Source organism: Cecembia rubra, assembly GCF_003014575.1.
Lineage (GTDB): Bacteria > Bacteroidota > Bacteroidia > Cytophagales > Cyclobacteriaceae > Cecembia_A > Cecembia_A rubra.
Map to the genome: position 1 here is coordinate 57672 of NZ_PYGF01000005.1, position 57671 is coordinate 115342.

At 40.9% G+C, this 57671-nt stretch carries 42 protein-coding genes (2 of these 42 cut by a window edge); 25 read left to right on the forward strand and 17 right to left on the reverse strand.

Annotation, left to right across the window (positions count from 1 at the left end; genetic code table 11):
• The 3 genes in view from CLV48_RS10410 to CLV48_RS10420 are tightly spaced (at most 48 nt apart) and all read left to right on the forward strand, a layout consistent with a single transcriptional unit that may run on beyond the window.
• A protein-coding gene (locus CLV48_RS10410; RefSeq protein ID WP_106567223.1) for an FAD-binding and (Fe-S)-binding domain-containing protein crosses the window boundary here: on the forward strand, positions 1-2176 show its 3' portion. 728 nt of this gene lie to the left of the window's left edge; the window shows 2176 of its 2904 coding nt (coding positions 729-2904); its start codon lies beyond the left edge, outside the window; it ends in the stop codon at positions 2174-2176.
• 2 nt (positions 2177-2178) lie between these two features.
• Entirely contained in the window at positions 2179-3855 is a 1677-nt protein-coding gene (locus CLV48_RS10415; RefSeq protein WP_106567224.1) for an L-lactate permease, read from the forward strand.
• Between the two features lie 48 nt (positions 3856-3903).
• Positions 3904-4518: a NanQ anomerase/TabA/YiaL family protein gene (locus CLV48_RS10420; RefSeq protein ID WP_106567225.1), complete on the forward strand. Its 615-nt coding sequence runs from the start codon at positions 3904-3906 to the stop codon at positions 4516-4518.
• A 329-nt stretch (positions 4519-4847) separates the two neighbouring features.
• Here the strand turns inward: CLV48_RS10420 and CLV48_RS10425 are convergent, their stop codons facing one another.
• From CLV48_RS10425 to CLV48_RS10435, 3 genes are read right to left on the reverse strand one after another with little or no spacing between them, the layout of a single operon-like run.
• Positions 4848-6182 (reverse strand): dicarboxylate/amino acid:cation symporter, encoded by a 1335-nt coding sequence (locus tag CLV48_RS10425; protein ID WP_106567226.1) that lies wholly within the window; start codon positions 6180-6182, stop codon positions 4848-4850.
• A gap of 14 nt (positions 6183-6196) precedes the next feature.
• The gene (gene aroC / locus CLV48_RS10430) at positions 6197-7279 is read right to left on the reverse strand and encodes a chorismate synthase (protein WP_106567227.1); all 1083 of its coding nucleotides are present in this window, start codon (positions 7277-7279) and stop codon (positions 6197-6199) included.
• Positions 7272-8720 carry a BatD family protein gene (locus CLV48_RS10435; protein WP_106567432.1) on the reverse strand — a complete coding sequence of 483 codons (1449 nt, stop codon included), beginning with the start codon at positions 8718-8720 and terminating at the stop codon, positions 7272-7274. The genes aroC and CLV48_RS10435 overlap by 8 nt, the downstream gene beginning before the upstream one ends.
• 119 nt (positions 8721-8839) lie before the next feature.
• Here CLV48_RS10435 and CLV48_RS10440 point away from each other — a divergent pair, with 119 nt between their 5' ends.
• Positions 8840-9031: a hypothetical protein gene (locus tag CLV48_RS10440; protein ID WP_106567228.1), complete on the forward strand. Its 192-nt coding sequence runs from the start codon at positions 8840-8842 to the stop codon at positions 9029-9031.
• Between the two features lie 90 nt (positions 9032-9121).
• On the opposite strand, the gene CLV48_RS10445 is transcribed toward CLV48_RS10440, so the two are convergent.
• Genes CLV48_RS10445 through ruvB form a run of 3 tightly spaced genes read right to left on the reverse strand, consistent with a single transcriptional unit; the run spans position 9122 to position 12318 of the window.
• Positions 9122-10294, reverse strand: coding sequence for a hypothetical protein (locus CLV48_RS10445; RefSeq protein WP_106567229.1), 1173 nt, complete (start codon positions 10292-10294; stop codon positions 9122-9124).
• A gap of 39 nt (positions 10295-10333) precedes the next feature.
• Entirely contained in the window at positions 10334-11269 is a 936-nt protein-coding gene (queG, locus tag CLV48_RS10450; RefSeq protein WP_106567230.1) for a tRNA epoxyqueuosine(34) reductase QueG, read from the reverse strand.
• A 14-nt stretch (positions 11270-11283) separates the two neighbouring features.
• Positions 11284-12318 (reverse strand): Holliday junction branch migration DNA helicase RuvB, encoded by a 1035-nt coding sequence (gene ruvB / locus CLV48_RS10455; protein WP_106567231.1) that lies wholly within the window; start codon positions 12316-12318, stop codon positions 11284-11286.
• Between the two features lie 156 nt (positions 12319-12474).
• On the opposite strand from ruvB, the gene CLV48_RS10460 reads away from it, so the two are divergent.
• The 12 genes from CLV48_RS10460 (at position 12475) to CLV48_RS10515 (ending at position 26484) form a co-directional block, all read left to right on the forward strand.
• Positions 12475-13536: an FAD:protein FMN transferase gene (locus CLV48_RS10460; protein WP_106567232.1), complete on the forward strand. Its 1062-nt coding sequence runs from the start codon at positions 12475-12477 to the stop codon at positions 13534-13536.
• Between the two features lie 24 nt (positions 13537-13560).
• Entirely contained in the window at positions 13561-14334 is a 774-nt protein-coding gene (locus CLV48_RS10465; RefSeq protein ID WP_106567233.1) for a ZIP family metal transporter, read from the forward strand.
• Between the two features lie 133 nt (positions 14335-14467).
• Positions 14468-14890 carry a transposase-like zinc-binding domain-containing protein gene (locus tag CLV48_RS10470; RefSeq protein WP_106567234.1) on the forward strand — a complete coding sequence of 141 codons (423 nt, stop codon included), beginning with the start codon at positions 14468-14470 and terminating at the stop codon, positions 14888-14890.
• Between the two features lie 141 nt (positions 14891-15031).
• Positions 15032-16477, forward strand: coding sequence for a porin (locus tag CLV48_RS10475; protein ID WP_106567235.1), 1446 nt, complete (start codon positions 15032-15034; stop codon positions 16475-16477).
• A 21-nt stretch (positions 16478-16498) separates the two neighbouring features.
• Positions 16499-16762 carry a DUF4212 domain-containing protein gene (locus CLV48_RS10480; protein ID WP_106567236.1) on the forward strand — a complete coding sequence of 88 codons (264 nt, stop codon included), beginning with the start codon at positions 16499-16501 and terminating at the stop codon, positions 16760-16762.
• 20 nt (positions 16763-16782) lie between these two features.
• A complete protein-coding gene (locus CLV48_RS10485; RefSeq protein WP_106567237.1) occupies positions 16783-18468 on the forward strand; it encodes a sodium:solute symporter family protein in 1686 nt (561 codons plus the stop codon).
• Positions 18469-18575: 107 nt separating this feature from the next.
• Entirely contained in the window at positions 18576-18788 is a 213-nt protein-coding gene (locus CLV48_RS10490; RefSeq protein WP_106567433.1) for a hypothetical protein, read from the forward strand.
• A complete protein-coding gene (locus CLV48_RS10495) occupies positions 18778-21519 on the forward strand; it encodes an ATP-binding protein (RefSeq protein WP_106567238.1) in 2742 nt (913 codons plus the stop codon). Before CLV48_RS10490 ends, CLV48_RS10495 begins: the two co-directional genes overlap by 11 nt.
• On the forward strand, positions 21512-21868 hold the full coding sequence (locus CLV48_RS10500) for a response regulator transcription factor (RefSeq protein WP_106567239.1): 357 nt from the start codon (positions 21512-21514) through the stop codon (positions 21866-21868). Before CLV48_RS10495 ends, CLV48_RS10500 begins: the two co-directional genes overlap by 8 nt.
• 37 nt (positions 21869-21905) lie before the next feature.
• Complete coding sequence (gene acs, locus CLV48_RS10505) at positions 21906-23798, forward strand: acetate--CoA ligase (protein ID WP_106567240.1); 1893 nt, start codon at positions 21906-21908, stop codon at positions 23796-23798.
• Between the two features lie 63 nt (positions 23799-23861).
• Positions 23862-25808 carry a DUF294 nucleotidyltransferase-like domain-containing protein gene (locus CLV48_RS10510; protein WP_106567241.1) on the forward strand — a complete coding sequence of 649 codons (1947 nt, stop codon included), beginning with the start codon at positions 23862-23864 and terminating at the stop codon, positions 25806-25808.
• 1 nt (position 25809) lies between these two features.
• Complete coding sequence (locus CLV48_RS10515) at positions 25810-26484, forward strand: 3'-5' exonuclease (protein WP_106567242.1); 675 nt, start codon at positions 25810-25812, stop codon at positions 26482-26484.
• 29 nt (positions 26485-26513) lie between these two features.
• Here CLV48_RS10515 and CLV48_RS10520 read toward each other — a convergent pair whose 3' ends face one another.
• Genes CLV48_RS10520 through CLV48_RS10540 form a run of 5 tightly spaced genes read right to left on the reverse strand, consistent with a single transcriptional unit; the run spans position 26514 to position 30354 of the window.
• Complete coding sequence (locus CLV48_RS10520) at positions 26514-27068, reverse strand: HD domain-containing protein (protein WP_170069012.1); 555 nt, start codon at positions 27066-27068, stop codon at positions 26514-26516.
• A 40-nt stretch (positions 27069-27108) separates the two neighbouring features.
• On the reverse strand, positions 27109-27993 hold the full coding sequence (locus CLV48_RS10525) for a YitT family protein (protein WP_106567434.1): 885 nt from the start codon (positions 27991-27993) through the stop codon (positions 27109-27111).
• A 37-nt stretch (positions 27994-28030) separates the two neighbouring features.
• Positions 28031-29071, reverse strand: a complete 1041-nt coding sequence (locus CLV48_RS10530) for an adenylate/guanylate cyclase domain-containing protein (RefSeq protein ID WP_106567244.1) — start codon at positions 29069-29071, stop codon at positions 28031-28033.
• Positions 29071-29457, reverse strand: coding sequence for a response regulator (locus CLV48_RS10535; RefSeq protein WP_106567245.1), 387 nt, complete (start codon positions 29455-29457; stop codon positions 29071-29073). The genes CLV48_RS10530 and CLV48_RS10535 overlap by 1 nt, the downstream gene beginning before the upstream one ends.
• 12 nt (positions 29458-29469) lie before the next feature.
• Complete coding sequence (locus tag CLV48_RS10540) at positions 29470-30354, reverse strand: sensor histidine kinase (RefSeq protein WP_106567246.1); 885 nt, start codon at positions 30352-30354, stop codon at positions 29470-29472.
• Between the two features lie 506 nt (positions 30355-30860).
• Between CLV48_RS10540 and CLV48_RS10545 the strand changes: the two genes are divergently transcribed.
• Positions 30861-32279, forward strand: coding sequence for a hypothetical protein (locus CLV48_RS10545; RefSeq protein WP_106567247.1), 1419 nt, complete (start codon positions 30861-30863; stop codon positions 32277-32279).
• Positions 32280-32298: 19 nt separating this feature from the next.
• Positions 32299-35733, forward strand: coding sequence for a sensor histidine kinase (locus CLV48_RS10550; RefSeq protein ID WP_106567248.1), 3435 nt, complete (start codon positions 32299-32301; stop codon positions 35731-35733).
• A gap of 8 nt (positions 35734-35741) precedes the next feature.
• On the opposite strand, the gene CLV48_RS10555 is transcribed toward CLV48_RS10550, so the two are convergent.
• The 3 genes from CLV48_RS10555 to CLV48_RS10565 form a co-directional block, all read right to left on the reverse strand.
• The gene (locus CLV48_RS10555; protein ID WP_170069013.1) at positions 35742-37913 is read right to left on the reverse strand and encodes an ATP-binding protein; all 2172 of its coding nucleotides are present in this window, start codon (positions 37911-37913) and stop codon (positions 35742-35744) included.
• A gap of 1 nt (position 37914) precedes the next feature.
• Positions 37915-43776: an ATP-binding protein gene (locus CLV48_RS10560; RefSeq protein ID WP_106567250.1), complete on the reverse strand. Its 5862-nt coding sequence runs from the start codon at positions 43774-43776 to the stop codon at positions 37915-37917.
• Between the two features lie 106 nt (positions 43777-43882).
• Entirely contained in the window at positions 43883-44260 is a 378-nt protein-coding gene (locus CLV48_RS10565; protein ID WP_106567251.1) for a response regulator, read from the reverse strand.
• Between the two features lie 234 nt (positions 44261-44494).
• Here CLV48_RS10565 and CLV48_RS20740 point away from each other — a divergent pair, with 234 nt between their 5' ends.
• The gene (locus CLV48_RS20740; protein ID WP_245889525.1) at positions 44495-44737 is read left to right on the forward strand and encodes a response regulator; all 243 of its coding nucleotides are present in this window, start codon (positions 44495-44497) and stop codon (positions 44735-44737) included.
• Positions 44738-44757: 20 nt separating this feature from the next.
• Here CLV48_RS20740 and CLV48_RS10575 read toward each other — a convergent pair whose 3' ends face one another.
• Complete coding sequence (locus CLV48_RS10575; RefSeq protein WP_170069014.1) at positions 44758-47583, reverse strand: ATP-binding protein; 2826 nt, start codon at positions 47581-47583, stop codon at positions 44758-44760.
• A gap of 44 nt (positions 47584-47627) precedes the next feature.
• Complete coding sequence (locus CLV48_RS10580; protein ID WP_106567253.1) at positions 47628-49061, reverse strand: sensor histidine kinase; 1434 nt, start codon at positions 49059-49061, stop codon at positions 47628-47630.
• Here CLV48_RS10580 and CLV48_RS20555 point away from each other — a divergent pair.
• From CLV48_RS20555 to CLV48_RS10595, 3 genes are read left to right on the forward strand one after another with little or no spacing between them, the layout of a single operon-like run.
• Positions 49060-49203 (forward strand): hypothetical protein, encoded by a 144-nt coding sequence (locus tag CLV48_RS20555; RefSeq protein ID WP_170069015.1) that lies wholly within the window; start codon positions 49060-49062, stop codon positions 49201-49203. The genes CLV48_RS10580 and CLV48_RS20555 overlap by 2 nt on opposite strands.
• Positions 49200-51269, forward strand: a complete 2070-nt coding sequence (locus CLV48_RS10590; protein WP_106567255.1) for a prolyl oligopeptidase family serine peptidase — start codon at positions 49200-49202, stop codon at positions 51267-51269. The genes CLV48_RS20555 and CLV48_RS10590 overlap by 4 nt, the downstream gene beginning before the upstream one ends.
• Positions 51266-52354 carry a serine hydrolase domain-containing protein gene (locus CLV48_RS10595; RefSeq protein WP_106567256.1) on the forward strand — a complete coding sequence of 363 codons (1089 nt, stop codon included), beginning with the start codon at positions 51266-51268 and terminating at the stop codon, positions 52352-52354. Before CLV48_RS10590 ends, CLV48_RS10595 begins: the two co-directional genes overlap by 4 nt.
• A gap of 9 nt (positions 52355-52363) precedes the next feature.
• Here CLV48_RS10595 and CLV48_RS10600 read toward each other — a convergent pair whose 3' ends face one another.
• A complete protein-coding gene (locus tag CLV48_RS10600) occupies positions 52364-53131 on the reverse strand; it encodes an SDR family NAD(P)-dependent oxidoreductase (RefSeq protein WP_106567257.1) in 768 nt (255 codons plus the stop codon).
• A 179-nt stretch (positions 53132-53310) separates the two neighbouring features.
• Between CLV48_RS10600 and CLV48_RS10605 the strand changes: the two genes are divergently transcribed.
• The 3 genes in view from CLV48_RS10605 to CLV48_RS10615 are tightly spaced (each overlapping or abutting the next) and all read left to right on the forward strand, a layout consistent with a single transcriptional unit that may run on beyond the window.
• On the forward strand, positions 53311-55116 hold the full coding sequence (locus CLV48_RS10605) for an FAD-dependent oxidoreductase (protein WP_106567258.1): 1806 nt from the start codon (positions 53311-53313) through the stop codon (positions 55114-55116).
• The gene (locus tag CLV48_RS10610; RefSeq protein ID WP_106567259.1) at positions 55113-56951 is read left to right on the forward strand and encodes a 2-oxoacid:acceptor oxidoreductase subunit alpha; all 1839 of its coding nucleotides are present in this window, start codon (positions 55113-55115) and stop codon (positions 56949-56951) included. The genes CLV48_RS10605 and CLV48_RS10610 overlap by 4 nt, the downstream gene beginning before the upstream one ends.
• Positions 56926-57671, forward strand: partial view of a 2-oxoacid:ferredoxin oxidoreductase subunit beta gene (locus CLV48_RS10615; protein ID WP_106567260.1) — the 5' portion only. Its footprint extends 307 nt past the window's final position; 746 of the gene's 1053 nt are visible here — the first part of the coding sequence; its start codon is at positions 56926-56928; the stop codon falls past the right edge of the window. The genes CLV48_RS10610 and CLV48_RS10615 overlap by 26 nt, the downstream gene beginning before the upstream one ends.

The following is a 57671-nucleotide window of genomic DNA, read 5'->3' on the forward strand; positions in this document are numbered from 1 at the left end:
TATCACTGGAAGTGAAGGAACTCTGGCAACAACTCTGGAACTGAAACTGAACCTTGTTCCTCTTCCAAAATTTAAATCTGTGGTAGTGGTGCATTTCTCAGAACTTCTGGAAGCAATTTCAGCCGTTACACCTATGTTGGAATACAACCCTTCTGCCATTGAAATCCTTGATAGAACCGTTCTGAATCTTTCAAAAGAAAACCTTACTACCAAACAGCACTGTCATTTCATTGATGGGAATCCAGAGGCTATCCTAATTGTGGAATTTTATTCCGATACATTTGAAGATGTGATGGAAAGGCCGGAACAAATGATTAAAAAATTATCGGAAATGGGTATTGGTTATGCCTACCCCCTTTTCCCTGAAGGTAAATCTTATGAGGATGTTTGGATAGTTAGGAAAAAAGGACTTGGCTTAATGCTAGGAATCAAAGGGGATAAAAAACCACTTCCATTTATAGAAGATGCAGCAATTCCCATAGAGGTATTGCCTGAATATATCGATCGGGTATTAAAGATATGTGAACATCACAATACCGGAGTTTCCATGTATGCACATGCAAGTGTCGGAGTAATCCATGTAAGACCAATTCTGGATCTCAGAAATGGCAAAGATATTGAGAACCTAAAAAAAATTGCCGATGAAACCTTTGAACTTGTTCTGGAATATGGTGGAAGTTGGAGCGGTGAACATGGTGACGGACTAGTAAGGAGTGCATACAATAAACGTTTTTTCGGAAGCAAGCTCTACGCTGCTTTTATAGAGTTAAAAAGACTTTTTGACCCAGGAAACCTTATGAATCCAGGAAAAATAGTTGAAGCCCAATCCATTGAAAAAAACCTGAGGTATGGTACGGAATATAAAGATGAAACAGTACAAACTCAGTTTAAATATCGGGCAGAAAACAGTTTCAGGGAGTCGGTTCATATGTGTACAGGGGTAGGGGAGTGCCGCAAAATAATTGGCGGAACAATGTGTCCTAGCTTCAAAGCTACAAGGGATGAAGAACATTCCACCAGAGGAAGGGCCAATGCACTTAGATTAGCAATGTCAGGACAACTGGATACAGATGGCCTCAGCAGTGAAAGACTCCGTCAGACAATGGATCTTTGCCTATCTTGTAAGGCATGCAAATCAGAGTGTCCGAGCAATGTGGATATGGCAAAAATGAAAAGTGATGCCAGCCAGTTGTATTTCGATAAGCATGGCCCCTCCCTTAGGGACAAATTGATAAGAGATTCTTCAAAGATGGCATCCGTGTTTTCAGGACCTTTCGCAAAGGTTATGAATTTAATACAGAAATCATTGTTATTCAGAGTTTTACTTGAAAAGATAGTGGGATTTGACAAAAGAAGGAAACTCCCGGATTATTCTGTCCAGCCATTTTATAAATGGTTTGAAAAAAGTGTAAAATCACAACCAGAGCATAGTAAGAAAGTGGTGCTTTTTGCTGATACATTTCTGAATTACCATGAACCCCAAATCGGAAAATCAGCGGTTGAATTATTGAATTCCTGTGGATATGAAGTGATATTGGCCAATGTGGGATGTTGCCAAAGGCCTAAAATTTCTCATGGATTCCTCAAGGATGCAAAAAAAGAGGGTACTGAAACCGCTAAAAATCTCAAAACTTATTTTGATCAAGGATTGAAAGTATTAGTCTGTGAACCCAGTTGTGCCTCTGCGCTCAATGACGACCTACCAGACCTGATAGATGACCTTGAACTTGCCCAGAATCTCAGGACCAATGTAATGATGATTGATTTTTTTCTTGAACAGGAACTCAGATCTGGAAACCTAGAGGTTGAGTTCAGTGCTGTTGCAGATGATCTGTTTATACACGGCCACTGCCATCAGAAAGCCCTATATGGTACATCTTCGGCCAAAAATATTTTTGCAAGGACCAATGCAGTTGCTAGGGAAATACCTTCCGGATGTTGTGGAATGGCCGGTTCATTCGGCTATGAAAAAGAACACTATGACATCTCTAGGAAAATAGGAGGGGAAATTCTCTTTCCTGCTCTTGAAAATATTTCGGAAACAGGGACTGTGGTTGCCAACGGATTCAGCTGTAGGCACCAGATAATGCATTTTACTGAATTAAAACCCAAACATTGGGTGGAAACAGTCCGGGCAATTCCTTCAAATAATAAAAATAATCCCAACCTGCCTTAACTATGACTGTTTCTTTACTACCTTTTCTTGCCCTTTTTCCAATTTTATTGGTAGCTGTTCTGCTCATTGGGTTTAGGCTTCCGGCAAAGTACAGTATGCCAATTGGTCTGGTAAGTACCGCATTGATTGCCAAGTTGGGATGGGGACTTTCTGTAATTGATATTGCTGCTTCTTCTATTCAGGGGCTATTCATTACCTTCGATATTCTTTACATAGTATTTGGAGCTATATTACTTCTTACATTGCTTAATTTTTCTGGGGCCATCAAAGTTATCAGAGATGGATTTTCAGGAATAAGTGAAGACAGAAGGGTGCAGATTGTCATTATTGTATGGCTTTTCGGATCTTTCATCGAAGGGGCAGCAGGGTTCGGTACTCCGGCAGCTATTGTGGCTCCTTTGTTGCTTGGAATGGGATTTCCTGCCATGGCAGCTGTGATGTTAGGATTGATGGTGCAGAGTACACCTGTAACTTTTGGAGCAGTAGGCACTCCCATCCTGGTAGGAGTCCGTGCAGGTTTGGAAAGTCCTGAACTTGATATTTTGCTTGCTCAGACCGGAATGGATTATGGGAATTACATTCAGTTGGTCACGACTCAATCCGCTGCCCTTCATGCAATTGTAGGAACCTTAATGCCTTTTTTTATGATCTGCATGATGACCAAGTTTTTCGGAGGAAAAAAGAGTTGGAAAGAAGGGCTAGTCATGTTGCCCTATTCTATTTTTGGGGGGCTTGTTTTCACGGTTCCCTATCTTCTGACAGGCATATTCCTGGGCCCTGAATTTCCATCCTTATTGGGCTCTCTGGTTGGTTTGTTGATCCTCATCCCCTTAACTAAGAAAGGGTTTTTGGTACCAAAGAATAAATGGGATTTTCCTGAAAGAAGTACCTGGCCAAATTTATGGTTCGGAAACCTCAAAGTCAATATTGAAAGTCGGATCATTAGACCAGAATTATCACTGCTCCGATCTTGGTTACCTTATATTCTTCTGGCCTTGGTACTGGTATTTACCAGGATGCCCCAGTTTCCACTTAAGAATTTCCTTTTATCATTTGAACTAGCTTACCAAAATATTCTAGGATCAGAGATATCAGCTTCCAGTACCCCTTTGTATTTGCCCGGAACCATACTTCTATTGGTTTCTTTGCTGACTGTATTTCTTCACAGAATGGATTGGGGCAATGTTGGACTTGCTCTTTCACAAAGTGCTAAGATGATCATTGGAGCAGGATTTGTTCTGGTTTTTACCATCCCAATGGTCAGGATTTATATCAATTCAGGAATCAGTACAGAAGGATTACAGGGTATGCCTATAGTAATGGCTGAATGGGTTGCTACAAAAGTCGGCACAATTTATCCCCTTTTCGCACCTTCCATTGGGGCTTTGGGAGCATTTATTGCCGGTAGCAATACAGTTAGTAACCTTATGTTCGGACTTTTTCAGTTTGGTGTAGCCGAGAGACTTAGTATGCCCACAAGCATAATGGTGGCATTACAGGCGGTAGGTGCCGCAGCTGGTAATATGATTGCCATCCATAATGTAGTGGCTGCTTCTGCAACTGTTGGATATCTGGGAAAAGAAGGTATGATTCTAAGGAAAACAATCCTTCCAACGATATACTACATTGTCTTAGTTGGCCTTTTGGGACTATTGATGGTCAATTCCTTTATTATTTAAATTCTTTTTGTGCATTTAATATTAATACTAATCGTTTAAGACCCTATTATGAACTATAGAAAAATTTCATTCATCCTAGTTATATCCTTAATGTTCAATACTTCATGTAATAAACAAAATTCTCCTGATAAATGGTCGGAAGAAGAAATTTCTAATTGGTTTGAAAGTAAGGAATGGCTTGGTAATACTGTTTTAAGACCCCATGAGTCAATTGACAGAAAACAGTTTGCGGCCCATTACCATTTGAACAAACCATTATGGGATAAAGCGTTTGATTACCTTATAAATACCGATTTAAAAAATATTGAAATCGGAATTCACGAAATCCAGGGCAGGGAGCTGTATGTTATGGTGACAGAGTACTCAACAAAAGATCCAACGGAAATTTTCTTCGAAAACCATCAGGAATATACAGATATTCAATACGTGGTATACGGTAGGGAATTTATTGGACTCACCGAACCTCGTCATTCAAGTATCAGAACTCCTTATCAAAAAGACAGAGATATCACCTTTTACAATGTAACCAATAGTAAGAACCTTTTGGCAGACCCCAGAAGTTTTTTCATCTTTTTCGAAGAAAATATCCATTGTCCGGCCATTCGAGTAAATGGATCTGAACCTGTAAAAAAAGTGGTTATAAAAATAAAAAATAGAAACTAAAAAATTCAGTAGATAGATTGGGCTATCAATCGAAAATCAGCTTGGTTTCCAGGTTGATTTTTTTAATTAAATAATTTAAAAAAATTGATTACAATAAAAGGGGGATATAAGCCTTTTTACAGAAAGTCAACGCTCCCAATTAGTTGAAGGTTCATTCACCAGATTTGAGAACCTATTTTCCTTCAGAGCCTCCCGCAAGGTGTTTCAGCGTCATCGTAGACAAGATCAATTCCAAGTTGATTATTTAGGTATTACAGTTGTAATGGATCAAGCAGGGACCATACCAAGTTACTTTGTAAGAGTCTTCTTTTTGGATATTTCAAAAACATTTACTCTTCATTATTCGGAGTAAATGGATTGGATTCTCTTATCAAGCCTGAAGGAAGTTCGCCTTCTGTAGAAGCCACCGCTACGCAAACCGCAGCATCTCCGGTAATATTGACAACTGTTCTGAACATATCAAGGATCCTATCAGGGGCAATAATCAGAGCCACTCCAGCTCCTGGGACGCCAATTGCTTCTAATACTATAATCAACATGATCAAGCCAGCCCCTGGTACTCCTGCTGAACCTATTGCAGCCAATGTAGCAGTCAGGACAATGGTAAGTTGTTGTGAAATGGTCAGATCCATACCCAATGCCTGCGCAATAAATACGGCTGCTACTGCCTGATACAAGCTGGTCCCATTCATATTGATAGTAGCACCCAAAGGAAGCACAAAACTACTGACTTCCTCAGAAACTCCGATTTCTTCTTCAACCAACTTCATAGTAACAGGCAATGTTGCTGAACTGGAGGAGGTTGAGAAGCCAAGAAGCATGGCAGGTCGTATAGATTTGATAAAATCCAAAAATGATATTTTGGTAAAAGATTTTAAAATGACGGAATAAACACCTACAATGATAAGTATGAGTCCTGATAGAACGACGAGGGTATATTTTAGAAGGGCTAACAAGAGTTCAACTGCAGAATCAGGATTTTCTCCCGCAATTTCTACAATTAAGGAGGCCATCAACGCAAATACCCCGTAAGGTGCGATCATCATGATGTATTCTACGATCTTGATGATGACGTCATTTAGTGAATCAAAGAAGCCTATAAAAGTCTGAGCTTTTCCTTTATCAATCTGTAGAAGGGCAATTCCTGCAATGATGGCAAAAAACACCACCTGTAGCATACTACCATTGTTAGAGGCGGCCGCAAAGAGGTTTTCCGGAACAATATCCACTAAAGGCTGCAATGGTCCCTGGTCTTTGATGGCTGCAGCTGAACTCGCTTTAGAGCCGGCCTGATCATCAAATTGTGCCATTAATTTATCCCTTGTTTCCTGAGGCAACTGTTCACCCGGTTCAAAGAAGTTGACCAAAAGGAGACCAATTGTTATAGCGATTACAGTAGTGACCAAATAGGCCAGGATAGTCTTTCCTCCAATTCTGGAAAGTTTGGAAATATCTCCTAGATTGGCCACCCCGACTATAAGACTCGCAAGTACCAATGGTACCGCAATCATTTTAAGGGCATTTATAAAAACAGTACCTATGGGTTTGATATAGTCTACGGTAAAGTTTGGGGAAATGCCAAATTGAATGATTACCAGACCAAAAATCAAACCTAAGACCAAACCAAGGATGATTTGGGTGTGTAAAGGTATCTTTTTAAACATTTTATTTTGGGTTTTTAAACGTGTAATTTATTTGTTCTGCTGATAAGTAAATGATCAGCCAGTACCAAGGCAGCCATTGCTTCCACAATAGGAACTGCCCTGGGGACAACGCAAGGGTCATGCCTTCCTTTTCCAGAAACCGTTACCGGTTCTCCGGCCTCATTCACAGATTCCTGGTCTTGCATGATCGTAGCGACAGGTTTGAATGCCACATTGAAATAAATATCTTCACCATTGGAAATTCCACCTTGGATTCCGCCCGAATGGTTTGTTTTTGTCTTTACTTTTCCTTCTTCCAGATAGAAAGCATCATTATGTTCTGATCCCCTCATTTTAACCCCTTCAAAACCACTTCCATATTCAAATCCTTTAACAGCATTGATACTGAGCATAGCTTTTCCAAGTTCGGCATGCAGTCTATCAAATACAGGTTCTCCTAATCCTGCCGGTACGCCTTTGGCAACACAACTGACTATTCCACCGACTGTGTCCTTGCTTTTTCTGACCCCATCAATAAATGCTATCATTTTTTCGGCCATTTCCTTATCTGGGCACCTCACGATATTTTCCTCAGTAAGGGATAAGTCTAGCAAGGTATAAGCTTTTTCGAGTTTTATATCTCCAACTTGTGACACATAAGCCTGCACTGAAATTCCAAAATTCCGCAACATCAGTTTTGCAATGGCCCCGGCTGCAACCCGTGCAGCAGTTTCCCTCGCACTACTTCTGCCCCCTCCCCTGTAATCCCTGATTCCGTACTTTTCGAAATAGGTAAAATCTGCATGTGAAGGTCTGAATTTGTCAGAAATATGGCTATAATCTTTACTTTTTTGGTCAGTATTCATGATGACCATTCCGATAGGTGTCCCTGTTGTTTTTCCTTCAAATACTCCAGAGAGGATCTGGAATTCATCTTCTTCTTTGCGTTGCGTAGTGATTTTGGATTGACCGGGCTTTCTCCTTTGCAATTCCTCCCGGATGAAAGCCTCATCCATGGTAAGTCCTGCGGGGCAGCCGTCAATTATCACTCCTAAACCCAGTCCGTGCGATTCCCCAAAAGTGGTTATCCTAAATATTCTTCCAAATGAATTACCCATTACTTCTCTTCATAATCAGGACGGCCAGAAGAATAACTGAGCCGACCAACAATAAATTGATAAATAGCGAAAAATAATACTTATATCTCTGGTATGAAAGTTTATTGCTTTCAACTTCTATCAAATCGTAAATTCCTCCTAATCTTTGTTTGGAGATGGCTTGGTTTACTTTTGATTCTCCCTTTACGCTGACCACTGCTTTTGGACGTAGGGTATCATATTTTGCCAAGACCGGATTAAAGTAAATCCACTCAAAATGATCAGCAAGTTTTATCTCCCCAGGCTCATTGATGGTAAGGTAATAATTGTACTCTTTTACCCCCCTGATTTTGCCCATACCTCTGTTAATCTGCTGTCTGACATTTGGGTCATAAGTGTTTAACTTGTGGATTTGACGGGTTCTTGGCGCAGAAATGGAATTGATATTTCCCTCTCCCGAAATGCTGAAATTGTAAGTAAATCCCTCACCTGTTTGTACTTCCAACTGACTGATATTTTCCCTCAATTGAAAGATTCCCACACTGACTTCATTCCTTAGAGGATGTTGAGGAAGCGGTTTGACTTTTACAGTTTTTGCTGAGGAATAGAAAGTTTTGAAATCCTCCAGTCTGTTGCTGCCAAAAAAGGTAGGGTTTTTGGCTACTTTATATTTGATCATTTCCCATGCAATAGGTGGAATGGTTATTTCACCATCAGAAAAGGGAAAGAATGAAGCCTCATAGACTTTGTATTTGATCCAGTTTTTTCCGTTCAGAGTGACTCTTTCCGGCTGGATATTTGTAATGTTGAAGTTTTCCTCCCAGGCTTTCGAAGGCTTCATTTTCTTAAGTATATCATCCAGTTGCCTACCTGGTTCATAAAATTGGAAAGGAGCCTGATTGGTTTCGGACATATAAAATGCCAAACTTACATTGAAACCTTCGCCCACGAATACCTCACTTTTGTCAACAGAGGAGGCAAAAAAGGCATCATCCTCTATTTCTATGAATTCAGGTTCCTCTCTTGTGCTCCGTCCGAATAAATCATCAAATGGATCGAATACCCCTTGTCTTTGGCTGCTTCTGGGGTCAATTACCGAGATTTTTTTTCCAGCTGAAGAATAGTTGTTCCCATTTATTTTAACTGAAAACCGGTCCAAGGTAAATTCCCCCTTTCTAGTGGGTTTGTAATACTGGATGATACTATTGGTACTGCTCACCTGTCCGTTGATGATATTCATGGAAGATGACTGGGAGATACCTTGTTTCTGAAACCCCAATATGTCAGGAAATTCGTCATATGACTTAATTTTATCATTGGAGATAGTTACTTTGATGCTAAATGTTTCATTAAGTCCAATTTCGTCTGGACCCAACTCAATTACTACCTCCTGGGCCAAAAGATTGGTTGAAAAAAATCCCAGAACACATACCAAGAAAAGGAGGGTTTTCGTTTTGATCATAAGCATATAAGTACTTAGCGGGTGCAAATTAACTTTATATTTTAAACGCAACAAACCTTTCTTAGTATCGTATGCTTTGATGTAGTTGTTTAGGTTTAACTCATTAAATTCTTTGAGAGATGTTAGAATATGTTAAAACAGTGCTTATGAAGGTTAGTTTTGACAAAAGACTCTTTGAAAAAGAGTTGCGCAAAGCTTTGAATCTTCTAGTTCCTGCCGAGATTCAGGAATTCAAAGAATGGTGTTACAATAAATTTTCAAAGAGTTACGAACCGGTTTTGAACAAGTATTTTGTTAGCCTTGCCGGTTAAAATATGAGCCTCGGAAAGAGGCTCATTCGCAATGATTTTTTTGGATAATTCCATTAGAACTTGAAGATTAAGCCCTAGTTTCAGATTGAATTAATTCAATATGGGATGCCTTTCAAATGGAATGTTCCTGTCAAAAATGTACCGATAGGTTACCATTTTCCGGTATTGTTTTGCTCCTAGATTTTTGGATATATTCAGCATCTTAGGGTTAAAATCTCCCTGCCAATACAATTCCAGTTTTTTATATGAACGGGTAGCTTTGATTTCTTTCTCCGCTTCAACGATCATGTAATAATCCAGCCCTGTTCCCTGAAACTCCGGAACGATACCGAATACCAAGCCCACAAAGCTTTCATTTTTTCCAAATGTTTTCCAGAAAACGAATTTGAGTTTCCCCCACCAGTTAAGATTGCCATCCAGGTGTTTGATAATCTGATTGATGTCAGGAAGATTGATCCACATGACTACTGGTTCGTCTTTATGGAACACAAACCATATGAGTTTTTCGTCCAGTACAGGGAGCATGGACTTTAGCAATTTGTAGGCATGAGTCTGTGTAATCTCTTTATTCCCTTCATGCTTTGCCCAAGCTTTGTTGTATACTGTAGCCAAGTCCCCAGCAAATTTTTGAAGCTGTTTTTTATTGAGATGGACAACCTTGAAGTCCGGATTTCCTTCAAATTTTTGATGGCTTTCATAAAATTTTGGACTGAGCTGATGGGCATCCTGGGCCACTTGCATGCTCCAACAAATCTGATTGTAGAAAACCTTAAACCCATAATTTTCAAAAAGATGCTGATAATAAGGAGGGTTGTAATTCATGCTATAAATGGGAGGTTCAAATCCTTCCACCAAAAGTCCCCACCATTTGTCCCTATCCCCATAATTGATAGGACCATCCATGGCTTCCATTCCTCGGGCCATCAGCCATTCTTTTGCTGTATTGAATAGGAGATCAGCTGCCAACTGATCATTGGTGCAATCAAAGAAACCAATGCCGCCCACCTGAAATTTATCTCCTTTATTTCTGTATTTGGAATTGACAAAAGCAGCAATTCTTCCGATTAAGTGTCCTTTTCCATCAAATAGGATCCATCGGGCAAAAGTGCCTGGTTTCAGTTGCTTATTCCTGGCAGGGTCAAATACTTCTAATACATCCTTATCCAGTGGCCGAATCCAATTTGGAAATGGACTGTTTATCTGGACATGAACTTGGATAAAATCCTGTTCATCTGCAGCATTTAATACTTCTTTAATCTTCATTGTGGGCTGGAAAGGTATAAAGGTACAGAATAAGAGATTCTATTGCTGAATGAATCTTAGATTTCTCAATAATCCACCAAATTTGGTGCGTTTAATGGCAGATTTTGAAAAAACTTTATTGAATGTTTCTTCAGTAATTTCATTCCAGTCCTTTTGGTTAAAATCCCTCAGCTCTGGATGGGGATCAAATTTTGGTTCCTTATGGGCCTGTGAAAACCGGTTCCACGGACAAACATCTTGGCAGATATCACATCCAAATACCCAATTCTCAAATTTTCCTTTTACTTCCTGGGGGATTTCCTCTTTGAGCTCTATTGTAAAGTAAGAAATGCATCTGGAACCATCCACTAATCCCGGCTGGACTATAGCATCCGTGGGGCATGCATCCAAGCAGCGAGTACAGGTACCACAATAATCCTTGACCATAGGAGGATCTGAAGTCACCTCAAGGTCAATAATCAATTCTGCCAAAAAGAAAAAACTTCCCATTTGCCTGTTGAGTAAGAGGCTGTTTTTCCCCAACCATCCTAAACCGGACCTTTGGGCCCACTGTCTTTCCATCACGGGAGCAGAATCCACAAAAGCCCTGCCCCCAAAATCTCCGATTTCACTTTTTAGGTTTTCAAGAAGTATTTTCAGCTTTTCCTTGATCACATAGTGATAATCTTGGCCATAGGCATATTTGGCGATTTTAAAATCATCGGAGTCCTCTGGAAGCCTCTTCTCAGGGAAGTAATTATAGATCAGACTGATTACTGTCTTTGCACCATCTACCAACTTAGTAGGATCAAGTCTTTTATCAAAGTGATTGGCCATGTAAGACATTTTACCTTGATAGTTTTTATTGAGCCAAGCCTCTAATTTTGGAGCCTCTTCTTCCAGGAATTCGGCCTTTGCAATACCGCAAAAATCGAAGCCCAAGCTTTTGGCCTGGGTTTTAATGATCTGCGCAAATTGGTCAGCCTTGTTATTCATGAAATTAATTATTGTTATTCAAAGAGATTGCCCATACTGCCTCCATAATTTGGTTTGATTTTCAGGTGTTTGTAAGCCAATTCTGTAGCAATTCTGCCTCTGGAAGTTCTTTTGATATATCCTTCTTGAATCAAGAAGGGCTCATATACTTCTTCAATGGTTTCGGCTTCTTCACCGCAGGCCGTAGCGATAGTGCCCAGTCCAACTGGGCCGCCCCGGAATTTGTCTATTATGGTCAATAATATCCTATTGTCCATTTCATCCAGTCCATTTTCATCCACATCAAGGGCATCAAGCGCCATCTTTGAAATTTCTAGCGTTATCCTACCGTTACCTTTGACCTGGGCGAAATCCCTGGTTCTCCTCAGAAGCATGTTGGCAATCCTCGGTGTCCCACGGCTTCTCCGGGCTATTTCAAATGCAGCTACCTCATCAATGGGTGTCTGAAGAATATTGGCAGAGCGGGAAACTATATCCGTGAGCAATTTTGCATCATAATATTCCAAACGGGAATTGATACCGAACCTTGCCCTGAGCGGAGAAGTCAAAAGCCCCGATCTGGTAGTGGCACCGATCAAGGTAAATGGATTCAAAGATATCTGTACAGACCGGGCATTTGGTCCGGAATCCAGCATAATATCAATCCGGAAATCTTCCATTGCAGAATACAGGTATTCTTCCACAACAGGATTAAGGCGGTGGATTTCATCAATAAACAAAACATCTCCTTCTTCCAGATTGGTCAACAATCCGGCCAGATCGGAAGGTTTGTCCAATACCGGTCCAGAAGTGATTTTGATACCCGCTTCAAGTTCATTGGCAATAATATGGCTTAGGGTCGTTTTTCCAAGTCCCGGAGGTCCGTGTAAGAGCACATGGTCTAGAGGCTCATTCCTTTTTTTTGCTGCTAAGACAAAAATCTTGAGATTTTCCACGATCTTAAACTGACCTGTAAAATCATCAAAACTTAAAGGTCTTAATGCTTTTTCAATTTCTCTGTCAGAGGAATTCAAATTGTCCTTTTCCCCACTCAAATAATCTTCTCTCATAGCTTCAGTTTCAGCATGTACAAAGATAGGAATTTAGCCCAAGGCTGAAAGCAGGAAAATCAAAGCTAATTATATGCAATTCTGTTGCAAAAATTAAGCCTCCTTGGAACTTTATTTGGGAAATATGGCTTAACTTTGCGGAAAATTGCTGTCATTATGTCCAGTAACGCCAATAAAAATATAATTTATTCCATTGTCTTGTTGTTATTGGTAGCCATTGTCTACTTCTACAGGCAGAGTACCACTAATCCATCTCAAGACCAAAATCAACCGGGGAGTTTAAAGGTAGTTTTTTCTGGAAACACCATGGGGACTTCCTATCGGGTCGTTTATTTGGATGAAAGTGGAAGAGATTTCCAGGCTAGTGTAGATTCTCTATTGCTTGTATTCAATCAATCTTTATCCACCTACATTCCTGATTCTGAAATTGGACGTTTCAATAACGGAGATTCTTTGGTATTTGATTCCCCTTATTTTTATCCGGTTTTAAAATCAAGTCAAGAGATATTTGAGCTTACCGAAGGGGCTTTTGATCCTACAGTGGGTCCATTGGTCAACCTTTGGGGATTTGGACCAGGAGGCCCACAGCTTAAAGATAGTGTGAATATCGATCAGCTTGTAAAACTGATTGGTTTCAATAATATCTCATTTGATGAAACATCAATCAAAAAGAAGCTACCAGGAATCAAGCTGGATTTTAGTGCCAATGCCAAAGGTTATGGAGTGGATGTGATTGCTGATTTTCTATATTCTAAGGGTATTGCCAATTACCTTGTGGAAATTGGCGGGGAATTGGTTGCAAGAGGAGTAAATGAAAACGGAGAAATCTGGAAGGTTGGAGTTACCAGACCAGAGGAATTGGGCAATGCAGATCAACTTTATAGCATTATAGCTTTGGATAATAAAGCCATGGCAACTTCAGGGAATTATAGAAATTACTATGAAGTGGATGGTCAAAAAATTTCCCACACCATAAACCCTGCCACCGGAAGGCCTGTTAAACATGGACTTTTAAGTGCCACGGTAGTAGCGGCAGATTGTATGACAGCTGATGCGCTTGCCACAGCCATGATGGTCATGGGTACCGACAAAGCCATAGAACTTCAAAAAAAGCAGGGAGATTTTGAAATATTTTTGATCTTCAATGATGGAGAAGGCAACATGAAGTCTTTTGCCAGTGAAGGATTGAAACCCTATCTCTCTTTTCCTGTGGAATAAACAATCATAGAAAAAAAACACATCATGCTCCTTAATTTTATTCTCCTGTTTTTTACGGCTCTTCTTGCTGGAGGCTTGGCTTATTTCATTCCTAGTTGGGAGGAAAGGTATTTTAAATTGGTTTTGGTTTTTGCCGGATCTTACCTGTTTGCCATTACAGTTTTACATATCCTTCCTGAGCTTTTTGTGGAATCGGCCAATCCCTCAAGAATGGGCCTTTATATCCTTTTAGGTTTCTTTATTCAACAAATATTGGCCCTGCTTTCTACTGGAGTAGAACATGGACATATCCACCATCATGGTCATCAACATGCTTCCGAAATCGGTGTTTGGACTATAATGATTGGCCTGTTCATGCATGCATTTTTGGAAGGAACCTTATTGGGAAATGAAGGTTCATTGACTGCTCATGTCCATGATCATGCAGGGCATGACCATCATCACCATCATGGAAGCAATAACCTCCTTTTCGGAATTTTATTGCATAAAGGGCCTGAGGCTTTTGCTTTGGTAGCAGTCCTAATGAGTGTTATGAAAAAGCGTTGGATTTTCCTCTTGTTGAGCATTTTTGCTCTTGCATCGCCTTTGGGAATGCTATTGAGTAATTACCTCTACGAAAGTAAGTTGCTAGGGGGAGAAACCCTCAATGTTTTCTACGGGCTTGTTGCAGGTGGTTTTTTACATATTTCGACTACTATATTTTTTGAAAGTAGTCCAGATCACAGGTTTTACTTAAATAAAGTATTGGTAAGTATGCTAGCATTTGGATTGGCTATTTCGTTGGAGATGTTGCTCTAAGATAATTTGCTGCCTAATTTTGGGGAAAGCATAATTTTATACTGTTTGGTTTTCAACAAAATGAATAAAAACCATATATTGGTAAAATGTTATACTTTCGCTAAATTGATATATCAAGCCCAAATTTAGAGCTATGGAAAAGCCAATCTGTCCCAAATGTAGTCATGGAAAAGTAGTCAAAAGTGGTGTTGTAGGCGGAAGACAGCGGTTCAAATGCAAGAAATGTAGTTACCATTTTACAGTCAATAAGCTTGGCAAATCCATTGACAAATATTATGTGGTAAAGGCGCTGCAACTTTATATTGAAGGAATTTCATATAGAGAAATCGAAAGAATATTGGGTGTAAGCCATGTTTCTGTGATGAATTGGGTCAAACAATACAAAGTCAAAGCACCAGAAAATTATGAGTACCGGCCTACCTATAAAGTGCTCAATCATGCTGAATTAGTCAAATACATGGCGCAAAAGGAGAATCTAACCGATACCGGCATGTTGATCACAGAGCTTGGAGATAAGTTCATGATCATCAAATGGGAAAGATTCAAAAACCGATAAAACCAAATTTTATTTTTTTTCTATAATTATTTAACGGATATATATTGCCGATTTTTCTTTCTATCCCCAAGTTCTCAATTTAGGTTTCACTTGTTGTTCGGGCCCGACCGCAAAAGTCAAAAACAACAAACCCAATAACCGATGAATTCTACTTTGAAATGGATAATTAATTCCTTGCTGGTTATGGCATTATGCATTCCGGCATTTGGCCAAGATACCCTTTCATTGTATCAATCCGCGAAAGATGAAATGTTTGTGGACCATTCTTATAAGCCGCTTACCCTAAAATTGTCCGATGACGGAAATAAATATATCCGTTTTTTAATCTGGAATCAGTTTTGGGTAAGGGGAACTGAAAACAATCCAGGTACTTTAGGGGTAGATGGTCAGCCACAAAACCATTCCTTCGATATAGGTCTCCGCAGAGCAAGGTTCCTTGCTTATGCCCAGATATCTCCGAGATTTTTGGTTTTGTCCCATTGGGGTATCAACAATCAAACATTTACAAACGGTGGAGCACCAGGAGGTGGAATGACCGGGAATCCTGGAAATCTTCCAGTTACTGTCAATCCTGAAACTGGAATAGGTTCTGCCAATGCGCTTTCCTCCAAAAAACCTCAAATATTTTTCCATGATATTTGGACGGAGTTTAAGATTATAAAAGAACTCTATATTGGGGCAGGGCTCCATTATTGGAATGGAATTTCCAGGATGAGCAGCCACAGTACCCTTAATTTTATGGCCATTGATGCGCCTATTTTCAACTGGCCACTTATTGAATTAACCGATCAATTTGCCAGACAGTATGGGATTTATGCCAAAGGGCAGATTGCTAAATGGGACTACCGCCTGGCTTTGAACAAACCCTTTTCTGTCGGAGCAGGAGGTAGATTTGATGAATCAAGACAAGTTCCTATAGCTGCTAATATTGTCAATGACAACTGGGCCACCCAAGGATACATTGCCTATCAATTCCTTGAGGAAGAAAATAATAAGTTGCCCTTTTTTGTGGGCTCCTATCTTGGGACAAAAAAAGTTTTTAATATCGGTGGAGGATGGCATCAGCATTCTGGAGCCACTATGTCCAAAACAGCCGATGGAAGAGCACAATATCATGACATTAAGCTCTTTGGCTTAGATACTTTCTTGGATTTGCCAATCAACTCAGCCACTGGTACAGCCATTACGTCCTATTCAGTCTTCTACAAATATGATTTCGGTCCAAATTACATGAGGAATATAGGAATAATGAATGTGGGTTTTGGAGCAGGGTCTACCCAAAATGGTCCCGGTAATGCCCAGCCAACCATAGGTACAGGAAGTATCTTCTATTCCCAAACAGGATTTTTATTGCCCAAGAGTATTTTGGAGGATCATGGTAGAATCCAGCCCTTTGGTGCATTTACCTATAAAAACTTCGAGCTTTTTGATACAAGCTCATGGCAATATGACTTGGGGTTCAATTACTATATGAACGGACATCAGGCCAAAATCACTCTCCAGTATAGCAATAGACCGCTATTTGAAAATTACAGGAAAAGCGGTTCAGCTGGGGAGTTAATCATCCAAACACATATCTTCCTTTAAATAACTTTAACCCGAAATACAATGTCAGAAACAAAACTCAAAATGAAAGCCTATTGGAATAAGAATTTAAAAACACTTCTTTTCCTTTTGTTCATTTGGTTCCTGGTATCCTTTGGATTTGGAATTCTCTTAGTAGAACCTCTCAATGCCATACAGTTTGGCGGCTTCAAACTGGGATTTTGGTTTGCCCAACAGGGGTCCATTTACACATTCGTAGTTCTCATATTTGTTTATGTATACCGCATGAACCAATTGGACAAGGAATTTGACGTCAATGAAGAATAATACTTAACCATCAATCAAACATGGATATTTTAACCTGGACATATATACTCGTTGGAGCTTCATTTGCGCTCTATATAGGAATCGCCATATACACCCGAGCCGGTTCTACCAAAGAATTTTATACAGCAGGTGGGGGAGTATCCCCATTGGCAAATGGCATGGCAACAGCTGCGGATTGGATGTCAGCCGCATCTTTTATTTCCATGGCGGGAATTATCGCATTTGCGGGATATGACGGATCTGTTTACCTGATGGGCTGGACGGGAGGATATGTATTGCTTGCCCTGCTTTTGGCTCCCTATCTACGGAAATTTGGAAAGTTTACTGTACCGGACTTTGTGGGGGACAGGTATTATTCCAACAAAGCCCGTGTGGTGGCAGTAATATGTGCCTTATTTATCTCCTTTACCTATGTAGCCGGTCAAATGAGGGGAGTGGGAATAGTATTTTCCAGATACCTGGAAGTAGATATCAATACCGGGGTAATCATCGGGATGTGTATTGTTTTTTTCTATGCAGTACTCGGGGGTATGAAAGGTATCACTTATACCCAAGTTGCCCAATACTGTGTGTTGATCTTTGCCTATATGGTGCCTGCGATATTTATCTCCATGCAATTGACCGGTAATCCTATTCCTCAATTGGGATTGGGGGGAACAGTTGCTGATGGCACACATCTGCTTCAAAAGCTGGATGGAGTGTTGTCAGAATTGGGCTTTGCAGAATATACTTCGGGCCGCAAGGGCATGGCGGATATCTTTGCAATCACACTTGCATTGATGGTGGGTACAGCAGGATTGCCCCACGTGATTGTAAGGTTTTTTACAGTTCCAAGGGTAAAGGATGCTCGGCTTTCTGCGGGCTATGCTTTGGTTTTCATTGCTATCCTTTATACTACTGCTCCCGCAGTGGCTGCTTTTGGTATTTATAATGCTATAGATACTGTAGCCGATAAGCCGGTAAGTAATCTTCCTGAGTGGGTAGGCAACTGGCAAAAGACAAATCTGATCAGTATAGATGATAAAAATGGGGATGGTATCGTCCAGTATACTGCCGACGCAAATTCCAATGAGCTCAAAATTGACAGAGATATCATGGTGCTGGCCAGTCCTGAAATTGCGAAATTGCCCAACTGGGTGGTGGGTCTGGTAGCAGCAGGTGGTATGGCGGCTGCATTGTCAACTGCCGCAGGCTTACTCTTGGTGATTTCAACTTCTGTTTCCAGAGACCTGTTTAGAACGTTCAAGCCGGATATGACCGAGAAGAGGGAATTGCTTATTGCAAGGATTTCTGCTGCCGGCGCTGTACTCTTGGCAGGATGGTTTGGTGTAAATCCTCCGGGCTTTGTGGCAGAGGTGGTAGCTTTCGCTTTTGGATTGGCGGCTGCATCCTTTTTCCCGGTAATCATTATGGGTATATTTTCCAGTAGGATCAATAAAGAAGGTGCCATAGCCGGCATGGTTTCAGGCCTAGTATTTACTATGCTTTACATTGTGTACTTCAAGTTCTGGCATCCCGAATTCAATAATGCGGACCATTGGTGGTTTGGCATATCTCCTGAGGGGATTGGATCATTGGGTATGTTGGTGAATTTTGTGGTTTGCTATGCAGTATCCAAATTTACTCCTGCTCCTCCTCAAGATGTACAAGATATGATCGAGGAGATCAGGATTCCAAGAGGAGCAGGCAAAGCCCATGCCCATTAAATAAAATTTAATGAATCGGTAAAGGAGCTCCGGCAATTCAATTGTCGGGGTTTCCTTTTTTCCAAGGATCAAAAGCCTTAATTTATTGGTCCAAAGCTGAAGAAAGGATGAAAGAAGGATTAAAAAATCAATATTTATGGGGGGTGTTTTTTTTGGGTTTGTTCCTTCTGAACTATCCCATACTCTCCATTTATAATGTCCCGGTAAAGTTGGGAGGTATTCCGGTATTTTTTCTTTTAGTGTTTTCTTTTTGGGCTTTGATCATTGGATTGACTATTTGGGTATTGAAAAAAACCAAAAGCAATAAAAATGCTCAGTAATGGTGTGATCATAGCGTTTACTTTTGGTTATTTGGCATTGCTGTTTGCCATAGCTTTTTTTTCTGAGAAATCAGCAAGGAAAGGGAGAAGCTATGCCTCCAATCCCTATGTATATGCACTTTCTCTGGCGGTCTACTGCACAGCATGGACCTATTATGGTTCTGTGGGAAGAGCAGCTACAAATGGACTGGAATTTTTAACTATTTATCTGGGGCCTAGTTTGGTTGCACCTTTATGGTGGCTTGTCATGAGGAAGATTATCCGGATCAGCAAAGTCCAGAGGATTTCCTCTATTGCGGATTTCATTTCTAGCCGCTACGGCAAAAACATTACCCTTGGAGGAGTAGTCACTGTATTCTGTCTTCTGGGGATTCTGCCTTACACCTCAATACAAATCAAAGCAATTGCCAGTACATTCGATATTTTGCAATATGCAGAAGCCGCCCAACCATTAGTACAGGTACCTTTTTATCAGGATACAGCATTCTTTTTGTCCTTGGGATTAGCACTTTTCACAGTCTTGTTTGGAGCAAGAGATGCAGAGGCCACCGCCCAACATGAGGGTATGGTCATGGCAGTGGCTTTTGAGTCTGTTTTTAAACTTGTGGCGTTTCTGGTGGTAGGTGTATTTGTTACTTATTTTGTTTTTGAGGGCTTCACAGATATATTCCTTCAGGCAGAGTTAAGGGGATTGGATCACCTTTTTTTGCTACAGGGGGAGAATAATGCCTCAGAGTGGTTTTGGATGAGCGCCCTTTCCATGATGGCCATTTTCTTTTTGCCGAGACAATTTCAGCTTACTGTGGTCGAAAATACAGATGAGAAACATCTTGATAAAGCCATGTGGCTATTTCCAATGTATCTCTTATTGATCAATATATTTGTATTACCCATAGCTCTTGGCGGACTTGTCCATTTTCAGGGTTCAACTGTTGATGCAGATACTTTTGTTTTGGCATTACCTATCGCTTATGGTCAGGATTGGTTAGCCCTGCTGGTTTATTTGGGCGGATTCTCCGCAGCTACCAGTATGATTATTGTTTCTACAATAGCCTTGAGTAATATGGTCAGTAATAACTTGGTAATTCCGGTTTTATTGGTGAATAATACCTTCAAAAACAAATTTCAGCATGAATTAGGTAGCATTGTGATTTGGATCAGAAGGGCAAGTATTTTTTTGATCATCATGATGGCTTATGTTTATTATAAACAGGTTTCAGCCCATTTTTCATTGGTTTCTATAGGGTTGATATCTTTTGTGGCCATTGCACAATTTTCTCCTTCGATATTGGGTGGAATATTTTGGAAAAAAGGATCTAAGTTAGGAGCGCTGACAGGGATTGTTGCAGGCTTTTTCATTTGGTTTTATACACTTGTTATTCCCACCATCGTTACTGCAGGCTGGTTGCCGTCAACCCTCATGAGTATAGGTCTATTTGGGATTGTAGCATTGAGACCTTACAACTTGTTAGGGATGCAGGACATGAGTTACGTTACCCATGGTTTGTTTTTTAGTTTGTCTCTCAATTTGTTTTTATATGTTCTGATCTCAATGCTCACAGATCAGACTTCCAAGGAGCACAATCAGGCCATAGTCTTTGTGGATATTTTCAAATATAGTACGATCCTGGACCGGTCTATTATTTGGAAAGGAAAGGCCTACCTTCCAGATTTAAAGGCGCTTCTGAATAATTTTCTTGGGGAACAAAAAACAGCAGAAGTTATGGAGGCTTATACTCTACAGATGGGCAAAACTCTGGAGACTAATGGTTATGCTGATCCGGAATTGGTCAATTATTCGGAAAGGATCCTATCAGGTATTATTGGTGCTGCATCTGCCAGGATTATGGTAGAATCTGTGGTGAAAGAAGAAGAGATCAGTATGGAAGAGGTACTGGGAATATTAAAGGAAACCCAGGAATTGAAAACACTCAACTTGCAGTTGAAGCATAAAAGTAAAGAGCTGAAGAAAGCTTCTGAAAAACTTCGGAAAATGAATGAAACACTGCGTCTTAATGATGTGCTGAAAGATGAATTTATTTCGACCGTAACTCATGAGATGAAGACGCCAATTACTTCTATTCGGGCATTTTCGGAGATTTTATTGGATGAGGATCTGCCTGAAGTCGAAAGAAAACGTTTTTTGGACATTATTATTCAGGAAACCAGTAGGATGTCCAGATTGATAGAGCAAGTGTTGGATCTGGAGCGATTTGATTCGGGTAGACAGGAATTGAATCTTGAAAAAACAGATTTAAGAATTGTAATCTTACAGGCAACGGAGAGCATGCTTCAGGTTTTCAAAGAGAAAGGACTGACTTTTGATATGTACTTGGACTTTGAAGGCTTGGAACTCACTATTGATGAAGACAGAATCAAGCAGGTCATTTTAAACCTCTTGTCCAACGCCTCTAAATTTGCCAAATCCAAAGTGAAATTTCATGGAATCATACAGTCCAATGAGGTAATCATTCAGATCAAGGATGACGGAAGAGGAGTTCCCGAAGAGGAAGTTCCATACATATTTGAAAAGTTTTTCCAAGCTAAAAATCAAACCAGTAAAAAGCCTGTTGGCAGTGGTTTAGGTCTTGCCATTTCAAAAAAGATCATAGAATATCATGGTGGGAAAATTGGTATATCCCGGGAAGATGGACTTACCTGTTTTACCTTTAGTTTGCCCTTGCAGGAAAAAATAAACAAACGCATACCTTATCCTAAAGACAATGAGTAAGATATTGATTGTAGATGATGAACCCAATATTCTCCTTTCCCTTGAGTTTCTATTTAAAAAAGAGGGATTTAAGGTATTTATTGCCCGAGATGGGGAGGAGGCTTTGGGCATAATTGAAGAAAGTGGACCTGAATTGGTGATTTTGGATATCATGATGCCAAAGGTAGATGGCTACGAAGTTTGTAAGCACTTGAAAAAAAAGAACAGAGAAACCAAAGTTATCTTTCTGACAGCTAAAAGTAAACAACAAGATATTCAAAAAGGATTGGAAGCTGGGGCAGATTTGTACCTCACCAAACCTTTTTCAACCAAGGATTTGGTGGCCAAAGTGAAGGCATTAATGAATTAAATCTATTTAATAATAACCAAAATAAACTAGTTACATCATGAGCGATAGGATACATACACTGAGTGGGTATTTCTATGAATACCAAAAGTCAGTTACTGAGCCTGAAAATTTCTGGGCAAGAATTGCAGATTCATTTCATTGGAAAAAAAGGTGGGATAAAGTTTTGAAGTGGGATTTTGAAGGTCCAAATGTGAAATGGTTTGTCAACGGCAAATTGAATATCACTGAAAATATATTTGAAAAAAACCTTTTTGCATACGGTGACAGAACAGCAATCATCTGGGAGCCAAATGAACCCAATGAGCCATCAAAAAAAATAACCTATAAGCAGTTGTATCATCAGGTATGCCAGTTTTCCAATGCCCTCAAATCAAAAGGCATTAAGAAGGGTGACCGGGTGGTGATTTATATGCCTATGATCCCAGAGGCGGCAGTGGCTATGCTGGCCTGTGCAAGAATTGGAGCAATCCATTCTGTTGTCTTTGCAGGATTCAGTTCAACTGCCCTCGCGGACCGTGTCAATGACTGTGAGGCAAAAGCCATTTTGACCTCTGACGGAAATTTCAGGGGCAACAAGAAAATAGGAATTAAAAGTGTGGTGGATGAGGCGCTGGAAAGGTCATCTGTCGAAACAGTAATTGTTTGCAAGAGAACAGGACAGGAAGTAAATATGAAGGAAGGTAGGGATTTTTGGTGGGATGAAGTCCTTGAGGGACAGCATGACACTAATGTGGCAGAGGAAGTGGACAGTGAGGATCCTCTATTTATTCTTTATACTTCGGGCTCTACCGGCAAACCCAAAGGGGTGGTCCATACTACAGCAGGATATATGGTCTATACTAAGTACTCCTTTGAAAACGTATTTCAGTATGCGCCAGGAGATATTTATTGGTGTACCGCAGATATTGGTTGGATTACTGGGCACTCTTACATCGTATATGGGCCTTTATTGTCAGGAGCAACGACTTTGATGTTTGAGGGAGTGCCAACCTATCCTGATGCAGGACGGTTTTGGCAAGTGATAGAAAAGCATAAGGTCAATCAGTTCTATACTGCACCTACAGCAATCCGCGCACTTCAGGCATTCGGAACTGAGCCTATTGAACCATATAATCTGGATTCGCTTAAGGTACTTGGATCAGTAGGTGAGCCGATCAACGAGGAAGCCTGGAGGTGGTATTATACCCATATAGGCAAGTCAAGATGTCCCATAGTCGATACTTGGTGGCAGACTGAGACAGGTGGTATTTTGGTTTCTCCTATAGCAGGGATTACACCGACCAAGCCTGCATTTGCAACCCTTCCATTGCCGGGAATACAGTTGGCCATTGTTGATGCAGAAGGGAATGAACTGACAGGCAATTCTGTCGAGGGGAACCTTTGTGTGAAATTCCCTTGGCCTTCCATGATAAGAACCACCTGGGGAGATCATGAACGCTGCAAACAGACCTATTTCTCTACCTATAAAGGAATGTACTTTACAGGAGATGGGGTAAAGAGAGACCATGATGGTTATTACAGGATTTTGGGAAGAGTAGATGATGTGATCAACGTATCTGGACATAGGATGGGTACTGCTGAAGTAGAAAATGCCATCAATGAGCACCCATTGGTCATAGAATCTGCAGTGGTAGGCTATCCTCATGAAATCAAGGGTCAGGGTATCTATGCCTATGTGATCTGTGACATGTCCCATAGGACTGAAGAGAACCTGGTCAATGAAATCAAAGATATGGTTTCTAAAATCATCGGCCCTATTGCTAAGCCGGACAAAATACAGATTGTGCCTGGGCTACCAAAAACCAGATCCGGTAAGATTATGAGAAGGATTCTAAGGAAAGTGGCCGAAGGGGTTACAGATAATCTGGGAGATACTTCGACTTTGTTAGACCCAGAAGTGGTCAAACAGATCATTGATGGTCGAAAATAATTTTTGAATTTGGATTCCGGAAATCAGTAAATTGATTCCGGAATCCAAAATTTCATAGCTTTTATGGCCAATGTCATTGTAAACAGGGTCAAGGAATTTCTGAAGAGATATCCACCCTTCAATTTTCTGAGTAATGACTCTTTGGAACTTGTTGCCAAGGAAGTTGAAGTCCGTTATTTTTCTGAAAATGAATTGCTTTTTGAACAGGGAGATCCAGCTCAGCAGTATTTTTTCGTTTTGAAAGAGGGATCTGTCCATTTGACAGAAAAGAAGGATGGAGTAGAAGAAATAGTTGAAGTCTGTGATGAAGGGGATGTGTTTGGTGTATTGGCTTTGCTCGGGAAAAGACCTTATCTTCTCAATGCTAGGGTGCAGGAAGAAAGTCTGATTTATGCCATCCCGGTTGCCATCTTTGAAAAGATTTTGAATGAAAACAGCAGGGTGGGTTTATATTTTGCAGCCGGTTTTGCTTCAGGGCAGGTAGTCGTTAGGACAGACCTTTCCCAGTCTCAAAAAGCCAGGACTACTTTTAAAGAAATCAGTAGAGATAGTGGGCTTTTGATTTTTACCGGGCAATCTGATCTCAATTACTCTTCCGATGTCCTGACCTGCCCGAAAGGTACCCTTATCAGTAAGGCTGTTGCTTCTATGGCTGACAAAGGGGTGGGGTCCATTGTGATTGTCAATCAAAAAGATCATCCGATTGGAATAATTACAGACAAAGATCTCCGTAACAGATTGATTGCCAAAAATAAAAGCTATGAAACTCCTGTAGAGGAGTTAATGACCGCCCCTGTGATCACCAAAAAGAAAGACGCAGCATTTTCTGAGCTTTATATCACAATGATCAAAAACAGGTTGCACCATTTGATTTTTACAGAAGACGGTACTATGGATTCTCCTGTTACAGGAATTCTTTCCGATCATGATATTTTACTATCACAGGGCAATAGTCCAGCAGTATTGATCAATGCACTGATGAATACTTGGGAAATCAATGAAATGGCCAAAATACGGGATAGGGCAGAAAAATTGTTGGCATATTACCTGGAAAATGAGGTTTCTATTGACTTTGTGGCCAGTATAATTTCAGAGATCAATGACATCATCATTAAGAGGGCCGTGGAAATGGCAAAAAAGAAGTATGAACCTGATTTTCCGGAGATTTCAAAAGTCAAATTTTGTTTCCTTTCTTTAGGTTCTGAGGGTAGGGAAGAGCAGCTTTTAAGAACTGACCTGGACAATGCTATTGTTTTTGAGGATGTAGCAGGATCCAAACTAGAGGAGACCAAAGCCTATATGCTGCTAATTGCACAGCAAGTGATTGAGATTCTCCTGGCCTGTGGCTTTCAGCCTTGTCCTGCCGATATCATGGCCAATAACCCAAAATATTGTCAGCCTCTATCCACTTGGAAAAACATGTTTTCAGACTGGATTCACAGCCCAAACCAACAGGCGCTGATGAATGCTACAATCTTTTTTGATTATAGGGCCATTATAGGAAATAAATCATTGGCTGATGAGCTCACAGAGCATATCTATAATGAGATAACCGGTAAAAGTATTTTTCTTAATTTTTTGGCAAAGAATGCGCTTTTGAATCCCCCTCCTCTAGGCTTTTTTAGGAATTTTATAGTAGAAAAATCCGGAGAACAAAAGGATAAATTCGATATTAAATTAAGAGCAATGATGCCATTGGCGGATATAGGCAGGCTTTTGGTACTCAGTCATCGTGTAGTTGGCATCAACAATACATTCAGACGATTTGAAAAATTGGCTGATTTGGAGCCAAATTATAGGGACCTTATGTTGGAAGCTGGGAAGGCTTATGAAATATTGATGCGGATGAGGGCCATAGAGGGGCTGAATTCAGGAAATTCAGGAAGGTATATCCATCCTGAGAAATTAGGTAAACTTCAGCGTCAATTATTGAAAAATGCCTTTGCACCTATAGATGAATTACAAAAGATCATACAAGTGAGGTTTCAGCTTGATTATTTCAGGAATTGATATGGATTGGTTGAGTAGGGTTTTTGGTAATAAGATACCCAAAGCGGTTTTCATTGAAGAATATGAGCGCCTCTTTGAAAAGCCCATTCCCCCTATGCGGCCAATAAGCCAACTTACTTTTGTTCTTATTGATACTGAAACAACAGGTCTTGATCATAAAAAAGACTTCATCATTTCATTTGGGGCCATTAAACTTAAATCCTATGTTTTGAAAATAGACACAGCCCTTGAAATTTACCTGCAGACTCCTTTAAAGAGGAAGGAGGCCATTGAGGTCCATGAAATTCTGGATACCGGAAACGGAATGGCTATTAAGGAATTTGGCAAACAGTTTTTAAAGTATATAGGGAAGGATATAATTGTAGGACACCACATAGGCTTTGACCTTTTGATGCTCGAAAAAGCTTTGAAACCTTTTGGATTGAAAAAGCTGCTCAATCCAGTATTAGATACACAATATTTGGCCATGAGATTAGAGAAAGGGCCACAATTTGATCTTTCTCTGGGCAAACCCGGAGAATATGTCCTTGACAGTTTGTGCAATCGGTACGGTATTGAATTGGATGACAGGCATACAGCAGCCGGTGATGCCTTCCTTACTGGTCAGCTACTTATGAAGCTTTTGAAATTGGCAGAGAAAAAGGGGATCAAGGATTTTGGAAATTTGATTAGATAAAAGGGGGCTTTGAGTCCTAGCTTCTAACGTTAATTACTTTTTACTTTTTGTAATAATTTTTGCAGATGTTCCTGTTTTTTAGGTTCTCGGTTTAATTTACAAAACCTTGTATGAAAACGGTGTTTCATTAAAAAATCAATCTGGAGTTCCAACCATTTTTCCTCATTAAGAGCAGGATCATCATGAACTAATTCTTGGAAAAGTTGGGAACTTCCCTTTTGAAATAGATCCGTACCTAAGTATTCTAGATCTGCATCGGCCAAAATTTTCCCCAGATGGTTTTTGGGATTTTGTGGGACTTTTGTGGCCATAATTGTCGTACATATTTCATCGATTTCCTCTTGGGAAAACCCCCAAGATGGTAGCTCCTTTTCTACAATTTTACAGCTGATGTTTTCATGATCCTTTTTTTGGAAAAGATAACCCATGTCATGGAACAAAGCAGCTACCATGAGTAATTCGAGTGCTTTGTCTGAAAGGTTTTCTTTTTCACCTATCAATTGGGCTTTTTCAATTACATATTGGGTATGTAAATAATTATGATAGGTTAGGTGTGTTGGAAGGTTTACTTCCAATTCTGCCATATATTTTGCATACAACAAAGGGAATCTATTTAGTTCTTTTTTAATAGTCACTTTTTTTCTTAATAAGACCTCCTTTAACTTCTTTGATGCTTTGAACATAGAAAAATGCCTGAGGATCAATTTCATTGACAGCTTCTTTGATCCTATGGATTTCTAACCTGGTGACGATGGACATGATGATATCACAGTCCGCTTTGGAGTCAATTTGATTTGGCAAGTAACCCCTTTCTCCTTTATACACTGAAATAGCCTTACCGAAATCCTTGACGATCAGTTTTTTTATTTGTTCATAATCTTTGGATATGATGGTAAGTGCAGTGTATTCTTCGAAGCCATCCACTACATAATCAGATGTTTTCATGGCTGTGAAATAAACCAAGATGGAATACATGGCAGTTTCAATTCCAAATTCATAGGCTGCTCCCAAAATAATCAGTGAATTCATGGCCATTATTGTTTCCCCTGAGGTGAGGCCGGATTTTTTTTGGGTATAGTAGCCAATGATTTCCAGACCATCAATGACTCCACCTCCTCTGATTACAAAACCTATGCCCAAACCAATAAAAAATCCCCCAAAAACCGCAATTAATACCTTGTCTGTTGTAAATATGGGAATTTGAATGAAGTACATCCCTAAGGCCAGGAGGAATACAGCAAAGCAGGCCTTTACGGCAAATACCTGCCCAATTTTTTTGTAACCAAGTATGAGAAAAGGGATATTGAAAATGACCAATAGGATACTGATATGGATATTCGAAAATCCTGTTACCAATATTGATATGCCAGTAACTCCACCATCCAAAAAATTATTTGGAACCATGAAGCCCTGAAGGCCAATTACTGCCAAAAGCACTCCGATAATGGTGTAGGTGATTGATTTTAGGGAAAAGATGGATTTCCAATGATTTTTTTTTGAAAGACTCATATTTGATGGGGTTGTACTGATTTTTTGGCTCTTTCCATCACTCCAAGACTTCAAATGCTTTAATAGGATGTTGTTTGTTCTTTAATTCAAGAAGGCCGATTTCATTGCACTTAAAAGATTCCTTGACGAGTTCGTAGCATTTTTCAGATATCAATATTTGGTTTTTCCCAGCAGAGGCCTGAAGTCTTGCAGCAACATTTACCGTATCACCTATTACCGTATAATCCAACCTTTTTAATGTGACAGAGCCAATATTTCCCCATACCATGTCACCAGTATTGATTCCAATTGATACTTCGGGTTTGTAGGAACCAGCGTCCAGGCCAATCTCTGAGTTTTTTAATTTTTCACGAATTGAAATGCAGCATTCAATTGCCCTATCCAAATGAAAATCTCCTTTAAAAGTAGCCAAAACGGCATCTCCCATGAATTTATCAACTACTCCATTTTCCTTGATAATTTCTTTGACCATGATATCAAAGTAGGCATTTAACAAGTTTACAACTTTATCAGCAGGTTCGTTTTCGGAAATTGCAGTAAAACCACAGATATCAATAAATGCAATTGTTCCATCTATGATTTGATTATTGGCCAGAACATTTTCAATTTCTTTCCCACCCATAAAATTGAGGACTGTTTCATCCACATACATTTTGAGAATGTTGTTTTCCTGAACAGCCTTCAATGTTTCTCTAAGGACCTGAACATGTTTGATGGTGCGGTCAATGGTTATTTCAAGATCTGAAAAATTCACGGGTTTTGTTACAAAATCGAATGCACCTCTATTCATAGCAACACGGATATTGTCCATATCCCCATATGCCGAAACAATTACTGATTTGAGTAAAAAATTCTGCTCATTCAATTTAGATAATAGGGTAAGCCCATCCATTTCAGGCATATTGATGTCGCTAAGGACAACATCTACGTCATGATGTTCTTCCAATTGTTGAAGGGCATGTCGGCCATTATGTGCAAATAAAAATTCATATTCATTTTGTCGGATTTTCTGTCTAAATTTTTGTTTGATCAAAACTTCCAGATCTTCCTCATCGTCCACGACCAAAATCTTTGCCATTATCCTTCTTTCTGTTTAATTAATTGAGATATTTCTGTTTTCAGATTTTCAAAATCAATCGGCTTGGTAAAAAAACCTTTAGCGCCGGAATTGATTGCTTTATTGTAATTATCAGAATCACCATATGCCGAAATCATACTTACCAGGATATTTGGATATTTTGATTTGATTTTTTCCAACAATTCGAGTCCTGTCATCCCAGGCATATTGATATCGGAGAAGACATATACTACGCTCGGGGGATTTTCACTTCCTAAAACCTCAAGCGCCTCCTCTCCGGAAAAAGCAAAATCCAATTGGATTTCATTGTTACGGAGCTCCTTGCGGAACTTTTGACGGAAGAGCATTTCCACGTCTTTTTCATCATCTACAATTAGTATCTTCATGCAATTTTTAGTTTAAGACACAGGGATTTTAATAATAAACTTTGTAAAAAAGCCCTCTTTTGATTCAATATTTATGGTGCCTTGGTGTGCACTGACAATGTCTGAAGAAATACTCAGCCCTAAACCCGTACCCTGTGTCCCTTTTTTTGTAGTAAAAAATGGCTGGAGAATTTTGTCCTTAATATCTTCTGAGATTCCTTGTCCATTATCTTCAACCGCGATAATAACAATATTATCTTTTTTTCTGGTGCTTATTTTGAGAACTGGCTCCCGGTTGCCGCCCTGTGAAATATTATTATTTTCCCTCATGGCATCAAAGGCATTATTACAGAGATTTAATATGACCCTGCTGAAATCTTCCTGTTTTAAAGGTATAAGTCCGATGTCTTCCGAAAGATCAAACTCAATTTTAACATTGATGGGAGACTTGCTAGCTCTCATCCCATGAAAAGCAAGGTTCACATATTCTTTGATCAATTGGTTAATGTCGGTAGGCTCAAAAACACCATTATTACCACGGGACTGTAGTAGCATAGAGGTGACTATTCGGTTTACCCTTTGTCCATTTTGTTGGATTTTGTCCAAATTGTACTTAAGATCGTTGAGGATTGCTTCGATATCTTCTATGGCCTCAGTTTTTTCTAAACCCTTCAATATATCTTCAATTTCCTGTAAAAACTCAATGCTTAGTTCCGAAAAGTTATTGATGAAATTAAGCGGGTTTTTTATTTCATGGGCAATACCTGCTGATAACATACCTAGACTTGCCAGTTTTTCATTTTTGATTACCTGCTCCTTAAATAGCTGAACCTCCTTTTGGGATTGATCCAGCAATTCAGATTTATCCAATAAAAGCTGTTTGAGTTTTTCAATTTGCTCTTCCAAATCCTCTTTCATGAGCTTATAATTGTCTTAAGTAATCAGCCTCCATGTATGAATTAATTATTTAAATGCAGATCAAGAAAATTGATTTTCCTTGTATTATTTACCTCAAATACCTTTCTAATATACTAAAAAATCAATCAGCTATTGCTAGTGTATTTATTTTCAATACATTATGAATAGGTTTAGTTGGTTTTTAGGTTTTAATTGATTTCCCAATTCTACTCTTAACGAAAAGTTCTAATCTATAAGTAAATTAATTAAATCTCAAGTAAATCATCTAAAAATACTTAAGGATTTGGAAAAAACAATTATTGATTATCGCATAGTCTTGATTTACAGAATTTAATAATTTTTTGGTAATGACAAAAAAAAATGTAATTTGGCATAGAAATTCACTATACATACAAAAAAGTTAATTTTATTAACTTTAAAAAGCGTTTCAAAAACTCCTCCATTTAAGTTTTTGGGGGTTTGGATTAGATAATTAATGTTTTCAAATTTTTAAAAATTTATCAAAAATGAAGCAATCAATCAAATTCTTAATTCTGACTTTTGGAATATTGTTTTTATTCCAAAGCTGTGAGATGACATCTTTATTTGAAGAGGATAAATCTCAATCAATTTTAGAGAAGGAAGAAAAATTTCAACTCTCGCTATTAGGTAATGAAGCCTTTAGGTTGTCTTTTTTGGGATCAGATCTAGATTACCCGGACTACTTGATAGAAATGATTAATGGCTTTATCGAAGTGAATATTAACACTTACAGGGTAAGTCTTATCAGTAGGGAAGTCAATAATCCAGAATCAAACAATGTAACAACAACATTTACCTACCTTGTAACAGGTACAGGAGTTTCTCCAAGTTTAGATAACTTTGCATTGGAAATCCCAAATTGTGCGGGAACTCCGGTTTCTTGGACCCAAAGAAATGCTTCATCCATAAGTGCAGGTTTCTTAATTTGGAATAGCTCAGTACCTGCCAACAGCCAGCAAATATTTAGTGTTACTTACCCGGGAAGAGTCGGCCTTGGTCTGATCAATGCAAGAGTAACCAAGGGCAGTAATTCAATTACCCAAAGGGTTTTAGGGCCTTGTAAGGGTATTTATTCCATTAATGGTAGTATCTATATTGATTCTAATTCGGATGGTTCTAAACAATCTTCTGAATCAGGTCTTGGAGGATTTCCCATACAGTTGATCAATAATGACAAGCCTGATACCCCATTAGGTACCATCAGCACCAAAACAGACGGTTCATTTGAATTTTATGTTTTTGAAGGAAATTATTCCATAAAAGTAGTAGATGACCTTATCAACAGAAATTACAATCCCACAGGTGATACAAAGAGAAATATCGGATTAGTCAATTCAAATATTTCTAACCTTGATTTTGGTTACAAGATTGATTCACGAAAAATGATAAATGAGTTTGAATCAGGGGCTATCCTTTTGGACACAAGAGATGTAAAGTTCTGGACTGCTGAACTGAGAAATCCTGGCAGAAATAATTCAACTTATTCAAGAGCCCAAATGATTCAATTTCTAACTGAAATCGAAGGTTTGCTATTACCGGTACCATTCCAATTTGGTTCTGATAAATTAACTACGGCATTGGACATCATCACCAGGCCCATTAGATCAAATGTTGATGCTTTCTTACAGCAATTGCTTACAGCAGAACTGAACATTGTCAGTGGAAGGGGAGCCAAAAAATTGGACAGCAATGGAGTTAGGATTTCAGACAATGATTTCAATAATGCCTTACTGTTGTATGCCGAGCCGTTAGCATGTCAAGCATTGGGCGCTTGTTCTACTACTCCAACAACCAACAATGCCAGGGTATCTTCAATCATGTATTCTGCTTTCACTGATTTATCAGATGGAACATCCGTACTTTCCTCCTTTAATGGGACAGGAGGGATAAGGACAAGTAGATGATTTTTATTATTTTTGTTAAATGCGTAGTATATTTTTAACCAGCTGTGTTTATGTAATTCTTATTATTTCAAAAGCGGGGGCTCAAGAGCTCCCGCTTACTCATTTTACTACAGCCAATGAAACCAATCCATTGCCCTCTAATATGGCAACCCATGTCTATCAGGACAGAATGGGGTTTTTATGGATGAGCGTTTTTTCCTCGGGTCTAATTCGGTACGATGGAGCCAAAATGGATTTATATGCCCTAGAGGACGGCTTGCCTGACCTGGGAATCTGGCAGATAATGGAAGATGATACAGGACATTTATGGGCATCTAGCAATGGTGGGATGGTTGTTTCTGAAAAACCTCTTTCTGCATACAGGGAAGGAAAACGCATAAAGTTCACCACTGTTTTTGATGGAATTAAACTCCATAATGAAGCATTGACTATCAACCACCTCGCTGTGGATAAGGCAGGAAAAATCTGGGTGGCCACTATCAATGACGGGATTATTGGATACCATATCAACGGACTTGGCAAAATTTCGGTAGACACATTGACAACCAATTTTACAGGTAAAATAAATCTTGCCGTAAGCTCAATTTACCCGCTCAAAAATGGGGGCATTTTGGTTGGATTGGAGGGGGGCATTTTGGCAGAGTATTTTCAGGGAAAAGGCCACATTCGTTACCAATCATCATCAAGCAATTATGATCACCACTTGGTAGCAGTTTTTGAAGATCAGGAAGAGAAGATCTGGGCATTCAGACAAAATGGAGATTTATTAAAATTTGAAAATATAGGAGAGACGCCCATTCTGATTTCTCAGGAAGCCCAGACCAATATTTCTGGAATTTTTGAAATGGAGGAAGGGATTATTTGGACTTCCAATGCCGCCACCGGAATAACGAGGATTGATAGGAATACAGGCGAAAAACTGGGAACATACAGCAGGTCCAATGGATTATTGAGCGACAATATTTTCAATATTTATAAAGATAGGGAAGGAAATATCTGGATTGCCCAATCCGGTGGTGTTTCCAAATTGCGCTTCAATTTTAGGGCTTTTGAGAATTTCAGTGCACAATCTTTGTCCAACGAAAAGCCGGTCTTGCCTTCTTCTAAGGTAAATTCAATTTTGGTGTCTAGCAGAATTTCCTCACCTTGTAGGCTTTGGATAGGTACGGAAAGTGGATTGGCTTGTGTTCACAGTAATGGAAAATCTACAATATTTTTGGAAAAGGATGGGTTGATTGGTGATTGGGTCAATGGATTGGGTGAAGATGCCAAAGGCAGGATTTGGATAGGGACTACCCAAGGTTTGAGCGGGATTGTTTATGACCAAAATTTGATCCCTAAAGGAGCTTCTGATGTTAGAAGCATCAGGATCAACAATAAAGGTGCGTATTTATTTTCAATCCCCAATACCCCCCCCATCATAGCATTCGAAAAACTAATGTTGCCTGATCAGAAGGCTGGGAAAATTGAATCATTTTGGTTTCCTGGTTTCCGAGGAATGCTTGCAATATTGAATGGGGAAATATTCGAATTTGGCATAGAGTCCGGATTGCCTTCTTCATTGTATAAGTCCGTCGCCATTGATCCCCTTGGTTTTGTGTGGGTTGGAACGCTGGATAAAGGAATTTACAAAAGCAAAATTCCAATCACCTCTGGATTGATTGATGATCAAGCAATAAATAATAGTTCGCTTTTTGGTCAATTTTGGGCCCAGGAATCTGGGGGACTCACCAACCACATAGAAAAAATGGTATGGCATAAAGGAGTTTTGTGGCTAGGTACACAATTGGGACTGATTAAACTGGATCCAGATACAGGTAAACTACTTGCTTTATACAATACAGATTCAGGTCTTCCTGCGAATAACACCATAAGTTTCGCAGTATCTCAAAATGACGGGAATTTTTGGCTGGGTACCAATAAAGGTTTAACTGAATTTGACCCGGTAAGGGCAGAGGTGGTTAAGACTGTGTCAAAATTGGATGGTTTAATTGACAATGAAGTTTGGTTATACGGTTCTGTACAAACCGATGAAAATGGACAGGTTTATTTTGGGTCGGGAAATGGTCTTTCCATTTATCATCCATATTTTGATCAGATCAATGAAGTTCCCCCCTTGCTTGAGTTTACTTCAATAGATAAAGCTTCTGCTTTTGAAGGAAGGAATGAAATTACATTTGAATATGCAGCACTGAGCTTTGCTAATGTGGCAGGAGTAAAGTACAAGACTCGACTAATTGGCTATGAGGACAAATGGTCTGAACCATCTACTATCAGGAGATTAAGGTACACCAACCTCCCTGCATATTTTTGGGCAAAGGAATATATCCTTGAAGTGATGGCCATCAATGAAAGTGGTATAGAATCTACATCACCTATTCGTTATTCGTTTTATGTTCAACCTGTTTGGGCGTTGAGGTGGTGGGCATTTTTATTTTATTTATTTGTTTTTGGATTATTGACTTGGCTTATCCATGATTATCAAAGAAAGAAAGTAATCAAAAAAGAAAGGGATGCAGCCCGCTTAAGAGAAGCAGAGCTTCATGCACAAACTGCTACCGCAAGGTCAATGGCGGCAGAAGCTGAAGCAAAGGCTTTGCAAGCAGATGTAGAGAAAAAAGCCATAGAATTGGAGAAAATTCAAGTTTTGGAGACAGCTTATAATGAGCTAAAATCAGCGCAGAACCAACTTATCCAAGCTGAAAAAATGGCCTCTTTGGGTAGGTTAGCGACAGGTATTGCCCATGAAATTAAGAACCCGCTCAATTTCATCAATAATTTTGCCTCAGTGACTGTAGATCTTGTTGGTGAACTTGAAGTAGCCATTAATGCTCAGGATTTAGAGGAAATTGAATACCTTATTTCCTGTTTGAAAGAAAACTCTTCCAAAATTGAGAAACACGGAAAAAGGGCAGATGCTATTGTTCAATCCATGGCCCAACATGCTAAAGTCAGCAAGTCATCTTTTGATTTTGTGGACCTTAATTCACTTGTAGAAAATTACCTTGATTCTGCAATAAAAAATAAAAAATCCAAAACCCCTGAATTTGGGGTTGACTTTTCTTTAGATCTTCAACAAAACTTAGGGAAAGTTAAACTCTTTGGTCAAGAGTTTGGCCAAGCAGTACTTAATATCATCGGAAACGCATTAGATGCTGTTTGGTCTAAAAAGAAGGAGAGTGGTTCTGATTTTGAACCAAAGCTAAAAATCAGTACCAAACAGGTAGAGGATTTTGCGGAAATCCGAATAGCAGACAATGGCCTAGGAATCCCTGAAGACATTAGGGAGCGGATATTTGAACCATTTTTCACAACCAAGCCAACAGGAGAAGGAACTGGTCTTGGCCTCAGTTTGGCATATGATATTATAACCCAAAGCCACAATGGCTCCTTGACAGTAGAAACAGAGCCCGGGTCAGGGACAGTATTCATTATTAGAGTTCCAAACACTTAATATTCCTATTAGCCTTGCATTGGAAGGATTATTTTAAATGTAGTTCCTCTTCCAAATTGGGAAACTATATTTATCTCCCCCCCATGCGCCTTCACGATATCGTGTGTAATACTCAGTCCAAGGCCTGTGCCTTCTGTTCCCTTTTTGGTCGTGAAGAAAGGCTGCAGGATTTTGTCCTTGATTTCATCAGGGATTCCGGGGCCGTTGTCTTCTACGGAGATTTCTACCCCTAAATCCCCTGCCTCTCCGGCAGGAAGGCCTGTAGGGGACTTTACAGCCTTGTTACGGACGGTGAGCTTGGGATGGTAAGCTTCTAGACCTGCCAGGTCTAGTTTACTCCTCATCGCATCAAATGCATTATTACACAGATTGATAATCACCCTTGTAAAATCCTCTCTGACTAGGGGGACCTCCTTAATTTCTTTATCCAAATCCAATTCGATCTCCACATCTATCGGATTCTTCCCAGCCCGCATGCCGTGAAAACTCAGGTTGACGTATTCCTTGATCAGCGCATTGAGGTCGGCGGGTTCCTTTTTGCCTGATCCTCCTCTTGAATGCTGCAACATAGAGGTCACAATACCATTGGCACGGCTGCCGTGCTCGTGTATTCTCTTTAAATTGGCTTTTATATCCTCCAAAATCTCATCTTCAATTTCGTCTTCCTCAGTCCTTGGTCTTGTTTCTTGGCTCTTGATTCTTGTCTCTTTTACTTCATCTAATAGCTCCAAACTCACTTCAGAAAAGTTATTCACAAAATTCAGTGGGTTCTTGATCTCATGGGCAATGCCTGCGGTTAGTTGGCCGAGTGAGGCGAGCTTTTCTTGTTGGACAAGTTGGGCTTGGGTGGATTTGAGATTGTCAAGCGATTGACTTAACTCTGCGGTTCTTTGAGCCACTTGTTTTTCCAAGATTGTATTCTGATCAATTACAAGATCTTTCTTTTCCTTCTCTACTTGCAATCGTTCCCTAAATAGAAGAATGAATCGGTAGCCAACTGCAATGGTTACTATAACAAGTTGTCCTGTAATTGAAATATGGTTGTAATCGAAAGGAAGAGGGACCAATTGGGGAATAATAACGACCACTAAAGCCAGCCCAATAAATATTGAGAGCGGTTCTTTTAAGGAGAAGTAAATTATACCGGATAAAAGGAAGATGCCTCCATAAATTGCCATAAATACCGAAACTAAAGCGTTGTTTTCAAAATAAATTGATAAAGGAAGGAGAAAACCTGAGAAAAACAGAACTATTATGGTCCAGATCATAAACCTATCTAAGCTCCTGTGTTTCATTGGAAGATTGACAAAAACCCTGTAAAACTGGAGTGTGACCACCACATTTATAATGGCAGCCAAAATACCAAAATAGAGCCCATATTTAGGGTTTTCGGGATAGAGCAGCGGAGTCCATGGGTCGGAAGACCAACCGGTTAAAAATTGTATGTTGGCCGTGGTAAGGAAAACAAAAAACCAAAAGGAAGTCCTGTCCCTAAGGTAAAAAAACATGATCAAGGAAAGGATCCAGATGATAAGATAAGAGCCTAGGAGTATCAGATCACGCTTTTCCAACGTGTACTCCGGAAGCGCGATGGATGGATCATAGATCGTCAGCTTAGGGAAGAAATCCGTCAGAGCGTCATTTTTTTTGATATGGACCCAAAGAATCGTGCTGCTTCCTGAGGAGAGACTTAAGTTCAATAGGGACTGCGTGTGCCGACTATTGTAGTCCCTTTGAGAGGCGGGGACAAAAGACCCGGTAATCCCGGATTGGCCAAGCTGCCCATCCTGTATGGCATAGGATCTTATTTCCGAGAAGTTGTTTGTAAATCCAAAACCAGTGTAGGAGTTCTCCAGATGCATTAGCCAATTGTGGAGATCCACCTCACTGACAAATTCAACGGCGAACCAATATTTCTCAAAATGCTTAATAATTTTTTTATTCGGATCGACCTCTAATATCTGCCCGTCTTTGATATCCCCTTTCAGAATATCCTGAATGGATAAGGGACTTTCACCTTCTTTGATAACCCAGCCGGGTTGAGGCAATTCCTGTATGGATTTGTACGAGTCAATGGTGACAGAAACAGGAGCAGGAATCTGCCCGTCCTGTGCAATGGCTATTGTAAAACAAGTCATTGTTAGGATCAAAGAAAAAAGCAGAGGGCAGGTCTTTTTCATATCAGGAATTATTAGGAAGGTTAATTGTAAAAATTGATCCATTCGCGTCTGACTCGACAGATATACTTCCCCCATGCGCCTTCACGATATCGTGTGTAATACTCAGCCCAAGGCCCGTCCCTTCTGTTCCCTTTTTGGTAGTGAAGAAAGGCTGAAGAATTTTATCCTTGATTTCTTCAGGGATGCCAGGGCCATTGTCTTCTATGGAGATTTCTACCCCTAAATCCCCTGCCTGTCCGGCAGGCAGGCCTGAAGGGGACTTTACAGCCTTGTTACGGACGGTGAGTTTGGGATGGTAAGCTTCAAGACCTGCCAGGTCTAGTTTACTCCTCATCGCATCAAATGCATTATTACACAGATTGATAATGACCCTTGTAAAATCCTCCCTGACTAAGGAGACCTCCTTAATTTCTTTATCCAAATCCAATTCGATCTCCACATCAATCGGATTCTTTCCCGCACGCATGCCGTGAAAACTCAGGTTGACGTATTCCTTGATCAGCGCATTGAGGTCGGCGGGTTCCTTTTTGCCTGATCCTCCACGTGAATGCTGGAGCATGGAAGTCACAATGCCGTTAGCACGGGAACCGTGTTCGTGAATTCTCTGCAAATTGGCTTTAATATCCTCCAAAATCTCATCTTCAATTTCGTCTTCCTCAGTCCTTGGTCTTGTTTCTTGTCTCTTGATTCTTGTCTCTTTTACTTCATCTAATAACTCCAAACTCACTTCAGAAAAGTTATTCACAAAATTCAGTGGGTTCTTGATCTCATGGGCAATGCCTGCGGTGAGTTGGCCGAGTGAGGCGAGCTTTTCCTGTTGGACAAGTTGGGCTTGGGTGGCCTTTAATTCACTCATGGCAGATTCCACTTTGGCTTTGGCCAGTTCCAGTTTGTTGAAATCCTCATATCGGGCATAGGCCGTAGAGAAAGCTTCGGCAAGATTTTGCACCAGTTGGAGTTCCCCATCTATGAGTGGAGCATCATTTCCTACATACAACATACCTTGCAGGAAGGGAAGGAAATGCAGGTAAAGGTCTGTGGGGCGATTTTCGGTTACATATTTTTCGGTACTCGCCATAGCCCCTTGCTCGACCAGATTCCGGGTAAACTCTGCAAAGGCTGCCTCATCCATATGGTCCTTATAGGACTGCTTTTGCTGCCAATGTGACACAATTTGACTCGTCTGCTCGGTTGCCTGATAGGGCAAGTGGAAAGCAGCAATGGATTTTCCGTCTGGTGTAGAAAGAAATGCCTGCACTTCCTGCTTTGCTTGATCCATAATAAATACCCCACATCGGATAAAGGGTACACCGAGAATCTTTAATTCATTCCAAATAAGGGGTTGGATCCTTTCCAAGTCGCTTGTGGTACGCATGGAGGCGATTTCAGCACGCACCCGGTCAACCGATGCACGTTTGGTGGCTTCCAAAGCCTGCGCTTCAGCTTTTTGGAGGTCTAGGAAACGTTGGTACACGTTGCCAAACTCATTGGAAATACGCCGGGTAATCTCCCTTGCCTCATCTGATGGCGGACTGCTTGCGCTATAACCTAAGTAACCATATTTGCAGTATCCTTCAACAACATATTGACCAACTGGAAAGTCCTCTGGTTGGGGAAGTTCATTTTCTGGCGGGTTCCCCAACATCTCTTTAACATGGCTACTTATCTCGGGAATAATTTCACTTGGAAAATACATTACATCCACTTCCCGGGGCCGTCCCAACTTCAATTCCTGAATTTTGTCGTACCATACAGAGGATATATCCAGGTCTATTTGCCCACTGGAAAACAATCTCGCGCCCTTACTACCGGTCATCCGGTATGTCATGCGATTATTTTCTAAATCAAGTAGTGAAAGATGACAGAAAACCGGTTTTAAATCAAGAAGAGTAAATTGCTCAAACACAACGGTAAGGAAATCACTGAGCTCATCGCTGTGCTGCATGGCCATGGCCTTTGCCCTAATACGCTCGAGAGACAATTGGATTTGGGATTCCCTCGCTTGAGCTTCTGCTTTTTGAAGGTCTAAGAAACGCTGATACACGTTGCCGAATTCACTGGCAATACGGCGCGTGATTTCTTTTTCCTCCTCTGATGGCGGTCTACTTGCGCTATATCCTAGGTATCCATATTTGCAATTTCCCTCAGTGATATATTCACCATTTGGGTAGTCTTCTGGTAGCGGACGATCATTCTCTGGAATTTTATCCAATATTTCTTTGAAGATTTCGCCTATTTCAGGAAGTTTTTCAACGGGAACAAATAGCACGTCCACATCGGTAAAGCGTCCTGATTTCCAGGCCTCTACTTTTTGTTTCCATACCGGTGAGGCATCCAGATCTATTTCTTGGGTAGCTATTAAAGTAGCGCCATTTTTTCCAGTCAGCCTGAAAATACTTCGGTTATTTTCAAGGTCTAGAAATGCAAGATGACAGTTGACAGGGTTCAGGTTGAGCACGTCAAATTGTTCAAATACAACGGTAAGGAAATCACCAAGTTCATCGCTGTGCTGCATGGCCATGGCCTTGGCCCTGATGCGCTCGAGGGACAATTGGATTTGAGATTCCCTCGCTTGTGCTTCTGCTTTTTGAAGGTCGAGGAAGCGGATGTAGGCCTGCTCAAATACTTTTGCAAATCTTCTTAGCAGAGTGAGGTCGGATTCGGTAAAAGTGTGCCCCGACCAGCTGTCGATTCCTAATACTGAGTTTTTTTCAGCAGCAAAAGAAAATGTCCAATCAGGTAAATCAAATGGTTCAGGAAATTTAGACCTGTTGTAGCGTTGTACATACCTGAAATAGTCATTTTTTCCCTCCCCTGAGTAAACTCTGTTTAAAGACTGTCGATTATCTGTTGATTCCCATAAATCCCTGATAATTTCATTATCCAACATTTGTTCCTCAAAAGGCAGGTCAATAAAAATTGGATTGGGATAAAGTACAGATGCGAGCCAAAGATTGATATTCTTACTTTCTCTGTTAAAAACATACAATAAAGCACCATCCATCACGATACCAAGTCCCACAATCATTTCAAAAACACAGGCAACCACCTGTTCCAGTTCATCAGAATGGTGCATGGCTAAAGACTTGCTTCTTACCCTTTCCAGTGCCGCTTCGATCTGCGACTCGCGTGCCTGAGCTTCTGCTTTTTGAAGGTCTAAGAAACGCTGATACACATTGCCAAACTCAGTGGCGATACGACGCGTTATCTCCTTTTCCTCGTCCGAAGGAGCTCGGCTTGAGGTATAGCCTAAGTACCCATACTTACAATATCCATCAATGATATATTCACCATTCGGGTAGTCTTCCGGTAGAGGACGTTCCCCTTCCGGTAGTTTTTCCAATATTTCTTTAAAAATTACTGCTATCTCGGGAAGATTTTCGAAGGGAATATAGAGTACATCCACATCGTTGGGATGTCCTAATTTCCAGCCCTCTACCTTTTGTTTCCATACAGGCGAGGCATCCAGGTCTATTTCCTGTTTGGCAATTAAAGTTGCCCCATTTTTACCCGTCATCCTAAAAGTGCTTCGATTGTTTTCAATATCGAAAAGCGAGAGAATGCAGTTTACAGGGTTTAAATTAAGCACCTCAAATTGTTCAAAAACAACCGTTAGAAAATCGCTGAGTTCGTCACTATGCTGCATGGCCATTGCCTTTGCTCTGATGCGCTCAAGTGACAATTGAATCTGAGTCTCTCGTGCTTGGGCTTCCGCTTTTTGGAGATCGAGGAATCGGGTGTAGGTTTGTTCGAATACTTTACCTAGTCGCTTAAAAATATCATGGGCTTCCGGAACCGGTTCATAGGTGATAAACATCACGCTAACTTTGGCACCAAACACAAAATGTTCATACTGCTGAGAAGGGAGGAGCCCATCTTTTACCATGGTATCATACTCTTTCTCATCAATCCCGCTAACTGCTAGGTACAATTGTTTGATCTTTTCTCCCTCCACATACAGGACATCAAATTCTACCCCGCTTTTCCTGGCATTACTGAGTTCCTTTAATGCCTCAGCCTTTTCTGTGTGGACGGTATTAGGCCCATAAATCTCTCCATTAAGACTTAAATAGTCCACGTAGGAGTTATTGTCCTCGCTCCACACATTAAAGCCGGCGGTCCAAGTTTTAATTCCCAAGGCACTTACTTGATTGAATAAAAGCCCTGCCACATCAGTCAATTCATTGCTATGTTGCATCGCCATCGTTCGCGATCTGACTTTCTCCAATGCATTTTCAATCTGCGCTTCCCTGGCTTGGGTTTCGGCTTTTTGGAGATCGAGGAATCGGGTGTAGGTTTGTTCAAATTCTTTGGCAAAGCGTTTAAAAACGTCATGGGCTTCAGGTGCAGGTACCAAGGTTACGAACAATAAATACCCGTACTTGAAATAGGCCATGTGGTTAATCTGGTACTCGGGGGCCTTGGCTAAATGCTTATCAATCGCTTCATTTCCAGTATGATTCTGTGAGGCAAAATATTGGTAAAGTTCTTTAATTCGATCACCGCTAAACTCATCAACCAATAGCGATTCCCCTCGCTGTCCTGCTTCGTAGTACTCTTTGAAAATGTATTCTCTTGGGGTTTGGTAAGACGGTAAAGTGCCTTCTAGGTCGCTGAACCATTCGGTGGAATCATGCTCATTGTAAATATTAAAAGCGCATCCACGAGTGGGAATCCCCAGTTCCACCACCTGTTTGTTGAGTAGATACGAAACTTCGGACAACTCCTCACTTTTTTGCATCGCCATGGTGCGGGCACGGACCCGTTCCAAGGCCAATTGTATCTGTGCTTCCCTGGCTTGGGATTCAGCTTTTACCAGATCCAGATACCTTCGATAGGTTTGTTCGAAAAGTACACTGAACCGCTTGGTAATGTGAATTAATTCGGGTTGGAATTCAATGGGGCTGAAGGCATAGAAAAATCCATGCTCGAAAATGAAACAGTGTTGGATTTCCTTCTTGGGTAATTTTTCTATGGGAATCTGAATTTTATACTCAGGAGCATTATTGAGCATTTGGTAGTAATTCAGCAAATCTTCTCCTTCCAAGACATATTTATGGAAGGGAACCTGCGCTTTCCAGGCTTTTCGGGCACTTTTCAGCAAAGGGTGCGAGGCCATATCAATGTTGCCGATATGCAGGTTGAATTCCTCTCCGTTTTTGCGGGCTGTCCAAAGCTGATTGTTTTCGTTGTCATGGTTCAGGATACCGATACCAAAGCGGGTTCCTTCGTCCACTCCGAAGGCTGTAAGTTCAGAGAACATCTTGACCACACATTTCCCCACGTCCTCGCTGCTGTGCATGGCCATGGTCTGGGCCCTAACTCGTTCCAAAGCTGCTTCAATCTCCAATTCCCGATTCTTCTGCTCCAACTCGATGGTTCTCCGCTTGATGGCGTCGCGCAGTTCCAGGTTCTCTTTGCTGATTTTCTCGATCGCTATGGTTTCTCGGTCACTTACACGCATATCGGGAAGTGAACCGTGCTGCTGCACTACCTTCCAGCCTTCGTTTGTTTCTTTCAAGAGTGTAGACAACCGGAGTTTGGAATAAAAATTCCAGCCTACATCGGTCTTTACATAGATATCACAGCCTTCATTGACCAGCACCAATGGATCGAGCCAGACAGAATCTATTCGGCGATTTCTCATTTCCACTTTGCCTACCACTTCGGCCATTTGCGCCTTATAAAATGCAATCCCGTCGGCTTTGGAATGACAAATTTCCGATTCGGAAGTTCCGATCATTTCAAACCCGTCGTCAAGTGTAGATGAAAAAGCCTCGAGGTCTCCCTCAAGATAACTGCTCCAGTATTGCTTATAGGCTTTTAGTGCTTCAGACCTAAAATCTGTTTCGGGTTTCTTCATAGAGGCTTTTTGGGCTATATTTTGAGAATTTCAAACTTTAGCAGTCTTGCTTAATTTTGATTTTCCATTTTTGTTGCCTTGCTTGGTTTTGTTCTTCACTTGATTATCATCTTGACAGAATCTGATGTATTTCAGCCTTAATGGTGTCAAAATCGACCGGTTTGGTGAAAAACTCTTTTGCCCCTGAGTTCATGGCTTTATCATGATTTTCTTTGTCTCCGTACGCCGATATCATGCTTACTTGTATATCCGGGAATTCGGCCTTGACCTTATCCAGCAATTCCAGTCCGGTCATCCCGGGCATATTAATATCTGAGAAGATATACATCACTTCTGGCGGATAATGGTTTCTAAGGATTTCCAGTGCCTCATTTCCAGAAAAAGCAAATTCAAGTTCAAACATACCTTCGCGGACTTCTCTGCGTAGTTTTTGCCTGAACAAAATCTCGACATCTCTTTCGTCATCTACAATCAAAAATTTCATGTTCATAAGGGTCAAAGATTATTAGTTTAAATGATTTGGAATGACTGTTTTACTTCGGTTGGATTTAGCTCTAAATCCACGTATAATCTACTTATTTTCAGGCGATTTTAACGAGATAACTTGAAAAATTTTCAATTTCGGTTTACCCATCTACTCACAATTTGATAGGTGTCAAATTTGTCATCAAATTCAATTTAAGAGAATCGCCCCTTTTAAAAATTCACTGAGAACAAAGTGGTGATTTTCTTCCCCAAAAACATAGAAACCGCCAAAACCATCAGGAAGACTAGGGACATACCATTTGTTTACTTGACTGCAAATTCAGATGAGGCAACTTTTCAAAAAGCCAAAGAAACCCATCCATATGCTTTCATTTCCAAACCTTTCAACAAACTCAATCTGGAAATCAACAACAAAGTGATTCTGATTGGTAAATTATACAAGGAGGAACGGATTAAGAGTATTCGAAGGGTCTAAAATCCGTCTAACTATTGGGCTTAGACTGGTAAAACAAGGGTAAAAACTGTCCCCTCACCTTCCTTACTTGCCACCCTGATCTCCCCCCCATGCGCCTTCACGATATCATAACTCAGGCTCAGTCCCAATCCCGTTCCCTGACCTGTTGGTTTTGTGGTAAAGAAAGGCTGGAATATTTTGTCCTTGATGGCTTCGGGGATGCCGGGGCCGTTGTCTTTTATTGATATCTCGATTTTGTCGCCGAGGGATTTGGTGGAAACGGTGACTAGAGGTTTAAAACCCTCATTCCTCATTCTTAATTCTGCATTACTTAAGGCCTGAAAGGCATTATTGATTAGATTGAGCAATACCCTGCCCAAATCTTGAGGCACTACACTTACTTTGGGGAGATCGGTATCAAAGTCAGTTTCGAAATCTGCATTAAAAGATTTGTCTTTGGCTCGCATACCATGGTAACTCAGCCTCAAATACTCATCGGCTAAAGAATTAAGGTCTGTGGGAACTTTTTCCCCAGAGCTTTTTCGGCTATGGGCCAACATCCCTTTTACAATTGCATCCGCCCGCTTCCCATGATGCTGGATTTTCTCTAGGTTTTTCTTGATATCCTCTAATATCTCATCCTCCAATCCCTCACTATCCGCCCATGCTTTTTCTTGATTCTTGTCTCTTGTTTCTTGCTTCTCCCCCCTCGCTTCTCGTCTCTCGCTTCTCACTTCTTGTATCTCCTCCACCAGTTCTACACTCACTTCAGAAAAATTATTCACAAAATTCAGTGGATTTTGGATCTCATGGGCGATACCTGCGGTGAGTTCACCCAAACTTGCCATTTTTTCGGAATGAATCAGTTGGGCCTGGGTGTCCTGTAGCGTATCCAAAGCAGAATTTAACTTTTTGAAAGACTCAGCATTTTCCAAAGCAATGGCCGAGTAAAGGGCAATTGACCGTAACATATAGACATGGTAATCCGTGAAGGCGTTTTTATTGAAACTTTGGACTGTGATGACCCCAAATAGTTTCCCTTTCGAAACCAAAGGCAGATAAACCAGGGAAGCAGGATTTTTTCCCTCAATAGGAGTAGGTATTTTTTGAAGAAAATGGATGTAATCCTTTTCCAGGTCATTGACTATGATTTCTTTTCCGGAACTAAAGCATAATGCCGCCAAGCGATTGGGGTCATTCACTGCATTCGAATAAGCTGGGAGAGGTTGTCCGTTTTCGAAGGTTGAAGGAAAATCCAAAGTCTTTGTTGCATCATGGTAAATACCAATCCCAAAGATGGATGCATCCATCAGGCCATTTACATTATCGTATACCGTTTCGATGATCTTTTCAACAGAAAGGGATGAAGTGATTTTTCGTCCGATTTCACTTAAGAGTTCAACATTGTCATAGGATTTTTGAAGTATGTCTTTTTGGGTGGCCAGTTCTTTGGCTTTGGCATCAATTTCCTGTTTTTGCAATTGGAGCAAGCGGTTGGCCTTTTGTTTTTGGCGGATATTGCGAAGCAAAAGAAAGGCCGCAACAAGGATAAGTACCAAAACGACCAGGGAACTGTACAGGAAATTACGTTGAAGTTTTTTCTGCTCATTGAGCAATGCGATTTCATCTTCTTTTTTTTCCAGCTCAAAACTATGTTCAAGCAGCAAGGATTTGTTTCTTACCTTGTCATTGACCATACTGTCCCGGTAGCTGATGAACTTTTGGAAAAAGGAAAGAGCGTTCTTAAAATCATTTTTACGTGAATATACTTCAGCTAATACTTCCGAGTTATCACGTAAGTCTTCCATAATGCCCAAGTCCTGTCCCCAGCGATAACCCTCTTCTCCATAATATACCGCACTGTCTAGGTTACCTTCCTTCAGATGGGCCCGGGCCAAAATCCCGAAAATCCAACCATACATTGAATCCCTTTTTATTTTGTTAGTCATGGAAAGTGACTCGTAGGCTTTTTGGAAAGCTTTTGGGAGGCTGTCCATTCTGACATAAACATCTGCGAGGTTACTGATTGGTACCAAGCTGTCTGTCGCGCTTGGAGCGTAAATTAAAGCCTTTTCATAGGCCTCAATTGCTTCTAAGAGCTTATCTGAAAGCCTGTAATTCTCACCTAAACCATTATATAGCCCAGCCAATTGCCGGTTCCCAAAACCCAACTTCTGATGCAGCTCAATCAATTGCTGTTGGTATTCATTAGCTTTGTCATATTCCCCAATCATGATATACACATCTGCTAGATTTGACATGCCGAAGTACTTGAAATTTGTGTCGTTCAATTCCTCTGCGAGCGTCAATCCATTTACCGCATAATCCATGGCAGTAGCATAATCTCCTAATCCAAAGTAGGTACTGGCCAGGTCATTTTGAATCATTATTAGCAGTCGTGTATAATTGCGTTTTAGAGCAATTTCCTCTGCTTTTAAAATCCAGGGAATTCCCTCTCTATTGTCTTTGTTTCCATAAAATCCAGAAAGCCTCAGATACACCCATGCCTGTAAATATTCATCGTTGGTTTTCTTGGCGATGGTATCAGCCTGAAGGATAAAGCTTTCAACTAGGTCTAACCTGTTTTTAGGATAATACAACCTAGCTTGTGTAAGAAGTGCCAAGCCTTCTCCTCGAGGATAAGCCAGTTTTCGCGATAGTTCCAAGGCTTCATTTCCGTATCGTTCCAAGTCCTCGTTCGATAGCCTGGGTAAAGAAATACATATCTCGTTTAGGCGGTTGACACGGGCTGTATCCTGCTTGGTGTAGGCATCGAGTTGCTTTTTGAGTGCCTCGATTTCATAGGACTGGGCATGGCTTAAAATGGAGAAGAAAAGGGCCGCAATAAATAGGATCGGTTTCTTCATAAGCGTTTTAGGCTGAGGTTGGATGGTGTTCATTAAGAAAAGGGTTAACTGTCTTGAGGTAGTTCAATAGTGAATTCAGTCCCGAGCCCTTCTTGTGAACTCACCATAATATTTCCTCCATGCGCTTTCACAATATCATAGCTCAGGCTCAATCCCAATCCTGTCCCTTGCCCTGTAGGCTTGGTCGTGAAGAAAGGCTGGAAGATTTTGGCTTTTAAATGTTCCGGAATTCCATTTCCATTGTCCTTGACGGCAATTTCTATGTTATCCCCATTTTTCCTGGTAGAGACTGTCACGAGGGGATGATATCCATCTGCACCCAGTTTTGCTTTTTCCATCACAGCATAAAAGGCATTATTGATCAGGTTAAGAATTACCCTGCTGATTTCTTGGGGCATGACAGCTATTTTTGGGAGATTAGGTTGCAGGTCCAGCCGGAAATCGGCATTGAAACTTTTGTCTTTAGCTCTAAGTCCATGATAGGATAATTTCAAAAACTCATTGACAAGCTCATTGATGTCTGTGATTTCCTTTTCCCCTGTTCCTGAGCGGCTGTGCTGCAACATGCCTTTCACTATGGAATCGGCCCGCTTTCCATGGTGCTTAATCTTCTCCAGGTTTTTCTTTAAATCCTCTAATATCTCATCCTCCAACTCCTCACTTTCATCAGGATCCACCTCTTGTTTCTTGTCTCTTGCTTCTTGTTTCTTGTCTCTTGCTTCTTGTTTCTCCTTCCTTGCTTCTCGTCTCTCGCTTCTCGCTTCTAATATCTCATCCACTAGTTCTGCACTCACTTCCGAAAAATTATTCACAAAATTCAAGGGATTCTGTATCTCATGGGCTATGCCCGCGGTCAGCTCACCCAAAGAAGCCATCTTTTCCGCATGGATCAATTGGGATTGGGTGGCCTTCAGTTCTTTTAAAGCTTCTTCCAGCTCTTCTTTTTGTTTGCTGATCTCTGCGGTCCTTTCAGCAACTTGGATTTCAAGTTGGGCCTTTAAGGTTTCTGAAATCTTGAATTCTCTTTCAAGCGCTTCGGCCTTTTTTCGTTCAGCCTCTATCGCCTTTCGCTGTTTTCTGGCATTGTACCACATGGAGATGGCCCATACTATGGCAAGAAATTCCGCGATTTCGAAATAATTGCTCCTTTTGTCATAAAAATCTTTGGAAATCGTTTCAAAAAGTTCTCCAACAAAGGAAATGATGACCAGTGGCAAAATAGCATAGACCAGATTTCTGGCATTCTTTAAGTCAGGTTCTTTCAGAATAAAATAAAAAACAGCAGCTACCAGCCCAAAAGACAAAAATTTAGGAATCTCCGGACCAAAAATTCCACTTCCTTTGAGGAGAAATATCAATCCCGAGGCAACCAAACCCCAAGTGATCCAAGGTTTCCAATAAATGGGGATTTCACTTTTTGCCAGCCGCCTTCTTAAAATGATAAGCAAAATCAGGGCAATGAAATTTTCCAAAGTCATGGGCAAAGGAATTACGGTTCAAAATGGCAATAAAATAGAATATTCTAAAATACAAGAATTTCTCCAAATGTTAGGTTTTTGGTGTGCGGGAAAAAAAGATTTTGTTATCTTTTTGCAAGATTCAATCCCATTAAGCCTATGAAACGGAATTTGCTCTCCCTGGTCCTTATTTTCATTTTCTTCCAGACTATGGCTCAATCCATAGCAGATTTCCTGTCAGTCCCTTTTCCAAGTGCCTTCACCGTATCCAATGATGGGAAGCGACTGGCATGGGTTTTCAATGATAAAGGGGAGAGAAATATATTTTTAGCGGATTCTCCAGGTTATCAGACTGTTAAATTAACGGATTTTAAAGGGGATAATGGATTGGACATTTCTAACCTTATTTTTTCTCCAGATGGTCGTAACTTGGTGTTTGTAAGGGGTAATGCGAAAAACAGGCAGGGAGAACCTGCCAATCCTGCATTACTACAGGAAAATACCGAGCAACAGATTTACATCCTTGACTTAAGGACCAAAGAGGTTAAATTTCTTGCCAGAGGTAATTCTCCACTTTTTCATCCGGATGGTTCAAAGATGGTTTACCTTCAGGGAGGCAAAGTTTATTTGAGAAATATTCAGGGAACACCAAGTTCCACTGTTCCTTTGTTTACCAATAGAGGATCAGTTTCTCAATTGACCTGGTCTCCGGACGGGAAAAGATTAGCTTTCACAAGTGACAGGATTGACCATGCTTTTGTGGGGATTTATGATCTGGAACAGCAAAAACTGTCATATCCTGAGACGGGTATGGACCATGACGGTTATCCAAGCTGGAGCCCTGATGGAAAATACCTGGCCTATCTCAGGGTTCCCCACATTCACAATCTAATCCTCTTCAAATCCATAAAAACGGCTAACCCCTGGAGCATCAGAGTGCTTGACATGGACAGCATGGAAGCCAAAGAGGTTTTTAGAGCAGATGAAGGTATAGGTAGTGTAATGGTTGCCGATATACCTGCTCAAAATGAGCGCCTTTGGTGGACGGGGTCTCAGGAACTTGTTTTTCCCTGGGAGAAAAATGGATGGGTACAGCTTTATGCTGTACAAATTGGAAATGGGAAGGTACAAAGGCTTACACCCGGCTCTGGTATGGTTGAAAAGGTACAAACTTCTCTTCATGCCGATGAACTCCTGCTTACCACCAATACCCTCAAAATCTCAGGGAGACAGCTCATAAGACTGGATTTAAAGGACAAATCCACCAAATTGATAGCTGATCTTTCAAGCAACCATTGGTCTCCTCTAAGGACGGTGGACGGGATCGCCTACTTTTCTTCCTCCTTTCAAAAGCCTGCCTGGCCAATGATTTTAATGGAGGATGGAGAAAAAATGCTTGCTGAAAATTTATTTCCCAAGAATTTTCCTGGTCAATTGAGCAAGCCTGAGCTTATTGATATCCGGGCAAAAGATGGTTTTGTGAGTCATGCCTACCTTTATAAACCCAAGGATTATCAGGAAGGGAAGCAATATCCTGCAGTTATTTTCCTTCACGGAGGAAGCCGTAGACAGATGTTGGATGGCTTCAATTACAGTATTTATTACAGCAATGCAGATGCTATGCAGCAGTATTTTGCCTCACAGGGTTTTGTGGCCCTCACCTTGAATTATAGGAGCGGGATTGGGTATGGAATTCACTTCAGGGAAGCAGAGAATTATGGTGCCGGAGGTGCTTCAGAGGTAGCGGATGTCATGGCGGCAGCAGATTACCTAGTGGCAAGACCTGATGTAGATCCTTCCAAAATTATCCCTTGGGGAGGAAGCTATGGAGGGTACCTGACAGCTCATGCCCTTGCCCAGGCCCCCGGGAAATATCTGTTGGGGGTTGATATCCACGGAGTGCATGACTGGAACAATGTTATTCCCACATTCAATTCCTGGTACAAACCTGAAAAATATCCTGAAATAGCTGCATTGGCCTTTCAGTCCTCCCCTATGTTCCATGTCAAAAACTGGAAGGAACCGGTCCTCTTGATTTCTGGGGATGATGACAGAAATGTAGTCTTCAGTGAAAGTGTAGAGCTCCTCGAAGTATTAAGAAAGCAAGGAGTGGAAGTGGAACAATTGGTCTTCCCTGATGAGGTACACTCATTTTTGCTTCACAGGAATTGGATCCAAGCCTATGAGGCAGCCTTTGAATTTATCCAAAAACATATCCAAAAAAGATGAGGAAGTTATATGCCCTTGTTAGTATACTGTTGCTGTTTGGGACAAGTTTGGCTTATTCCCAGGAAGATCAGGCAATAAAAGCATTTTCGGATGCTGAAACAAAAGGATTTTCTGGTCTTCTTCTACTGGCCAGTAACGGTGAAATCATTTTTGAAAAGGCCACTGGCTTTCGCTCCTATGAAAACCAGATTCCATTATTACCTACGGATGTTTTTGAGATGGCCTCTGTTTCCAAACAATTTACAGCCATGATGATCATGATCTGCGCAGAGAAGGGCCTTTTGGACTATGATGATTTGTTGGAAAAATACCTTACGACTCCCTATCTGGGAATTACCATTAGGCAATTATTGACACATACCAATGGCCTGCCGGATTATCAGGCAGTCATGGATCAGCATTGGGACAAAAGCAAGGTAGCAGACAATGCCGCTATATTGGAATATTTACAGAAATACCGACCTCCCATGTTGGCCCAGCCGGGAGAAAAATACGAGTACAGCAATACAGGATATGTTTTTCTGGCCAGCATTGTGGAAAAGGTGACAGGCAGGGATTTCATTGAATTGTCCAGGGAATGGATCTTCAATCCTTTGGGTATGAAAGACACAGATATCCGTACGCTGGAGGAAAAAGCCGAAGTAGTCAATTTCGCTGCCGGGCATCTGCAGGATGAAAATGGGGTTTATGTCAATGCCAATAAATTCCATGCCTCCGATTATACAGTCTGGTTGGGAAATAGAAAGGGGCCGGGAAGGGTCAGTAGTACCGCAAGGGATTTGCTCCTCTGGGATCAGGCCTTGTACACTGATAAATTGGTCAGCAGGGAAACCTTATATACCGCATTTTCTCCCACAATACTGAATGATGGTTTGTGGAGCAATTACGGATTTGGATGGGAGGTGGATTTGAATTCCTCTTTCGGGAAAATCGTGTCCCATACTGGGGACAATCCAGGTTACCGGACCATCATCATCAGGCTCATTGAACAAAACAAAACCCTGATTATGCTCAACAACAATGCCCATGAGGCAAAAGACGAATTGATCAAAAAAGCATTGGATGCCTTAGGGAATTGGGAATAAATTTAGGTTTTACCCTTTGGCCATCACACCTCCATCAATTGTAAAGGTAGCACCTGTAATCCAGGAAGCATCCTCAGATGCTAAGAAAAGACAGAGTTTGGCCACATCCTCAGGCTGACCCAATCTTTGGAGCAGGGTGTTGTTTCCTGCATTTTCCACCGCCTTCGCAGGATCAGGAAAGGCCGCCGCAGAATCATGGATAAATGGAGTGTCCACTGGGCCTGGACAAATGGTATTGATGCGGATTGTAGGCCCATATTCTACAGCGGCTTGTTTGGCCAAGGCGAGCAAAGCAGCCTTAGAAGCGCAATAAGCCGGATGGTTGGGGAAAGTTTTGAAGGCTGCAATAGAGGAGTTGACCACCACGCTGGCAGTTTTTTGTTTCAGCAGTTCAGGGATTGCAAACTTTAAGAGGTAGAAGACAGCATCTACATTTACTGCAAAGGTTTCCTGCCAAAGCGAGGGCTCAAGTTCAGTAATGGATCCCAAGCCAAGCATTCCTGCATGGCTTTGCAGGCCATCCAGTTTTCCAAAATACTGTAGTGCAGTATGAACCAACTCTTGGTTGTGGGAAAAGTCACGGACATCTCCTTGAACAAAAACAGCTTTAGCCCCAAGGTCATTGATTTCCTGTTCGGTATCTTTTCCCCTTCTTGTGTTTCTACCACTGATAATCAATTGTGCACCCTCTTGGGCAAATAGCAAGGCTGTTGCCTTTCCCATTCCGCTAGTCCCGCCTGTGATGATAAAAGTTTTTTCCTGAAGTTTGTTTCCCATGACTATTCCCAAGTTTATTTAAGTTGAAAGGATGACATTGATAGGTCAATATTTGTGATTTTTGTCATGAGTCAAAATAAATATGAATTTTAATGCATCAAAGTCGGCATTAAATTTTGAAAATTATTAGATTTAAGACCTAAGGATTTTTGGTTCCATTCCAATTAACCCAGTAGCCTATGAAACCTACCAATACAAAAAATCCGGAATATTACCATAAGGTTGTGGACTGTCAATATGCCTGTCCTGCCCATACGCCTGTTCCGGAGTACATCCGCTTGATTGCGGCAGAAAAATACACTGAGGCCTATATGGTCAACTGGGAGTCCAATGTTTTTCCAGGAGTACTGGGAAGGACTTGTGATCGTCCCTGCGAACCCGCCTGTAGAAGGGTAAGGGTTGAAGAAGAACCTGTTGCCATTTGCCGCTTGAAAAGAGTAGCAGCAGACAACAAAGGAGATGTTAAAACACTTATGCCCCAGGGACCATTTCAGCCTAATGGAAAGAAAGTTGCCCTTATTGGTGGAGGCCCTGCTTCCCTGACTGTGGCCCGTGATCTTGCTCCTTTGGGATATGAGGTTCATCTCTTTGATGAACAGGTGGCGGGTGGAGGTATGATGAGGAGTCAGATTCCTTCATTCAGACTACCGGAAGAAGTTTTAAATGAAGAGGTGAATTACATATTGGATATGGGAATTCATACCCAGTTTTTGACTTATGTCAAAAGCTTGAAAGAAGTCCTTTCCCAAAAATATGATGCTGTTTTTGTAGGTACGGGAGCCCCAAAGGGAAGAGACTTACCAAAATTGCCCGGTAGAAAAGAAGGAGATAAATTTATCCATATAGGAATTGAATGGCTTGCCAATGTGGCCTTCGAACACACCAAATCCATTTCCGAAAAAGTAATTGTTCTCGGAGGAGGCAATACAGCAATGGACTGTTGCCGTACCTCCAGAAGGTTGGGAGGAAAAGAAGTAAAAGTAGTGGTCAGGAGTCCTTTTGATGAGATGAAAGCCTCTCCTTGGGAAAAGGAAGATGCCCTACATGAAGACATTCAGATAATAGATAATCATGTTCCTTTAAGTTTCGAAGTGGAAAACGGAAAGCTCATTGGCATGAAATTCCAAAAAGTGAAGCCTGTCTATGATGCCAATGGAAAACGTCAATTGCTACCCACTGATGAACCTGATGTGTTTATCGAGGCAGATGAGGTATTGATAGCCATAGGTCAGGAAAACAGTTTCCCTTGGATAGAGAGGGATTTAGGATTAGAATTTGACCAATGGGGCATGCCAGTAGTGGATGAGTTGACATACCAATCTACCCATCCAAAGGTATTTTTTGGGGGAGATGCCGCTTTTGGACCAAAAAATGTGATCACTGCTGTGGCTCAGGGACATCAGGCAGCTGTGTCCTTGCACCTGTTTTGTGAAGGTAAAGACCTAAGAGAAAGACCCTCTCCTTTTACTAACTTGATCAGCCAAAAAATGGGGATCCATGAATGGAGTTATGACAATGGTGTTGCTATAGATCAAAGGTATGCTGTACCTCAGGCCGAGAAGACCTTGACGCTAAGAGACAGGAAGAAAGAGGTTGAACTTGGTTTTGATGTGCCAACAGCTTTTAAGGAAACCCAGCGTTGTCTCAACTGTGATGTACAGACAGTTTTTACTGCTGAGCGCTGTATTGAATGCGATGCATGCATGGATGTATGTCCTACTTCGTGTATTACTTTTACAGCTAATGATGAGGAATCTGAATTGAGACAAAAACTGCTGGTTCCAGCAGAAAACCTTTCTCAAGACCTGCTTGTCTCCAATGAACTGAAGACTGGTAGGGTAATGGTAAAGGATGAGGATGTCTGCCTCCACTGCGGATTATGTGCGGAACGTTGCCCAACCTCTGCATGGGACATGCAGAAATTCCTCTACTCAGTTACCAAAGCTTACCAAATGCCAGCACCACTTCCCCAGATACAAAAATGAAGCGAGCAATCAATGATTTTATTATCCGGTTTGCCAATGTCAATGGTACCGGTTCGGCAAGTGCCAATTCCCTATTTGCGAAGACGATTTTCCGCATGGGGATTCCTGTGACTCCCAAAAACATTTTTCCTTCCAATATTCAGGGACTACCCACTTGGTATGAGGTTAGGGTAAGTGAAAAGGGATATCTGGGCAGGAGAGAAGGAATTGACCTGATTGTCTGTGTCAACCCACAGAGCATGGAGAAGGATGTCAAGAGCGTTAAATCAGGAGGATATTTTATGTATGATAGTACTAAGAAACTTCCTGCTCCATTCTTCAGAGAGGATATACATTACTTAGGCATACCTATGATGGATATGTCAAATGAAGCATTTGCAGATCCCCGGAAAAGACAATTATTAAAAAATATCATTTATGTTGGGGCTCTGGTAAAATTGCTGTCCATGGACGTGGAGGAAGTTAAGCAATTGATCAAGGAGCAATTTGAAGGGAAGCAGCAACTGATAGATGCCAATATGCAGGCCCTAAAACTGGGTATGGATTATGTGGAAGAGCATTTTGATTATCCCCTTTCTTTTCATTTGGAAAGGAAAAATCTGATTGGGGATAAAATCATGGTAGATGGAAATACTGCCTGTGGCCTGGGTGCAGTTTATGGAGGAGCTACAGTAATGGCCTGGTATCCTATTACCCCTTCGACATCAGTAGCGGAGGCTTATGAGCATTATTGTAAAGAGTTTAGGATAGATCCTGAAACTGGCGAAAACAAATTTGCCATTATCCAGGCTGAAGATGAATTGGCTGCGATGGGTATGGTCATTGGAGCCAATTGGAACGGAGCGCGAGGTTTTACTGCAACCAGTGGCCCAGGTGTTTCATTGATGAATGAGTTCTTGGGCTTGGCTTATTTTGCTGAAGTACCTGCAGTGTTGATTGATGTACAAAGGGCGGGGCCAAGCACTGGTATGCCCACCCGAACCCAACAATCTGACCTGCTTTTGGCTGCTTATGCGTCTCATGGAGACACCAAGCATGTATTGTTGATCCCATCCAGTCCCCAGGAATGCTTTGAGCTAACAGCTCAGAGCTTTGACCTGGCAGAAAGATTACAAACTCCCGTCATGGTCATGACGGACCTTGATTTGGGCATGAATGACCATGTTTCTGATCCATTTCATTGGGAGGATAATAGGAAATATGACCGTGGAAAAGTGCTTACAGCAGAAGAACTTGAACACATAGGTAAGTTTGGCAGGTACTTAGATCTGGATGGAGATGGAATTCCTTACCGTACTTATCCTGGTACCCATCCTACCAAAGGATCATTTTTTACGAGAGGCACCTCCAAAGATGAATATGCGGCCTATACAGAAGATGGAGCAGCCTATAAGCGTAATATGGACAGGCTTATCAAAAAGTGGGACACTGCCAAAAAACTTGTACCGTCAGCACAATTGTATCAAAAACAAAATCAATCTGAATTGGGGATGCTATTCTTCGGAACTTCCCAATATTCTGCAGAAGAGGCCAAAGACCTTTTACAGGAAGAAGGCCTGACGATAGATGCGATCAGGCTTAAGGCATTTCCTTTTGGAAAAGAAGTGGAAGACTTTATCTCTTCCCATAGATTGGTTTTTGTCATTGAACAAAACCGCGATGCGCAAATGCGAAAAATGATCATTTTGGAGCTGGAAACTTCACCTTCAAAGTTGGTGTCTGTACTCAATTACGATGGGATGCCAATCACTGCCGATTCCATTAAAGGCCAAATTACCCAATACTTAACCCTCGAAAAAACCCAACACCATGAGTTATTTAAAACCACTCTTTAGACATCCCAAATTACCAAAAAATAAATTAGGTTATACCCTTAAGGAATATGAGGGTTCATTGTCCACCTTATGCGCCGGATGCGGTCATGACAGTATCAGTGCAGCTATTGTACAGGCTTGCTTTGAAATGTCAGTTGAGCCTCATAATGTAGCTAAGATTTCAGGGATTGGTTGCTCTTCCAAAACGCCCACCTACTTTCTGGGCAATTCCCATGGATTCAATTCCGTTCATGGCAGGATGCCTTCGGTGGCAACTGGAGCCAGTATGGCCAATAAAGATCTGGTTTATTTTGGGGTTTCGGGAGATGGTGACTCTGCTTCTATTGGTATGGGCCAGTTGGTGCATGTGATCAGAAGAAACTTGAACATGGTGTACATTGTAATGAACAATGGCTGCTATGGTCTAACTAAAGGGCAGGATTCGGCTACAGCAGATCAAGGATCCAAGAGCAAAGCAGGATCCATCAATCCCTTTCAGGCCATAGACCTAGCCAGCTTGGCCATTGAATTAGGGGCTTCTTTTGTGGCCCAGAGTTTCAGTGGTGACAAGCAGCAACTGGTACCTTTGATCAAGGCAGCCATGCACCATAAGGGCTTTGCTTTTCTGAATGTGATTTCGCCCTGTGTCACTTTCAATAATAATCCGGGATCGACAAAGTCTTATGATTATGTAAGAGAGCATATTGAGGCTACATCTACTTTGGATTTTATTCCGGAAAT

Bases quoted from the DNA above. Each gene is read 5' to 3' on its own strand.
- CLV48_RS10490 (WP_106567433.1), top strand. From the start codon at position 18,576: ATGAAAGAAGGATTAAAAAATCAATATTTATGGGGGGTGTTTTTTTTG.
- CLV48_RS10470 (WP_106567234.1), top strand. From the start codon at position 14,468: ATGGAAAAGCCAATCTGTCCCAAATGTAGTCATGGAAAAGTAGTCAAA.
- CLV48_RS10525 (WP_106567434.1), bottom strand. From the start codon at position 27,993: ATGAGTCTTTCAAAAAAAAATCATTGGAAATCCATCTTTTCCCTAAAA.
- CLV48_RS10595 (WP_106567256.1), top strand. From the start codon at position 51,266: ATGAGGAAGTTATATGCCCTTGTTAGTATACTGTTGCTGTTTGGGACA.
- CLV48_RS10465 (WP_106567233.1), top strand. From the start codon at position 13,561: ATGCTCCTTAATTTTATTCTCCTGTTTTTTACGGCTCTTCTTGCTGGA.
- CLV48_RS20555 (WP_170069015.1), top strand. From the start codon at position 49,060: ATGGGCAAAGGAATTACGGTTCAAAATGGCAATAAAATAGAATATTCT.
- CLV48_RS10425 (WP_106567226.1), bottom strand. From the start codon at position 6,182: ATGTTTAAAAAGATACCTTTACACACCCAAATCATCCTTGGTTTGGTC.
- ruvB (WP_106567231.1), bottom strand. From the start codon at position 12,318: ATGAGAGAAGATTATTTGAGTGGGGAAAAGGACAATTTGAATTCCTCT.
- CLV48_RS10445 (WP_106567229.1), bottom strand. From the start codon at position 10,294: ATGAAGATTAAAGAAGTATTAAATGCTGCAGATGAACAGGATTTTATC.
- CLV48_RS10515 (WP_106567242.1), top strand. From the start codon at position 25,810: ATGGATTGGTTGAGTAGGGTTTTTGGTAATAAGATACCCAAAGCGGTT.
- aroC (WP_106567227.1), bottom strand. From the start codon at position 7,279: ATGGGTAATTCATTTGGAAGAATATTTAGGATAACCACTTTTGGGGAA.
- CLV48_RS10600 (WP_106567257.1), bottom strand. From the start codon at position 53,131: ATGGGAAACAAACTTCAGGAAAAAACTTTTATCATCACAGGCGGGACT.
- CLV48_RS10545 (WP_106567247.1), top strand. From the start codon at position 30,861: ATGAAGCAATCAATCAAATTCTTAATTCTGACTTTTGGAATATTGTTT.
- CLV48_RS10495 (WP_106567238.1), top strand. From the start codon at position 18,778: ATGCTCAGTAATGGTGTGATCATAGCGTTTACTTTTGGTTATTTGGCA.
- CLV48_RS10530 (WP_106567244.1), bottom strand. From the start codon at position 29,071: ATGGCAAAGATTTTGGTCGTGGACGATGAGGAAGATCTGGAAGTTTTG.
- CLV48_RS10550 (WP_106567248.1), top strand. From the start codon at position 32,299: ATGCGTAGTATATTTTTAACCAGCTGTGTTTATGTAATTCTTATTATT.
- CLV48_RS10580 (WP_106567253.1), bottom strand. From the start codon at position 49,061: ATGACTTTGGAAAATTTCATTGCCCTGATTTTGCTTATCATTTTAAGA.
- CLV48_RS10575 (WP_170069014.1), bottom strand. From the start codon at position 47,583: ATGAAGAAACCGATCCTATTTATTGCGGCCCTTTTCTTCTCCATTTTA.
- CLV48_RS10415 (WP_106567224.1), top strand. From the start codon at position 2,179: ATGACTGTTTCTTTACTACCTTTTCTTGCCCTTTTTCCAATTTTATTG.
- CLV48_RS10440 (WP_106567228.1), top strand. From the start codon at position 8,840: ATGTTAGAATATGTTAAAACAGTGCTTATGAAGGTTAGTTTTGACAAA.
- CLV48_RS10480 (WP_106567236.1), top strand. From the start codon at position 16,499: ATGTCAGAAACAAAACTCAAAATGAAAGCCTATTGGAATAAGAATTTA.
- CLV48_RS10500 (WP_106567239.1), top strand. From the start codon at position 21,512: ATGAGTAAGATATTGATTGTAGATGATGAACCCAATATTCTCCTTTCC.
- CLV48_RS10460 (WP_106567232.1), top strand. From the start codon at position 12,475: ATGTCCAGTAACGCCAATAAAAATATAATTTATTCCATTGTCTTGTTG.
- queG (WP_106567230.1), bottom strand. From the start codon at position 11,269: ATGAATAACAAGGCTGACCAATTTGCGCAGATCATTAAAACCCAGGCC.
- CLV48_RS10540 (WP_106567246.1), bottom strand. From the start codon at position 30,354: ATGAAAGAGGATTTGGAAGAGCAAATTGAAAAACTCAAACAGCTTTTA.
- CLV48_RS10555 (WP_170069013.1), bottom strand. From the start codon at position 37,913: ATGAAAAAGACCTGCCCTCTGCTTTTTTCTTTGATCCTAACAATGACT.
- CLV48_RS10475 (WP_106567235.1), top strand. From the start codon at position 15,032: ATGAATTCTACTTTGAAATGGATAATTAATTCCTTGCTGGTTATGGCA.
- CLV48_RS10520 (WP_170069012.1), bottom strand. From the start codon at position 27,068: ATGGCAGAATTGGAAGTAAACCTTCCAACACACCTAACCTATCATAAT.
- CLV48_RS10605 (WP_106567258.1), top strand. From the start codon at position 53,311: ATGAAACCTACCAATACAAAAAATCCGGAATATTACCATAAGGTTGTG.
- acs (WP_106567240.1), top strand. From the start codon at position 21,906: ATGAGCGATAGGATACATACACTGAGTGGGTATTTCTATGAATACCAA.
- CLV48_RS10560 (WP_106567250.1), bottom strand. From the start codon at position 43,776: ATGAAGAAACCCGAAACAGATTTTAGGTCTGAAGCACTAAAAGCCTAT.
- CLV48_RS10510 (WP_106567241.1), top strand. From the start codon at position 23,862: ATGGCCAATGTCATTGTAAACAGGGTCAAGGAATTTCTGAAGAGATAT.
- CLV48_RS10420 (WP_106567225.1), top strand. From the start codon at position 3,904: ATGAACTATAGAAAAATTTCATTCATCCTAGTTATATCCTTAATGTTC.
- CLV48_RS10485 (WP_106567237.1), top strand. From the start codon at position 16,783: ATGGATATTTTAACCTGGACATATATACTCGTTGGAGCTTCATTTGCG.
- CLV48_RS10610 (WP_106567259.1), top strand. From the start codon at position 55,113: ATGAAGCGAGCAATCAATGATTTTATTATCCGGTTTGCCAATGTCAAT.
- CLV48_RS10590 (WP_106567255.1), top strand. From the start codon at position 49,200: ATGAAACGGAATTTGCTCTCCCTGGTCCTTATTTTCATTTTCTTCCAG.
- CLV48_RS10535 (WP_106567245.1), bottom strand. From the start codon at position 29,457: ATGAAGATACTAATTGTAGATGATGAAAAAGACGTGGAAATGCTCTTC.
- CLV48_RS10435 (WP_106567432.1), bottom strand. From the start codon at position 8,720: ATGATCAAAACGAAAACCCTCCTTTTCTTGGTATGTGTTCTGGGATTT.
- CLV48_RS10565 (WP_106567251.1), bottom strand. From the start codon at position 44,260: ATGAAATTTTTGATTGTAGATGACGAAAGAGATGTCGAGATTTTGTTC.